This is a genomic window from Ramlibacter sp. GCM10027632, assembly GCF_042675325.1.
GTDB lineage: Bacteria > Pseudomonadota > Gammaproteobacteria > Burkholderiales > Burkholderiaceae_C > Ramlibacter.
Genome location: NZ_JBHTGW010000003.1, coordinates 56936 through 111953, shown reverse-complemented (window position 1 = coordinate 111953; position 55018 = coordinate 56936). Strand labels below are relative to the sequence as shown.

General features: G+C 69.1%; 52 protein-coding genes, 1 tRNA gene and 1 pseudogene (2 of these 54 cut by a window edge). 18 read left to right on the top strand and 36 right to left on the bottom strand.

Going from position 1 to position 55018, the window contains the following annotated elements; genetic code table 11:
• Together ACFQZY_RS06520 and ACFQZY_RS06515 are read left to right on the top strand one after the other, a co-directional pair.
• On the top strand, positions 1–365 hold the 3' portion of the coding sequence (locus ACFQZY_RS06520) for a CesT family type III secretion system chaperone (RefSeq protein ID WP_377414545.1). 178 nt of this gene lie to the left of the window's left edge; the window shows 365 of its 543 coding nt (coding positions 179–543); its start codon lies off the left edge, out of view; its stop codon occupies positions 363–365.
• Between the two features lie 6 nt (positions 366–371).
• Complete coding sequence (locus tag ACFQZY_RS06515) at positions 372–1670, top strand: hypothetical protein (RefSeq protein WP_377414138.1); 1299 nt, start codon at positions 372–374, stop codon at positions 1668–1670.
• A 26-nt stretch (positions 1671–1696) separates the two neighbouring features.
• Here the strand turns inward: ACFQZY_RS06515 and ACFQZY_RS06510 are convergent, their stop codons facing one another.
• Positions 1697–3964, bottom strand: a complete 2268-nt coding sequence (locus ACFQZY_RS06510) for an Orn/Lys/Arg decarboxylase N-terminal domain-containing protein (protein ID WP_377414135.1) — start codon at positions 3962–3964, stop codon at positions 1697–1699.
• 89 nt (positions 3965–4053) lie between these two features.
• Entirely contained in the window at positions 4054–5664 is a 1611-nt protein-coding gene (locus tag ACFQZY_RS06505; RefSeq protein WP_377414132.1) for a hypothetical protein, read from the bottom strand.
• Between the two features lie 368 nt (positions 5665–6032).
• Between ACFQZY_RS06505 and ACFQZY_RS06500 the strand changes: the two genes are divergently transcribed.
• A complete protein-coding gene (locus ACFQZY_RS06500) occupies positions 6033–6221 on the top strand; it encodes a hypothetical protein (RefSeq protein ID WP_377414130.1) in 189 nt (62 codons plus the stop codon).
• 376 nt (positions 6222–6597) lie between these two features.
• On the opposite strand, the pseudogene ACFQZY_RS06495 reads toward ACFQZY_RS06500, so the two are convergent.
• The 4 genes and pseudogenes from ACFQZY_RS06495 to ACFQZY_RS06480 form a co-directional block, all read right to left on the bottom strand.
• A pseudogene (locus ACFQZY_RS06495) lies at positions 6598–7623 on the bottom strand (CaiB/BaiF CoA transferase family protein).
• Between the two features lie 37 nt (positions 7624–7660).
• A complete protein-coding gene (locus tag ACFQZY_RS06490) occupies positions 7661–8461 on the bottom strand; it encodes an SDR family NAD(P)-dependent oxidoreductase (RefSeq protein ID WP_377414128.1) in 801 nt (266 codons plus the stop codon).
• 547 nt (positions 8462–9008) lie between these two features.
• The gene (locus ACFQZY_RS06485) at positions 9009–9266 is read right to left on the bottom strand and encodes a hypothetical protein (protein WP_377414126.1); all 258 of its coding nucleotides are present in this window, start codon (positions 9264–9266) and stop codon (positions 9009–9011) included.
• Positions 9256–9501, bottom strand: a complete 246-nt coding sequence (locus ACFQZY_RS06480) for a hypothetical protein (RefSeq protein ID WP_377414123.1) — start codon at positions 9499–9501, stop codon at positions 9256–9258. Before ACFQZY_RS06480 ends, ACFQZY_RS06485 begins: the two co-directional genes overlap by 11 nt.
• A 311-nt stretch (positions 9502–9812) precedes the next feature.
• Here ACFQZY_RS06480 and ACFQZY_RS06475 point away from each other — a divergent pair, with 311 nt between their 5' ends.
• The 3 genes from ACFQZY_RS06475 (at position 9813) to ACFQZY_RS06465 (ending at position 11833) form a co-directional block, all read left to right on the top strand.
• On the top strand, positions 9813–10160 hold the full coding sequence (locus tag ACFQZY_RS06475; RefSeq protein ID WP_377414121.1) for a hypothetical protein: 348 nt from the start codon (positions 9813–9815) through the stop codon (positions 10158–10160).
• A gap of 1137 nt (positions 10161–11297) precedes the next feature.
• Positions 11298–11462 (top strand): hypothetical protein, encoded by a 165-nt coding sequence (locus ACFQZY_RS06470; RefSeq protein WP_377414119.1) that lies wholly within the window; start codon positions 11298–11300, stop codon positions 11460–11462.
• A 35-nt stretch (positions 11463–11497) separates the two neighbouring features.
• On the top strand, positions 11498–11833 hold the full coding sequence (locus ACFQZY_RS06465) for a hypothetical protein (RefSeq protein ID WP_377414116.1): 336 nt from the start codon (positions 11498–11500) through the stop codon (positions 11831–11833).
• A gap of 11 nt (positions 11834–11844) precedes the next feature.
• Here ACFQZY_RS06465 and ACFQZY_RS06460 read toward each other — a convergent pair whose 3' ends face one another.
• The 12 genes from ACFQZY_RS06460 to ACFQZY_RS06405 form a co-directional block, all read right to left on the bottom strand.
• Positions 11845–12513, bottom strand: coding sequence for a hypothetical protein (locus ACFQZY_RS06460; protein ID WP_377414113.1), 669 nt, complete (start codon positions 12511–12513; stop codon positions 11845–11847).
• Positions 12514–12823: 310 nt separating this feature from the next.
• Positions 12824–14059: a VapE domain-containing protein gene (locus tag ACFQZY_RS06455; RefSeq protein ID WP_377414111.1), complete on the bottom strand. Its 1236-nt coding sequence runs from the start codon at positions 14057–14059 to the stop codon at positions 12824–12826.
• A 200-nt stretch (positions 14060–14259) separates the two neighbouring features.
• A complete protein-coding gene (locus tag ACFQZY_RS06450) occupies positions 14260–15282 on the bottom strand; it encodes a hypothetical protein (RefSeq protein WP_377414110.1) in 1023 nt (340 codons plus the stop codon).
• Between the two features lie 43 nt (positions 15283–15325).
• Positions 15326–15652 (bottom strand): hypothetical protein, encoded by a 327-nt coding sequence (locus ACFQZY_RS06445; protein WP_377414107.1) that lies wholly within the window; start codon positions 15650–15652, stop codon positions 15326–15328.
• A gap of 490 nt (positions 15653–16142) precedes the next feature.
• Entirely contained in the window at positions 16143–17354 is a 1212-nt protein-coding gene (locus ACFQZY_RS06440; RefSeq protein WP_377414105.1) for a tyrosine-type recombinase/integrase, read from the bottom strand.
• 199 nt (positions 17355–17553) lie between these two features.
• A tRNA-Ser gene (locus ACFQZY_RS06435) sits at positions 17554–17644 on the bottom strand.
• 29 nt (positions 17645–17673) lie between these two features.
• Positions 17674–19683 (bottom strand): response regulator, encoded by a 2010-nt coding sequence (locus ACFQZY_RS06430; RefSeq protein WP_377414103.1) that lies wholly within the window; start codon positions 19681–19683, stop codon positions 17674–17676.
• A gap of 8 nt (positions 19684–19691) precedes the next feature.
• The gene (locus tag ACFQZY_RS06425; protein WP_377414101.1) at positions 19692–21617 is read right to left on the bottom strand and encodes a response regulator; all 1926 of its coding nucleotides are present in this window, start codon (positions 21615–21617) and stop codon (positions 19692–19694) included.
• 204 nt (positions 21618–21821) lie between these two features.
• On the bottom strand, positions 21822–22955 hold the full coding sequence (locus tag ACFQZY_RS06420; protein WP_377414099.1) for a branched-chain amino acid ABC transporter substrate-binding protein: 1134 nt from the start codon (positions 22953–22955) through the stop codon (positions 21822–21824).
• A gap of 112 nt (positions 22956–23067) precedes the next feature.
• Positions 23068–23370: a hypothetical protein gene (locus ACFQZY_RS06415; RefSeq protein WP_377414097.1), complete on the bottom strand. Its 303-nt coding sequence runs from the start codon at positions 23368–23370 to the stop codon at positions 23068–23070.
• Positions 23367–23801: a DNA polymerase III subunit chi gene (locus ACFQZY_RS06410; RefSeq protein WP_377414095.1), complete on the bottom strand. Its 435-nt coding sequence runs from the start codon at positions 23799–23801 to the stop codon at positions 23367–23369. Before ACFQZY_RS06410 ends, ACFQZY_RS06415 begins: the two co-directional genes overlap by 4 nt.
• Positions 23801–25339 (bottom strand): leucyl aminopeptidase, encoded by a 1539-nt coding sequence (locus tag ACFQZY_RS06405; RefSeq protein ID WP_377414093.1) that lies wholly within the window; start codon positions 25337–25339, stop codon positions 23801–23803. Before ACFQZY_RS06405 ends, ACFQZY_RS06410 begins: the two co-directional genes overlap by 1 nt.
• Positions 25340–25383: 44 nt before the next feature.
• Here ACFQZY_RS06405 and lptF point away from each other — a divergent pair, with 44 nt between their 5' ends.
• From lptF to ACFQZY_RS06380, 5 genes are all read left to right on the top strand, one after another.
• Entirely contained in the window at positions 25384–26490 is a 1107-nt protein-coding gene (lptF, locus tag ACFQZY_RS06400) for an LPS export ABC transporter permease LptF (protein WP_377414091.1), read from the top strand.
• Complete coding sequence (gene lptG, locus ACFQZY_RS06395) at positions 26487–27587, top strand: LPS export ABC transporter permease LptG (protein ID WP_377414088.1); 1101 nt, start codon at positions 26487–26489, stop codon at positions 27585–27587. Before lptF ends, lptG begins: the two co-directional genes overlap by 4 nt.
• Positions 27566–27952 carry a sirohydrochlorin chelatase gene (locus ACFQZY_RS06390; RefSeq protein ID WP_377414085.1) on the top strand — a complete coding sequence of 129 codons (387 nt, stop codon included), beginning with the start codon at positions 27566–27568 and terminating at the stop codon, positions 27950–27952. Before lptG ends, ACFQZY_RS06390 begins: the two co-directional genes overlap by 22 nt.
• 66 nt (positions 27953–28018) lie before the next feature.
• Positions 28019–28966: a CysB family HTH-type transcriptional regulator gene (locus tag ACFQZY_RS06385; protein WP_377414082.1), complete on the top strand. Its 948-nt coding sequence runs from the start codon at positions 28019–28021 to the stop codon at positions 28964–28966.
• On the top strand, positions 28956–30125 hold the full coding sequence (locus ACFQZY_RS06380; RefSeq protein ID WP_377414079.1) for a pyridoxal phosphate-dependent aminotransferase: 1170 nt from the start codon (positions 28956–28958) through the stop codon (positions 30123–30125). The genes ACFQZY_RS06385 and ACFQZY_RS06380 overlap by 11 nt, the downstream gene beginning before the upstream one ends.
• 503 nt (positions 30126–30628) lie before the next feature.
• On the opposite strand, the gene ACFQZY_RS06375 is transcribed toward ACFQZY_RS06380, so the two are convergent.
• Positions 30629–32758, bottom strand: coding sequence for an AAA family ATPase (locus ACFQZY_RS06375; protein WP_377414076.1), 2130 nt, complete (start codon positions 32756–32758; stop codon positions 30629–30631).
• 261 nt (positions 32759–33019) lie between these two features.
• Here ACFQZY_RS06375 and ACFQZY_RS06370 point away from each other — a divergent pair, with 261 nt between their 5' ends.
• Positions 33020–33613, top strand: coding sequence for a chromate transporter (locus ACFQZY_RS06370; protein ID WP_377414074.1), 594 nt, complete (start codon positions 33020–33022; stop codon positions 33611–33613).
• A complete protein-coding gene (locus tag ACFQZY_RS06365; RefSeq protein ID WP_377414071.1) occupies positions 33610–34182 on the top strand; it encodes a chromate transporter in 573 nt (190 codons plus the stop codon). The genes ACFQZY_RS06370 and ACFQZY_RS06365 overlap by 4 nt, the downstream gene beginning before the upstream one ends.
• A gap of 25 nt (positions 34183–34207) precedes the next feature.
• Here the strand turns inward: ACFQZY_RS06365 and rlmB are convergent, their stop codons facing one another.
• Positions 34208–34951: a 23S rRNA (guanosine(2251)-2'-O)-methyltransferase RlmB gene (rlmB, locus tag ACFQZY_RS06360; RefSeq protein WP_377414068.1), complete on the bottom strand. Its 744-nt coding sequence runs from the start codon at positions 34949–34951 to the stop codon at positions 34208–34210.
• 94 nt (positions 34952–35045) lie between these two features.
• On the opposite strand from rlmB, the gene ACFQZY_RS06355 reads away from it, so the two are divergent.
• Both ACFQZY_RS06355 and ACFQZY_RS06350 read left to right on the top strand, forming a co-directional pair.
• The gene (locus ACFQZY_RS06355; RefSeq protein ID WP_377414065.1) at positions 35046–35930 is read left to right on the top strand and encodes a DUF3365 domain-containing protein; all 885 of its coding nucleotides are present in this window, start codon (positions 35046–35048) and stop codon (positions 35928–35930) included.
• Entirely contained in the window at positions 35927–37741 is a 1815-nt protein-coding gene (locus ACFQZY_RS06350) for a protein kinase (RefSeq protein WP_377414063.1), read from the top strand. The genes ACFQZY_RS06355 and ACFQZY_RS06350 overlap by 4 nt, the downstream gene beginning before the upstream one ends.
• Positions 37742–37817: 76 nt before the next feature.
• Here the strand turns inward: ACFQZY_RS06350 and ACFQZY_RS06345 are convergent, their stop codons facing one another.
• Positions 37818–38495 carry an ABC transporter ATP-binding protein gene (locus tag ACFQZY_RS06345; RefSeq protein ID WP_377414061.1) on the bottom strand — a complete coding sequence of 226 codons (678 nt, stop codon included), beginning with the start codon at positions 38493–38495 and terminating at the stop codon, positions 37818–37820.
• On the opposite strand from ACFQZY_RS06345, the gene ACFQZY_RS06340 reads away from it, so the two are divergent.
• Both ACFQZY_RS06340 and mnmH read left to right on the top strand, forming a co-directional pair.
• The gene (locus ACFQZY_RS06340; protein ID WP_377414059.1) at positions 38494–39138 is read left to right on the top strand and encodes an arylesterase; all 645 of its coding nucleotides are present in this window, start codon (positions 38494–38496) and stop codon (positions 39136–39138) included. The genes ACFQZY_RS06345 and ACFQZY_RS06340 overlap by 2 nt on opposite strands.
• Positions 39135–40193, top strand: coding sequence for a tRNA 2-selenouridine(34) synthase MnmH (mnmH, locus tag ACFQZY_RS06335; RefSeq protein ID WP_377414057.1), 1059 nt, complete (start codon positions 39135–39137; stop codon positions 40191–40193). The genes ACFQZY_RS06340 and mnmH overlap by 4 nt, the downstream gene beginning before the upstream one ends.
• 73 nt (positions 40194–40266) lie before the next feature.
• On the opposite strand, the gene ACFQZY_RS06330 is transcribed toward mnmH, so the two are convergent.
• A complete protein-coding gene (locus ACFQZY_RS06330) occupies positions 40267–40470 on the bottom strand; it encodes a hypothetical protein (protein WP_377414055.1) in 204 nt (67 codons plus the stop codon).
• 104 nt (positions 40471–40574) lie between these two features.
• Positions 40575–41759 (bottom strand): PLP-dependent transferase, encoded by a 1185-nt coding sequence (locus ACFQZY_RS06325; RefSeq protein WP_377414053.1) that lies wholly within the window; start codon positions 41757–41759, stop codon positions 40575–40577.
• Positions 41760–41879: 120 nt separating this feature from the next.
• Between ACFQZY_RS06325 and ACFQZY_RS06320 the strand changes: the two genes are divergently transcribed.
• Positions 41880–42929 (top strand): Gfo/Idh/MocA family protein, encoded by a 1050-nt coding sequence (locus ACFQZY_RS06320; protein WP_377414051.1) that lies wholly within the window; start codon positions 41880–41882, stop codon positions 42927–42929.
• A 19-nt stretch (positions 42930–42948) separates the two neighbouring features.
• On the opposite strand, the gene ACFQZY_RS06315 is transcribed toward ACFQZY_RS06320, so the two are convergent.
• The 13 genes from ACFQZY_RS06315 to ispG all read right to left on the bottom strand — a co-directional run.
• A complete protein-coding gene (locus ACFQZY_RS06315; RefSeq protein WP_377414048.1) occupies positions 42949–43473 on the bottom strand; it encodes a phosphoribosyltransferase in 525 nt (174 codons plus the stop codon).
• A gap of 29 nt (positions 43474–43502) precedes the next feature.
• On the bottom strand, positions 43503–44834 hold the full coding sequence (locus ACFQZY_RS06310) for an adenylosuccinate synthase (RefSeq protein WP_377414046.1): 1332 nt from the start codon (positions 44832–44834) through the stop codon (positions 43503–43505).
• Between the two features lie 29 nt (positions 44835–44863).
• A complete protein-coding gene (locus ACFQZY_RS06305) occupies positions 44864–46012 on the bottom strand; it encodes an ATP phosphoribosyltransferase regulatory subunit (RefSeq protein ID WP_377414043.1) in 1149 nt (382 codons plus the stop codon).
• A 68-nt stretch (positions 46013–46080) separates the two neighbouring features.
• Positions 46081–46272: a DUF2065 domain-containing protein gene (locus ACFQZY_RS06300; protein ID WP_377414040.1), complete on the bottom strand. Its 192-nt coding sequence runs from the start codon at positions 46270–46272 to the stop codon at positions 46081–46083.
• 15 nt (positions 46273–46287) lie between these two features.
• A complete protein-coding gene (hflC, locus tag ACFQZY_RS06295) occupies positions 46288–47208 on the bottom strand; it encodes a protease modulator HflC (protein WP_377414038.1) in 921 nt (306 codons plus the stop codon).
• A gap of 20 nt (positions 47209–47228) precedes the next feature.
• Positions 47229–48557 (bottom strand): FtsH protease activity modulator HflK, encoded by a 1329-nt coding sequence (gene hflK / locus ACFQZY_RS06290; RefSeq protein WP_377414036.1) that lies wholly within the window; start codon positions 48555–48557, stop codon positions 47229–47231.
• A 41-nt stretch (positions 48558–48598) separates the two neighbouring features.
• On the bottom strand, positions 48599–49801 hold the full coding sequence (hflX, locus tag ACFQZY_RS06285) for a GTPase HflX (RefSeq protein ID WP_377414034.1): 1203 nt from the start codon (positions 49799–49801) through the stop codon (positions 48599–48601).
• Between the two features lie 70 nt (positions 49802–49871).
• Positions 49872–50120, bottom strand: a complete 249-nt coding sequence (hfq, locus tag ACFQZY_RS06280; RefSeq protein WP_377414032.1) for an RNA chaperone Hfq — start codon at positions 50118–50120, stop codon at positions 49872–49874.
• An 83-nt stretch (positions 50121–50203) separates the two neighbouring features.
• Positions 50204–51541: a ribosome biogenesis GTPase Der gene (der, locus tag ACFQZY_RS06275; protein WP_377414029.1), complete on the bottom strand. Its 1338-nt coding sequence runs from the start codon at positions 51539–51541 to the stop codon at positions 50204–50206.
• A complete protein-coding gene (gene bamB / locus ACFQZY_RS06270; protein ID WP_377414027.1) occupies positions 51542–52702 on the bottom strand; it encodes an outer membrane protein assembly factor BamB in 1161 nt (386 codons plus the stop codon).
• Positions 52699–53373: a YfgM family protein gene (locus ACFQZY_RS06265; RefSeq protein ID WP_377414025.1), complete on the bottom strand. Its 675-nt coding sequence runs from the start codon at positions 53371–53373 to the stop codon at positions 52699–52701. The genes bamB and ACFQZY_RS06265 overlap by 4 nt, the downstream gene beginning before the upstream one ends.
• Before the next feature lie 45 nt (positions 53374–53418).
• Positions 53419–54729, bottom strand: coding sequence for a histidine--tRNA ligase (gene hisS / locus ACFQZY_RS06260; RefSeq protein WP_377414023.1), 1311 nt, complete (start codon positions 54727–54729; stop codon positions 53419–53421).
• A 10-nt stretch (positions 54730–54739) separates the two neighbouring features.
• Positions 54740–55018 carry the end of a flavodoxin-dependent (E)-4-hydroxy-3-methylbut-2-enyl-diphosphate synthase gene (gene ispG / locus ACFQZY_RS06255; RefSeq protein ID WP_377414021.1) on the bottom strand. 990 nt of this gene lie beyond the right edge of the window, so the window shows 279 of its 1269 coding nt (coding positions 991–1269); its start codon lies beyond the right edge, outside the window — the gene reads right to left on this strand; it ends in the stop codon at positions 54740–54742.

The following is a 55018-nucleotide window of genomic DNA, read 5'->3' as shown; positions in this document are numbered from 1 at the left end:
TCCTGGAGGGCCCCCGGGACGTGGTGCGAATGGTGACGGCCCTTGCCTTCAACCTGCACCAGCAAGAGACCCACGGCGGTGCGATCGGCCTGGATCTGGGCACGCGCACCCTCGTCTATTCCTGGCGCCGCCCGATCGAGGGGTGCAGTGACGAATTGGCCCTGCGGGCCGTGGCTGGCTTCTGCGATGCCGCGAGTTCACTCGCGGCCCGGCTGGCCGAGTGCGTGGCGGAGTTCGACGGCGACGAGCTCGACGAGCTGGAACGTCGGCTGGCGGCTCATGACCGCTGGTTCGCGGGGGGCGCGGAACTGGCGGCCCGCGAGGAACACCCAGGCAGCGCCCCGTCCCCCTGGCTTGGCCCTTGACTCCCCATGGCCGACACCATCGACCACTCCCTCGCCTCGAACTGGTTCACCGCGCTGGCGCCACGCCCCGACCTCGCGATCGGGCACGGCCTCAAGTACTTCACGCAGCAACTGGGAGCCTCGATCGCGGATATCGGGGCCGCCCTTTCCCGCCTTCGCGGCGGCACTGCCCCGGCGGTACCCCTGACACCGCCCGGTGACGTCCGCCCGCATGATGCGCCTGCCTCCGAACGACATCCCCCGACGTCCCTGGCGAAGTTGCGCTGCGCGGAGACCGGCCGATTGCATCCCGAACTTCCACCGGGGCGGTGCCAGGAGATGATCGCCGTCATGCGCCTCGCAGAACACGTCTACCGACCGCAGGCCTTTCCCGTGCGACCCCGGCCGTCGACGCCCGAGGAGGTCGCGGCCAGCGCCGATGCCTTCCTGCACCGGGTGCCGATGCCAGGCCTGGGTGTCCGCGAGAGTCCCGCCCTCCTGCCCCCGGCCCTGATGAATTCCTCTCTGTTGAACGCCGGGCTGGGTCCGCTGGTCGCCGCCAGCGAACGGGCCACGGCGGCCCTGGGCCGCGAGCCCTTGCCGGTGCCTGGACAGGTCCAGCATCACTTCCCGAACACCCTCCACGATCCCAAGACCGGCTTCACTGCCCTGGTGACGGTCAACCCGCAGCGGGAAGTGACGGTCACGTTCGGGGGTGCGGGCAACCAGCGCAATCGGGTCGGCTCAGGCGTGCGGGCCGTCCTGAACGTCCTCGGGCTGACGCCCCCCAAGAGCTTCGATCAGGCGGCCCTGATGACCCGCTTGCTGAAGCAGCACCTCGAATCGGTGAACCGGCAGCTGGCGAGCGCGCAACCTGCTCAGCCCGCGTACACCCTGAAGCTGGCGGGCCACTGCATGGGCGGTGCGATGGCGACTTATGCCGCCCTGCGCAACGACGTCGATGCGACGGTGATCGCGCCGCTGCGCCTGGGCCTGCTGGCTCGGGCCCGAGTCGGCCGCGAAGGCATGGCCCGCGCCGAGGCGCGCGTGACCGAGGTGGTCGTACAGACGGACTGGGTCGCGGACAACCGCGCGGCCCGGGCCTATGTCCTCCTCAATGTCCTGAGCCGGCTGTTCACCGGGCAGCGGGCGAACTGCGCGGGCGCCATCGGCAAGCGCTTTCTGGTGCCGTGCCCGACACCCGCCAACATCGAGGCCGACCTGCTGCGCAGGACGAATATCCGCATGGAACGCATTCCGGGCCTCGTGCGCGGCTTCGATCCCCACAACGAGATCGAAACCTGCCTGCGCATTCACGAGATCTGAGGCCCGCCAGGTCCGGGCGCGAAGGTTCAGTCGGCCTTCACGCAGTCCGCGAAGTACGCCGGCTTGCCGTCCTCCCCCACCTCCTCCACCAGTCCGTGGATGTCGGTCTCGAAGCCCGGGCACTGGGCGTTGAACTCGCGCGAGAACTTGAGGTAGTCGACGATCTTCTTGTTGAACACCTCGCCCGGAATCAGCAGCGGGATGCCGGGCGGGTACGGGGTGATCAGCGAGGTGGTGATGCGGCCCTCCAGGTCGTCGATCGCCACCCGCTCGGTCTTGCGGTGGGCGATGTAGGCGAAGGCATCGCTGGGCTTCATCGCCGGGGTCAGCGGCGAGGTGTAGATCTCGGTCGTCAGGCGCGCCACGTCGTACTTGGCGTACATCTCGTGCACGTGCTGGCACAGGTCGGCCAGGCCCATGCGCTCGTAGCGCGGGTGCTGCTGGCAGAACTCCGGCATGATCCGCCACATCGGCTGGTTGCGCGCGTAGTCGTCCTTGAACTGCTGCAGCGCCGTGAGCATCGTGTTCCAGCGGCCCTTGGTGATGCCGATGGTGAACATGATGAAGAAGCTGTAGAGGCCGGTCTTCTCCACGATGATGCCGTGCTCCGCGAGGAAGCGGGTCACGATGGATGCCGGGATGCCGGTCTTGGCGAACTTGCCGTTCAGGTCGAGGCCGGGCGTGACGATGGTGGACTTGATCGGGTCCAGCATGTTGAAGCCGTCGGCCAGGCTGCCGAAGCCGTGCCATTTGGCGTCGCGTTCCTCGCCCTGGATGATCCAGTCGTCCGCGCGGCCGATACCGTCCTCGGCCAGGTGGTCCGGCCCCCAGACCTTGAACCACCAGTCGTCGCCGTATTCCTCGTCGACCTTGCGCATGGCGCGGCGGAAGTCCAGCGCCTCCAGGATGCTCTCCTCCACCAGCGCGGTGCCGCCGGGCGGCTCCATCATGGCCGCGGCCACGTCGCAGCTGGCGATGATGGCGTACTGCGGGCTGGTCGAGGTGTGCATCAGGTACGCCTCGTTGAACAGGTGCCGGTCCAGTTTGCGGTTCTGCGAGTCCTGCACCAGCACGTGGCTGGCCTGCGAGATGCCCGCCAGCAGCTTGTGGGTGGACTGGGTGGCGAAGGTCAGCGACTCGCGCGGGCGCGCCCGCTTCTTGCCCATGGCGTGGTACGGGCCGTAGAAGGGGTGGAAGGCGGCGTGCGGCAGCCAGGCCTCGTCGAAGTGCAGCGTGTCCACGTAGCCATCGAGCATGCCCTTGATGGTCTCGGTGTTGTAAAGCACGCCGTCGTAGGTGGACTGGGTCAGCGTCATCACGCGCGGCTTGACCGACTCGGGGTCCACCCCCTGCAGCAGCGGGTTGGCGGCGATCTTGGCCTTGATGGCGGCCGGCTCGAACTCGCTTTGCGGGATCGGGCCGATGATGCCGAAGTGGTTGCGCGTGGGGCGCATGAACACGGGGATGGCCCCGGTCATGATGATCGAGTGCAGGATCGACTTGTGGCAGTTGCGGTCCACCACCACCACGTCGCCCGGGGCCACCGTGTGGTGCCACACCATCTTGTTCGAGGTGGAGGTGCCGTTGGTGACGAAGAAGCAGTGGTCGGCGTTGAAGATGCGCGCGGCATTGCGCTCGCTGGCCGCCACGGGGCCGGTGTGGTCCAGCAGCTGGCCCAGTTCGTCCACCGCGTTGCACACGTCGGCGCGCAGCATGTTCTCGCCGAAGAACTGGTGGAACATCTGGCCGATCGGGCTCTTGAGGAAGGCCACGCCGCCGGAGTGGCCGGGGCAGTGCCAGGAGTAGGAGCCGTCCTCGGCGTAATCGAGCAGCGCCTTGAAGAACGGCGGCTGCACGCTCTCCAGGTAGCTCTTGGCCTCGCGGATGATGTGCTTGGCCACGAACTCCGGCGTGTCCTCGAACATGTGGATGAAGCCGTGAAGCTCCCGCAGGATGTCGTTGGGCAGGTGCCGGCTGGTCTTGGTCTCGCCGTAGATGTAGATCGGCACGTCGCTGTTCTTGCGGCGCACTTCCTCGATGAAGCTGCGCAGGTTCAGCACCGCAGGGTCGAGGTCGGGGCCGGGCGTGAACTCCTCGTCGTCGATCGACAGGATGAACGCGCTGGCGCGGCTTTGCTGCTGCGCGAACTGGGCCAGGTCACCGTAGCTGGTGACGCCTAGCACCTCGAAGCCCTCGGCCTCGATGGCCTGCGCCAAGGCGCGGATGCCCAGGCCCGAGGTGTTCTCGGAGCGGTAGTCTTCGTCGATGATGACGATGGGAAAGCGGAATTTCATGGGCGGGCCTTCGGGCGCTGGCGCAGCGAAAAAGTCGGGACGAAACGCGAAGTGTATGCAAATCGCGTGACGGTCCCGCGACGGAAGCGTCAGCGCCGTGCCGCGGCACCCGAAAGCGCGTCCGCGAGCCTGGCGGCCACCGCGTCGGCCAGGAGTGCCGCCTTGCGCAGCGCCACCGAGTTGCCGGACCAGGCCAGCGCGGAGAACTCCCGCAGGGCGCGCTCGCGCCCCTCGACGAAACTGCGCTGCTCCTGCGAGGGCTTGCGGCCCGGGATGGCCAGCCAGGCCCCCTCCTGGAAGCCGGCGAGGAAGCCGACGACCTCGGCCACCGCCCTCTCCTCGGCCTGGGCCTCCTGCTGCCTGCGCCAGGCCCCCACCCGGGCCGTCGAACGCTCCAGGGCCGCCTTCACGGCGGGGTCGGCCGCCGCGCCCCCCTTGGTCTCGACTTCCACACTCGACGCCCAGGCCGCCCGCAGGCCGCGATCCTCCTGCTCCAGGCGCTCGTCCGCCTCCTCGGCGATGCGCTCGACCTGGTCGGCCCAGAGGGGGGCGGCCTGCGTGAGGGTCATCCGCAGAAGGGTGTCCTGCGTGTCCCGCTTCAGGTGGGCCGCCGACCAGACGCCCACCCCCGCCGACTCACGCCCCTGCCGCAGCAGCACCAGGAACCCGAGCCACTCGGCATCCTGCGGTCCTTCACGGGCGAGGCGGGCATAAGGCGCCTGCAGGCGGGCCGGGTTGTCTGCGGCCATGAGGCGCAGGGCGCTGGCCGCGAGCGAGAGCTTCCGAAGGCTGCCCATGCCCTCGACCTGCAGCAGCTGGACGGGATCGCGCGCGAGCAGCCGCCCCAGGGTGTCGGGCCCGGAGGCCAGCACCCGGCGGGTATGCGGGCCGCCCGCCGCTGCCCGCCCGGGCACCGGCGCATCGGGCGCCGGGCCGCCGAGTTCCAGCGCGCACACGAGCATGGCGTGCAGTTCCTCGCCCTGGTCGCGGCGGGCGCCGTCGACCCAGGCCCGCAGCGGGTCCTTCAGCCGCAGCAGCGCGGGGCCGGGGCCGGCGTCCCGGCGCCGCTGCGGCGGGTCGGCCCGCCGCAGGCCGAGGGCCAGGGCGGCCGCGTCGAGGGCATCACCCCGCTGGGCGACGGGGGCCAGCAGGTCCTGCACCAGCGCCTGCATCGCGGCGTCGCGGGGCACGCCGGCCGCGGCCAGGGCGCCGGCCAGCACCTCGCCCAGGGCGGCGAGGACCGGCGCAGGAAGCCGGCCGGAGCGCACGACGAGCCCGTCGGCCAGGGCCTTCAGCGCCGGGGCCGGCGGCAGCGCCCGGTACGCATCGAGTGCGTTGGCGACGACGACAGCGAAGGTGCGGGGTTCGATCACGCCGCCGACGCCCAGGTCCAGGACGCCGTCGGCCAGCTTCGGGGGCAAGGCCGCGGCGGGCCCGGCGCCGTCTTCCTGAGGGAACAGGACGCGCCGGTGACGCTGCGGCAGCGGTGCGCCAGTCTCGGGCGGCGGGTCGACCGCGGCCCGCGCGGGTGACTTCAGCTCCGCGGCTTGCAAGGCGTTGCCCACGAGGCGGCCGTGCAGGCGGGCCGACGAGGCGCCGACCCGGCTGGACCGGATCTCCTGGCGCTGATGCGCGGCGCCCGGGGGCGTGACCGGGAGTGCCCCGGGCTTGGAATGGGAAGGGGGCGAGGATCGATCCATCGTGCGGGCACCCGCTGACGCAAAGCGGCCAGTGTCAGCAGCGGCGTCGCGTCGGTCGCCAGCCAAGGGACCGGCGGCGTCCCAGCAGGAACGAAGCGGCCGCGTGGGCAGGCGGCCCGTGTGGAAGCGGCAGTGCCTCGGCGCACGCCAGCCACGGGCGAGGCAGCGAGCAGGCAAAGGGCGGCCCCCCGCTGGGCGCCGCCGGGCATCCTGGCGAACGAGGCAGGGATCCCGGAAACCTGATGGGGCGCGGCGCTCCCCCGGTACTGCGGTGCGGCGTGCCTTCCGGCGCCTGTGGCGCCCAGGAAGCCACGATGCCGATAGGGTGTCTTCCTGGACCCACGAGGAATTGTCCTGGAGCCTACGCAATGACAACGAACTGCGACTGCAATGAGGCCGTCAACGCCCTGAGGGAAGTCCAGAAGCTGCTGGAGTCGTTACTCGCGCAAGCCGACGAGGTCACCGCCGAGGTGGGCGTCGAACCGACCGCGCAGGAGGCCCTGACCTGGGCCCTCGCCGAAGTCGAGACGATGGTTGCGCGCCGTTCCAGCCACTAGCCTCGAGCGGTTCCCCTTTCTCGCCAATTGCCCCATGGAGCAGGACTGATGAACAGCAGTCGAATGATGAAGGCTGCAAGGCGCGTGCCCCGGAGGCCATCCCACGCTGCGGCGCCTATGCCCGCTCCACGGGGCAGCCCTGCCAGAAGCCAGGAACAGGCGCTGGCGGGCGCTGCCGCCATCACGGCGGCGCCAGCACCGGCCGCCCACCAACGACGAGGCGACACACGAAACAAGGCCGTGATGCCGCTGATTGGTGTCGGCTACTGGTCGGCGTCATACGTGAGCTTCACGGTCGACCTGATGACGCCGCATGCTGGTTTCGGCCTGGCAGGCTCACGGCGCAGCGCGTCGAAGAACTGCTCGCGATCTACAGTCAACCGGCCGGACAACAAAGGAAGCGGGGCGGCGGTAACCATGAACTTCTCATGGAGGAGCGAACGACATCCAGCCAGTGCTGCGTGTCCTGCTTCGCCAAGACTTCCTCGACCTCGGCGTACAGCTCGTCAATGTGGGTCAGCCGCGTGGAGACGTCACGCAAGCGCGGGTCTTCAAAGAAATCTTTTTCCCGCCCCATGATCTGGAAAAAGCCCTGCCACTGACGGTCACTGTAGACCAGGGCGCTGATGTACCCATCCCGCGTGCGGTAGGGCCTGCGAAACGCTGACAATTGACGGGCGTGCCCGCCCCGGTCCAGCAGCGGCTCAAAGGTCAGCCCGCCCATGTGGTCGGCGAGGACAAAGGACACCAGGGTCTCGAACATGGGGATGTCGATGCGCTGGCCCAAGCCGCTGCTCTGGCGTTCGATCACCGCGGCCAGCATCACGCCCACGGCGCTCAAACCCGTGACACGGTCCGCGATCGCGTTGGGCACATAGCGCGGCGCCTCACCCGTGCTGCGGTGGAAAAGCGCCGCCAGGCCACTGACGCCCTGAATCAGGTCATCGTAGGCCGGCAGGGCCGCATACGCACCATCCTGGCCGCAACCGAAGACACCCGCATAGATCAACCGGGGATTGACCGCATGCACGGCCTCCCAGCCCAGGCCCAGCCGGATCATGGCTTGAGGACGGATGTGTTAGACCAGGATGTCCGCACCTTCAGCCAGGCGGAGCAATGCCTGGCGTCCGCGCTCCTTCTTCAGGTCCAGGGCGATGCTTCGCTTGCTTCGATTGCTGTTGAGAAACAGGGCCCCCATTCCCGGATGCCGCGACGGCCCCGCGCTGCGCAGCGTGTCGCCCTAGGGAGATTCGACCTTGATCACATTGGCCCCCATGTCACCCAGGGCCTGCATGCAAGATGGGCCCATGACGATGGAGGTCATGTCTAGGACAGTCAATCCATGCAAGGAGCCTGAGGTGCGGCCAGGCTTGTGGCGAGGTTCATTCGTATCGTCAGGCATGACTCGTTCCATGGGCGCTTGCGACTGCGGGTGACCCTCAGCGCGCAGTAACGCCACCGTCAACAACCAGTTCGCTGCCCGTCACAAAGGAGGAGGCCTCACTGGCGAGGTAGAGCACCGCAGATGCAACGTCTTCAGGCTGGCCCACCCGACCCAGGGGATAGGCCTGCCTGGCTATCCGGTGCCCTTCTACGATGTTGCCTCCGCCGCGAAGGCGGATGGCGGCCTGCCCCATGTCGGTCTCGACAATGCCAGGATGAACCGAATTGACGCGGATGCGCTGGGGCGCCAATTCCAGGGCGCAGGCTTTGCTGAACAGGTGTACCGCACCTTTGGACAAGCAATAGACCGATGCCCCCGCCGCGCCACGCAAACCCGCCACGGAAGACATGTTGATGATGGATGCGGTGCTGCGACTGCGCCGGACAGGATCGGCCAGCAGGGGCAAGGCCGCGCGCGTCCCAAGAAACACGCCCTCGATGTTCGGTCCGTTGACCCGACGCAAATCTTCCAGGGAGGTTTCCGCCAAAGGCTTGACCATGAACACGCCCGCGTTGTTGACCAGCACATCGAGGCCGCCCCATTGCGCACGGGCCAGGTCGATCACGCGCTGCCAGTCGTCCTCACGGGTGACATCCAGGGCGGCGCAATGCGCCATGAACCCCTCATCGCCAAGTGTCTCAGCGATACGCTGAGCACTCTTCGGGTTGAGATCGGTCACCAGCACCGCGGCCCCGGCACGCGCCAAAGATTGGCATATCTCCGCGCCGATGCCTTGGCCGCCACCTGTCACAAGGCAGGCGCGCCCCCTCAGGTCAAAACCGCGCGGGTATTGCATTGAAGCATCCCTATTCATAGCTGGGTCCTCGTGAAGCTCGCTGGAGACGTTGAGGGCATCAACGCATGCGAGTGTGATTCGGACCGCCTGGAAGGTCTGTTACTTGCGCGACTGGGCCAGAGAAAAAAGCGCGTCCGGATGGACGGTTAAAGGGCGCCCCGACCTGCTTGAATGGAGCTGCCGAGTGATTGCTGGGAAGCGACTTTACGGGCTCCTCTCAGGGCTGATGTCAGAACTCGGTCCGACACAGGCTCTGATCATTGCCAAACGACGGCATGCTGCTGGCAATCTGGAATTTTTGGGGTGCCAGAGACCCCTCAATCAGCCCAGTGGAACGACGCACCAACCAGATGAAGGTTGATGGGTACGATGAGGGGTGACTAATGAAAAACGCCCCGGAAGGGGCGTCTTTGCTTGTGACCTGGCGGGAGGGCGTCATTCCCATCATGCCTTGAAACCCGCATGAATGCTCGATCTCGCCCATACATGCACACCGCGTTACCCGCACTGTTACCCACAGGCCCTCGTCGCTTGGCACTCTCGATTGTCACGCCAGCCCCTTGGGGGGCCGCTTCATCCGGCGCAGCATCAGGTTGTCGCTCCTGACCCGATACACGGCCAGCGCCATCCCCGCGTGGCGCAACACCACGTAGCCCAGTCCCTTGAACGTGACGTAGCCGCTGGTGTCGTCCGGGTGCCCGGCGTCCGCCTCGCTGGCGAACCATGCCACCTTGGCCCGCCGCGTTAGATCGGCGCATACCTCCTCCGCTGGAGGCTTGAACACGTGAGTTTGTTCACGCGGCATGGCGCAACGCCTCCAGCTCGTCAAAAGCATCCTGAAGCTGGGGCACGTGCAGTCGCTGTATGGCGATCAGAGCCGCGTGCGCGGCGTCATCCAGGGCATGGCCGCAGCGGGCCAGTACGCCTTCAATCAGGGCGTCCACGGTTTGCGCCGTGTTGCCCTGGCTCTCCGTCGCCAACTCGCAAAGGTCGTCGTTGCTGATGTCGCGTATCAGGCTTGCCGTGTTGATGTGGCTCATTGGTTTTGGCTCACAGTTGATTGTGATTTAAATGTAGTTCATCAATCATAGTTTGTCAATGAAAATATTGGCTTTAAGATGGCCTGAATGTGCTTTTTCGTTCGCCGCGCTGTTCACCTCGGGCGCGATGTCCGCAAGGTGTGGACCCGATGCGACGTGCCCTATGTGTTTGGCACTGCGCGTGCCTTGCGACCCCGGGGGGTGGGGACCACGACCGAGACCCTCCCCCGTACCTTCACGACCGGCTCTTTGCGCGGAACCAAAGTTGGGGGCTTGCGTCGATCGGCCAGTCAAGTACGATACATGTCAAATTGAATGGCATCGTGAACTCAAACCCCAAAAAAGGTACCGTTGCTATTGCAAATTGCGAGTTGGTATTCGAGTGCCCCAGAGACTGGCACAAGCTGACGCTAACAGCCACTCAGGACGTGAGGTATTGCGAGGCATGCGCAAAAAACGTGACGCTGTGCAAAACCGATCAGCAACTCCAACAACTTGCGGGCGCTGGCGCGTGTGTGGCCATAGAGCAGCCCCCTGTTAAGACTTTCCAAAATCAGCGGATCAGGATGGGGCTGCCACCGATGAGCGCAAAGGCAAAAGCATTCATCGAGGGTCTCGGCGATCTTAATTTTCCGCCGGACAAGAAGGATCTGCACTGAGTCGGAGCACGCGGAGCAGCGATGAATCGCTTTAGAGACACGAGCGAATCAAGTGGCCGACTGAGTTTCGAAGCTTGACCCTCTAAATGTTAAGGTTAGCATGCATATGAGGATTTTTAGTTCATTGTCAATTATTGGCGTCGCTGCGAGCCTGATGGGCAGTGCAAACTTGGCGAATGCGCAGTCTTCGGGATCGGTCAATCTAGTCTGTCGCGGCGCTCTTCCCTCGAAATTCGACGGCAGGGAGAAAGAGACAACCAACATTGAGGGAAGCAGCTTGAAGCTTGATTTGCAAGACCGTAAGGTGCGAATGCAGGGCTATCTTGGTGCGTGCATGAGTGATGAGGCCGCGCTAATCTCGGTCTCGGACGACTCGGTTTACTGGCAATGTCGGGGCGACAGTGAGTTGATCAGTTGGATGTCTAGTTTTACTCTAAATCGCCTTACTGGCGTCCTGCAAACGCGAGGCGTCTTGTCAACCAAGAACCCCGATCAAGCGGGATGGAGACACTCATACACCAGCGGTGAGATCCGATGTGAAATCGCGAGTCGACTGTTTTGATTGGCCGCTGGATGACTTTAGAGCTTTTATGATTAGCGGGACCTGACTGAGGATTTCCTGTTCCGTGGAGCGACACGAATAGGCACTGGAGGCATCAGACGTGGGGCCGGATAGGCGGTGTAAACCTTCTGGGCCGAGGCGATCTGCAGGGTGCTGCATATCGCCCCTTCGTCCTGCTCCTGTTTGGGTTGACCCAGCCAAATTTAATCGTCAAACTGACAAGCGACAGTCAATTGGGACTGTCTAACTCAAACATCGTCCTCGCGTCCTCGAAAGGGTTCAAGATGAAGAAGCTTGTTATTGCCTGCGTTCTGATCGTCTCCTCCATTTCCGCTGCTCTGGCTGCTTGCCCGCCCGGGACGCGCTACCAGTGCTGGCCGACACCTAGCGGCAAGCAGCAATGCGGCTGTTTCTAAACTGCTGAAGCGGATTTACCATCAGAGCCGGCGTATATGCCGGCTCGTTTTCAGAGCTTGCAGACTACTGAAGCCTCAGGGCGAAGTCTTCTGTGCGCGAGCAGCCTAGGCGGGTAATAGACCGTCGAATCAATGTGATTACATTTTTAAAGTAATCCTATGCAGCAGACCAAGCAGGATCGGCTCAAAGAGAAGTTTCGCAAGCGGATCGAGGCGCGAATCCAGGCGCTGGCGGCCAAGGGCCCGTCCAAGGCCAAACCTCGGGTGTGGGCGGACAAAAAGGAGGATCTGGTTCCGTTCGTCCTATCGAAGCCCGCGCAGTAGAGGCACCGATCCGGCCGTTTGAAGCGAACACATCCATGAATAACCCGCCAACCATCGGCGCAGCCACGGTCACGAACTGCAAGTTCGAGTACGAGTGCCCAAAGGACTGGTTCAAGCTGATGCCCACCGATCCGATCCCCTGCGACCGGCGGCATTCACGAAAGACGCAGATGACACCCAAGCAGCAAAGCGAGCAGCGCAAGCGGGTAATGGAGCAGCGAAGCAAGGCGGCCGAGGCGCATCGGGCTCAACTGCTGCCGGGGGCCAAGGTCAAAGTTTGGGCGGATCGCGCAGAGGACTTGATTCCTTTCACGCTATCGCAAGACGCGGCCAATCCGACTTCCCCCGAGGATCGGAAAGAACCAGACTAGCCGCGCGAGGCTCAGAATTGCCAGCGCTTCTTACGCGGCTTCCGGCGCGTGTCGTACTGGATCGGCACGTCGCGCAAATACGCCGCCGCCTGTTGTAGGTCTCGTTCGAACTCCAGCACCACGCTGGGCCAATTCGTCAACGTGATCCAGTTGCACAGCTCTCCCATGTGGTCAACAAACAACGTCAGCACTTCGCCGGCTACGGCCGGGGCTTGGCCCCGGCCATTGACAAGGTAGGCCGCTTCGAGCCGCGGCCGGAAATCCGCTTCGAACTCGTTGCAGTGCTGACGGATGCGGTTTCGTTCTGCCGCCGAGACTCCGGCCTCTACGAGGCCGTCATACAGCGCCTGTAATCCACGGCAGTACCGCCAGCCGAAGGTTTTCGCCACGTGCCGCAGTGCAGTGCGAGGGCGCTCGCGGGTCGCGTAGCCGGGCTCCCTGCCACATAGGCACCATGCGGCGGAACTTAGCGCGCGACCGACGTCGTTGAAGTGGTACATCGCGTCGGACCCGGCGGGCTCCATGCCGGTCTCCGTGTATCGCTCGCGGCGCCAGTCGCGGTACAGGTCGATTCTGCGCAGGGGGTCGTCGGGGACTTCTCGCAGGTGGGCGGCATATTCGTCGTCTGTGCGTTTGGCGCGGGCGCTCTTGTCGTACTCGGCGGGGATGGGGTGGATCATGGCTGGGTGCCTGTCAGGTGAGGTTGGAAAAGCGGGGTTGTGGTTGTCCGCGCGCCGTCGCGCTATGCGGCAACTGGGCGGCGGCATCGCGTGGGTGTTAGGCACCTAACAGTGCCGCAGTGCCACCAGTGCCGTGTTTTCCTAACCTTTCCTATTTTTATTTTTCCCATGTTTTTGATAGTTGATAACTACGTGACCCTGCAACCGGCATATTTCGCTCCAATCCCCTCTGAAAATCATGATTCGGGGCACAGTGCCACCCCACTCAGAAGGTGGCCCTGGCGCGGCACTGAAGGTGCCCCTTTGCCAATCAGTAAGCCATCTTTTTGGGGACTGCCAGCAGCCGCAGACCGTTAGCGCGACGGTCCAGCAGTGCCACCTCGCCCGGATTTCGCAGAAGGTGACCCTGTGCCGCCCACTGACTTTTGACGATATGCGCGGTCCTTGTCGCTTCCGATTTCTTCGGGTTCGGAATGCCGACTGCCTCACAGATTCGGGTCGCCGTCATCCACAGTAGCCCCGGGTGGCTCGTGCGGTTCTCCGAGGTGAGTGTTGATAGGTCAACCGATTCCCAGTTGAATTTCGCCGCGATGCGCTCAGTCAATGGGTCCACGGTTTCATGCTGGCGGTTGGCCGCGTTGATTGCGGTCAACAGGTCCGGCTCCAAGTTCCACCGCTCCCCGCGCTGATACAGGTGGAGGTACTGCGCCCAGACCTGTTGCATAACCTCCGGGGCCAGGGTGAGACAGCGGACCACCGCGATGACCCAGAATCGACGGTTGCCCGTTTCATCGACCAGGAAGCCCGATCCGTTCACCGTGCCCACGAAGACCGTGCGCCGCTTGAAGAAGGACGCGCGCCGCGCATACGGCAGTCTCACCTCGTCGATGTTATTGGTCAGGAAGCCCTTGAACTGGGCGATGTCGGCCTTGCGCATGGTCCCATCAAGCTCTCCCACCTCGGTGACGAATGCACCCGTGGCGCGGAGGATGGAATCCTTGTCCGATGGGTCGATGGTCACGCCCTCCGCCACAGCCCCCGGCAACGGCACGAGGTGTCGCACCCACCAAGTCTTCCCCACGTGTTGCGTACCCGCGATGACCAGCATCCCCGCCGCCGTGACGCCCTCCGGCTCCATCAGCGCGCCGACTCCTTGAAGCATCCATTTATGCAGAAGGCGGTGCGCCAGCGTTGCGGTTTCCGGGTCTTCCAGTTCTAGCGTGGCGGCGAACAGCGCCCGGCGGTCAACTCCGTCCCACGGCACTGCCGTGATCCAGTCCCGGACGGGGTGATACGGAGCCTGCCTTGCCAGAGCATCGACCAGTTCGGGCACGTTCTCGCGGTTCAATCCGTTTCGAACCGCCGCGTCACCAAGCAGGGTTAGCGCGGTGTTGGGGTCGTCATCTCGGGGCGAAATCAGACCGTTCTTGAACAACTCGGTGCGATGCGGCATCTCGTTGTAGGTCGCTCTCCAGCCTTCTAGGGCCATCAGCGCCGCGAGGTTGGGCGAGGTTGTCAGCGGCTTGATCTTCTGGCCGTCTCGCATTTGCCAATCCGGCAGGTGCGCTTCAAGAACCGCACGGGCAATTGGAGCAACCCGGCCACCCGGAGCAGGGATCACCCGCAAGGGATTGAGTACGACCTCCGAGGGTTGCTCGGCCGGTGGAGGTGCGGCCCCTGGTGCAGTCCCCGATGCGACCGCGCCAAGCATGTGTGGGGCCTTTCTGTAATTGAAGGGGCTGACACTCATCGTGCAATCCCCCCGTACAGACAGTCGGGGCAAGGAGATCGCTCACCCCAGGCACGGTGCCATGCCTCGCAACTCGGCGGCCCACCCGTGAAGCTGTCCATCTTGCGGTCTACCTCGCCCTGGTCGTAGTCGGGGTGCCCTTGGCTAATGGCGTGGCCCAACCCTTCACCTTCAACGGACAGGCGAGCCATTTGCAACGCCAGCAACCACGGTTGATAGGGGGTATCGGCTCCGCGATTTGCAATTGCCACGCGTAAAGCGGCGCAGTGCTTGATGACCTCCAGCATCGAGTAAGCCCTATGCCGGGGCGGCTCTGCGGCGCGGGCAACTCGACTGCGGGTGCCACTGCCCGGCGTGCTCTTGCCCGGCTCGTAGCCAAGTAAGCCGTCCAGCTCCTCCAGCGGGTAGATCGGGCCCGTGCGGTAAGCCTTGACCGTCTCGCCGGTTTTCTGGTGGATGGAGCCCGGCATTCGCATGATGCGCGCGGCGTCGGTTGTGATCGGCGCGTCGATATTCAGGGCGTTGCGCTCTGCGGTCCAAACAAAGGCGTCCGCGCGCCCCTGCCAGCTTTGGCGGTCCAGGTCCCGATCAAAGACGTGATACGCATGCGCCCCGCCTGAGCCTGTGAGCAGCACTATCGTGGGGATCAGGCCAGTGGACTTGGCGAACGCCCCCAGTGCCGCCTTGGTGTGATCCTCGCTGGCATGCCCATTCGCTTTGTTGGGGCCTTCAAGATCAGCCCATATGCAACGCAGGGAGTGAACCAACCCGCGCAGTCGCTGGCGTTTGCCGTTCGGGTGCGGGTGGAATGTGGCGGGGGTGAAGTAGCCCCCGTGCTGGCCCTGCGTGACCCGTTGAATGAGCGGGTTTGTTGCCTCCCCATCTTCCGGCCAGAAGTGGCGGGTAAGTTGGCCATCAGGGCCCGGCTGCACGGCGCAGCCCTTTAGATCGCCGGAGTCTTCGCCCCGGACAATGTGCAGGAATTCGATCCCCGGCACTTCGTCAGTAAAATCCAGCATGTAACGTCCTTTGCCCCGCCCCTGTTGGCGGGGCTTTTTGTTTTCAGGGAGCCTTGAGGGCTGTACTAGGGGTAATGAGGGCCGCAAGCCGTTTCGCGCTTGGCGATGACTCGTAGGCGATGCGCCGCTTCTCGCTCGCGATGCGTCGTTCAAGGTCCGCCACCTCGTTGCTCAGGATGGCGTGCACCTGTCTCAGCGCCTCCGCGCCCTTCACAGCTTCGGTGATGCTCAGGCGCACCCCGTGTTCATTTGTGGCCTCTCCGTTCGCCGCGGCCACAATCAAATCCGTGAGGGCGTTGATCGCCGCGTCGGACTTTTCTAGCGCGATGCGCTTTTCAGCGAGACGTGCCTGGAGTGCATCGAGATTCATGCCTCGATTCCGGCAGTGGTGGGGGTGTTCGCCTCTATCCAGCCTTGAGGGTCTCGGACCCACGCCTGAACGTCCGAGAGTCGCCAGCGCGTAAAGCGAGCCGAGCGGATTACTGGTGCTGGCAGTTGCCCGCGACTTTGGAGGTCGTAGAAGTAGCTACGCCCCATGCCGCACATCCTGGCGGCGACGTTTGCGTCAATGAGGGCGTCTGACTGAATGCCTTGGTCGATCTTGAGCATTGGAGGAACCCAAAGAGGCCGCTCACAGACTGTGCGCGGCTGTTGGCTTCGCTACCGTTCGTCAAGTGCCAGTGGCTTGTCTTGGGAAGGCTCCCCTCCTGGGGTGGCTAGGGCTTATCCGTGTGACGGAGTTCCTAGTTGGCGGTCGCAGTTTCCTGCGAACTGGTGTGGATATTAGCGCACCACTCCATCTAGCGTTTGAAGTTCCCTGTTGAGGTCCGCATGGCGGCCCCTGAACTTGTCCACTCCACTCACGCCGCAAGCCTCCGCAGCGGCAGCACATTCCCGCGGGCGACAGACTCCAAGTAATTGCCCCACCACGCCATCATCTCGGCCCGCTGCGGCAGGTACAGGGCGTGGTTGTAGGCCGCACTCACGGCGTTGCGCTCGCTGTGGGCCAGTTGCAGCTCGATGTGAGCGTGATCGAACTCATGTTCATGCAGGATCGTGGACGCGAGCCCCCGGAAGCCATGGCCGGTCATCTGCCCCTTGTAGCCCATGCGCTCCAGCGCTGCGAGGATCGTGTTGTTGCTCATGGGCTTGCCGTGGTCTCGCTCCCCCGGGAACAGCAACTCTCGGCCTCCTGTCACGGTCTGGAGGGTTCGCAACACGTCGATAGCCTGCGGCGACAACGGCACGATGTGCGGGGTCCGCATCTTCATGCGCTCAGCCGGCACATCCCAGCGTCCGGCCTCAAGGTCGAACTCTGCCCAGCGCGCCCCGATCAGCTCGCCCGTGCGAACGAACGTCAGCGCCATCAGCTTGATTGCCAGCCGGGTAACCGTGTGCCCCTGGTAGGCGTCGATCTTGCGCAGGAGCATCGGCAGTTCGCGGGCATCAACTCGCGCGTAGTTCTGCTTCGCCCTGGCCGGGAGGATGTCAGACGGCCTGATGTCCGTCGCTGGATTGCGGTTTGCCTTGCCGTGTGCGATGGCGTACCGGAACACCTGATTGCACATCTGGAGGCACCGCTTTGCGATGTCTAGCGCGCCCCGGGCCTCGACGGCTTTCGCCATGGCGACAAGTTCAGGCGCTTCGACTTGGGCAACAGGCCGCGCCCCGATCGCTGGGAAGACGTTCTGTTCCAGGCGCCGGATCACGTATTGGACGTGGCTGTCACTGCGAGAGGACTTCCACACGCCCCACCACTCACGGGCGACTGCTTCAAAGGTGTTGATTGTCTCGGCCTGCCTGATGGCTCGCGCCGTGTGCTTGGCTTGCACTGGATCGACGCCTGTTGCTAGGGTTCGGCGGGCATCGTCGCGCCTGACGCGCGCTTCCTTGAGGCTCACATCGGGGTACTGGCCCAACGAGGCTGTCCGCTCTTTGCCCTCGTGCCTGTATCGCAACTGCCATAGCTTGGAACCGTTGGGCCGCACCAGCAGATGCAGCCCTCGTTCGTCCGCCAGCCGGTACTTTTTTTCAGCGGGCTCGGCCTTCCGCACCTTGGTATCACTCAGCATCGTTTTCCCCTCAAATGTGGGTAACGGCGCGGGCTGCTGCGGGTAACCCGCTTATTACCCACACGGTTACCCGCAGGATACACAGGCTTCAACAGGGTACATGCGGACCCATGGAGACGCCAAGACTCCAAGCTACAGAGGGAAACCGGGGAAAAATGCCAGTGCTGCGGTGCTATGCAGTCCGTTGCGGACTGAAAACTGGCGGAGAGGGCGGGATTCGAACCCGCGGTGGGCTATTAACCCACACACGCTTTCCAGGCGTGCGACTTAAACCGCTCATCCACCTCTCCGGGAAGACCGTGATTGTAGCAGGGTTCCGTCACGCTTCCGCGCCTCGCGAACATAAACGCGGATCGGACAGCATCGCAAGCAGTTCATCGACATCCGCGGGCTTGACCAGGTGCCGGTCGAAGCCGGCCTGGGCCGAGCGCGTGCGGCTCTCCGCCTCGCCGTAGCCGGTGAGGGCGACCAGCACCGCGTCGCGCGTGGCCTCCTGGGCGCGCAGGTGCCCCGCCACCTCGAACCCGTTCATGCCGGGCAGGCCGATGTCCAGCAGCACCACGTCGGGCCTGAACTCGCATGCGAGCGCCAGCGCCGCCGGACCCTCGTGGGCCACGCGCACCTCGAAGCCCTCCATCTCCAGCAGCAGCGTCAGCGTCTCGGCCGATGCGGGCAGGTCGTCGACCACGAGGACGCGCCGGCCCCGCGCGCGGCCGCCGTCGCGCCGCACCGGCGGGCGCCCTGCCCCGCCGGCCGCACCGAGGTCTTCGCCTGCCCGCGCGGGCAGCCGCACGACGAACTCCGCCCCCCGGCCCGGCCCCTCGCTGCAGGCCTCGACCCGCCCGCCATGCAGTTCGACGAGGTGCCGCACCAGCGTGAGCCCGATCCCGAGGCCGCCCTGCGAGCGGTCCAGCGACGGGTCCCCCTGCACGAACAGCTCGAAGACATGGGGCAGGAAGGCAGGCTCGATGCCGCAGCCCTGGTCCCGCACGCGCAGCACCAGGCCGTCGGCCTCCATCGCGGCGCACAGGTCGATCACCGACCCGGGCGGCGAGAACTTGCTGGCGTTGGTCACGAGGTTGGACAGCACCTGCGCGAGCCGCACCATGTCCCCTTCCACCACCACCGGCGCCGGCGGCAGGGCCAGGCGCAGCGATTGCCCGCGCGCGGCGAGCCGCGGCGCCGTCGCCTCGACCGCGCGCTCGACGACCGCCGCCAGGGCCAGCGACTCGGGCTTGACGACCACCTTGCCCTGCACGATCCGCGAGACATCGAGCAGGTCGTCGATCAGCCGCGCCATGTGCTCGGCCTGGCGGCTGATCACGTCGCGCGCCCAGGCCAGGGTGGGCGGTGCGACGTCGGCGCCCTGCAGGATGTGGACGGCGTTGCGGATCGGGGCCAGCGGGTTGCGCAGCTCGTGCGCCAGCATGGCGAGGAACTCGTTCTTGCGCCGGTCCGCGGTGCGCACTTCGGCGTACAGGCGCGCGTTCTCCATGGCCATGCCGGCGCGGCTGGCCAGTTCGCGCGCCAGCGCCAGGCGGGCCGCGTCGAAGCAGCCAGCCGGCCCGTGCACCAGCAGGGCCCCGGCCGACGGTTCCCCCGGCCGCAGCGGGATGACGGCGCAGGCTTGCCCCTCTTCCTCATGGGCCAGGGCCTCGCCCGAGGCGAGCGCGCGCCCCGCCAGCGCGCAAAGGGGGCCGCCCAGGCGCGAGGCGGCATCGGACTCGATCAACTGGGCACGCTCGCCCAGCCGCGGCACCGCCAGCCGTAGCAGCGCGTCGCGCGTCTGCGCCAGGTCGAGCGAGCGGGCCAGGACCTCGCTGGCCTGGGCCAGGTAGTCGGCGCGGTCCACCGCCGCCTCGGCCGCGGCGCGCGCGGCCTCGGCCCGGGCCAGGGCCTCTCGCTCCTCGGCCCGTAGCTGGAGCTGCCGGTTCAGCCGGAACAGGTCCACGAAGACCCGGACCTTGGAACGCAGCACCTCGGGTACGACCGGCGAGGAGATACAGTCGACCGCGCCCAGCGCGTAGCCGCGCCGCGCCTGCAGGTCGTCGACATAGGCGGAAATGAAGACGATCGGCGTCTGCGCCGAGCGCCGGTGGCCGCGGATCAGGCGCGCGGTCTCGAGGCCGTCGATGTCGGGCATGTTGACGTCCAGCAGGATCACGGCGAACTCGTCGTCCAGCACCCGCGCCAACGCCTCGCAGCCCGAGCGTGCGGAGACGATGCGCTCGCCCAGGTCGGCGAGGATGCTGCGCAGGACGAGGTGCTTGTCCGGCTGGTCGTCCACGATGAGGATGCTCACGGGTTGCGGCGCTGTCGCGGGTTGCATGGCAAGCCTCAGGCGGGTGGCAGCCAGGCGCGCAGGACGGCCAGGAGCGCCTGCGTGTCGACCGGCTTGGACAGGTAATCCCAGGCGCCGGCGGCGATGCATTTTTCGCGGTCGCCCTTCATGGCCTTGGCGGTGACCGCCACCACCGGCAGCTCGCGGCCTTGCGGCAGGCGCCGGATCTCGCGCAGCGTGGCCAGGCCGTCGAGGGCCGGCATCATCACGTCCAGCAGGGCGACGTCGAGGCGGAGACCGGTGGCGACGCGCTGGATCGCGTCCCGGCCGTTGTCCGCCCAGACGATCTCCATGCCGTGCTCCTCGAGCACGGTGGCCAGCGCGAAGATGTTGCGCATGTCGTCGTCGACGACCAGGGCCCTCAGGCCGCGCAGCGAGGCCGCGGCCGCCGGCGGGCGCGGCGGCCCGAGGCGGCCGGCCAGCGCGCGCAGCGCGCCCTCGAGACGCGCCGGCTGCCACTGGGCCGGCGGCAGCACGCAGGCCGGCAGGTCGGCGAAGGCCGGGTCCAGCCGCAGGCGGCGCAGCAGGCGGGCGCCCGGCATGTCCGACAGGGCCGGCCCCAGCACCACCGCGGACGGCCGGGCATCGGCCGCCAGGCCCAGCGCCTCCGCGCCACCGCGGGCCGCCAGCAAGGTCCAGCCGGCGCGCCGCGCCGCCTCGAGGGCATCGGCCAACCGGTCCGCATCCGCATCCGCGGCCAGCAGCAACGGCCGGCCGCTGCGCCGTCGCGCGGCCGGCGGCGTCCCGAGGGCTGTGGCCGGATCACGCACCGGCCGCGGCCCCGCAGGCGCGGCGGAGCGCTTGCGCCGCGCCGCGGCCACGCGCGCTTCGGGCGGGGGCGGGCCGGCCCGCCGGCCGCTCCGCCGGCCCGGGGCATCCAGCGGCAGGAACAGCGTGAAGGTGCTGCCCCGACCGACCGCGCTGTCCAGCCGGATCTCGCCCCCGAGCAGCCGCGACAGCTCGCGGCTGATCGCCAGGCCCAGGCCCGTGCCGCCGTAGGTGCGGCTGGTGGAGCCGTCGGCCTGCTGGAAGGCCTCGAAGATGATCTGCTGCTTGTCGGCGCCGATGCCGATGCCGGTGTCCGAGACCGAGAACGCCACCACCCGCCGCGCCTGGCGCAGGCCGGGATGCTCCGCGCTCCAGCCGCCGCGCGCGTGGACGATGGACAGCCGCACCCGCCCCTGGTGCGTGAACTTGAACGCGTTGGACAGCAGGTTCTTCAGGATCTGCTGCAGGCGCTTGGCATCGGTGCGCATCGTCGCCGACGGGCGCAGGCTGCTGTCGACGGTGAACTCCAGCTGCCGGGCCTCGGCGACGTGGCGGAACGTGCGCTCGACAAAGCGCTCCAGGTCCGCCAGCCGCAGCGGCCCGATGTCGACCGCGACGGTGCCCGACTCGATCTTGGACAGGTCCAGGATGTCGTTGATCAGCATCAGCAGGTCCTGCCCCGAGGCGTGGATGGTGCGGGCGAACTCCACCTGCCGCAGGTTCAGGTTGCCCTCGGGGTTCTTCGACAGCTGGTCGGACAGGATCAGCAGCGAGTTCAGCGGCGTGCGCAGTTCGTGCGACATGTTGGCCAGGAACTCGCTCTTGTACTTGGAGGCCAGGGCGAGCTGCTGGGCCTTGTCCTCGAGCGACTGGCGCGCCAGTTCGACCTCGCGGTTCTTGCGCTCGACCTCCTCATTGCGGTGCGCCAGCAGGCGGGCCTTGTTCTGCAGCGCGGCGTGGGCCGGCTGCGGCCGTGCGCGCAGCGCGGCGACTGCGTTGAAGGCCGCGGCCAGCTCGCCCATCAGGCCCGGCCCCTCGGCGGGCAGCCGCACCGCGGTGTCGCCTTCGGCCAACCGCTGCAGCGCGGCGAGCAGGCGGTGCAGCGCGGCGTCGCTCGGGCGCGGGGGGGCATGGGGGCGGGCCAGGAGTTCCATGACGCGACGCAGCGTAGCGGCCTGCCCGTCGAGCCACAAACGCCCCGGTTACCCGGATGGGCCGCAAACCGAGTCCCCGTGCGGGCTGTAGGCAGGTGCCTACGCCATCACGCAAGCCCGCCCGACATGCGGTGCGTCGGGTAACAGACTCAGCAGAAAAGAAAAAGCCGCCAGGCGGCGGCTTTCTCGCGCGGGAGGACGCGCTCAGTTCAGCGGGGTCTTCTTGCCATCGCGGTACACGTAGAGCGTCATGGCGGGGTTCTTCAGTTCGCCATTGGGCTCGAACGCGATGTTGGCGGTCACGCCCTTGTAGTTGGTCTCGAGCAGCTTGGCGGTGTAGACCTTGGGGTCGACCGAGTTGGCGCGCTTCATGGCGTCGACCAGGACGAAGGTCGCGTCGTAGGTGTACGGGCTGTAGACCTGGAACTGGTTGGGGTACTTGGCGTCGTAGCGCTTCTTCCAGGCCTCGCCCCCGGGCATCTTCACCAGCGAGGCGCCGCCCTCGGCGCAGACCACGTTGCCCAGGGTCCTGGCGCCGCCGGAGAGCTTGGCGATCTCGGACGTGCAGATGCCGTCGCCGCCGAAGTACTTGACGTTGCCCATGCCCAGCTGCTCCATCTGGCGCAGCATGGGGCCGGCCTGCGGGTCCATGCCGCCGTAGAAGATGGCGTCGGGGTTGGTGGCCTTGATAGCGGTCAGGATGGCCATGAAGTCGGTGGCCTTGTCGGTGGTGAACTGCTCGCTCACGACCTGCATGCCCTTGGACTGCGCGGTGCGCTTGAACACGTCGGCCACGCCCTGGCCATAGGCCGTGCGGTCATCGACGATGGCCACCCGCTTGAGCTTGAGCGCGTCGGCGGCGTAGAAGGCCAGGCCGGCGCCCAGGGCGTTGTCGTTGGCGATGATGCGGTAGGTGGTCTTGTAGCCGGGGCGGGTCAGGTTGGGATTGGTGGCCGCGCCGGTGACGTGCGGGATGCCGCAGTCGTTGTAGACCTTGGATGCGGGGATGGTGGTGCCGGAGTTCAGGTGGCCGACCACGCCAGCGACCTTGGCGTCGCACAGTTTCTGTGCGGCGGCCGTGCCCTGCTTCGGGTCGGCGGCGTCGTCCTCGGCCTGAATCTCGAAGCGCACGCGCTTGCCGCCGATGACGGGGTTGGTGGCGTTGATGTCCTCGAGGGCCATGCGCACGCCGTTCTCGTTGTCCTTGCCGTAGTGCGCCTGGGCGCCGGAGATGGGAGCGACGTGGCCGATCTTCACCACCTGCACGTCCTGTGCGCCGGCCAGGCCCGCGGCAGCCGCCAGGGCGGCAGCCACGCCGAGCTTCAGTTCGAATTTCATGGGACTAAACCTCCGAAGTTGGGATTGGGTTGGGGGGGCTGCCCCGCAACCCGGCAACGGTATCGCAAATTTCACACCCGGCGGCCTAGAAGAACCACGGGGTGGCGAAATATCAACGCCCCCGCTCCTGCGCGAGCGCCTCCGCCACCAAAGACCGCACCACCGACTCAACCTCCGCCGCCACCAGCGGCGCGATGCCCCGGGTCTGCTCCAGGACCACCTGGGCCACCGCCTCGCGCAGGCGCTGCTCCAGGCCCTCGCTCACGCGCTGCATGATGCGGCGAACGAGCTGCTCCTCGGACGGCCCGGGCTGGCCTGCGGGCGCCTCGCCGGCGTCGTCCGGGTGCGCCTCCACCACCTCCGTGAGGGTGGGCACGAAGCGCGGCGGCGTGCGCGGCGTCGGGGTTTCGTTCATGCGGCGACGTCCTTCTGGTCGAACTTGGTCGGGGTGTGGCCGTGGGCGGCGTAGTGCTTCCAGCGCGTGCGGGCCTCCTGCAGCGCCGCCTCGTCCCGGCCGACCAGCTCGATCAGGCGCTCGAAGCCGTCGAAGCCCTCCGGCACCTGGGTGCCCAGGTTCACCAGCACCTGCCGGTGCGGCGCCGCGTGGGCGTCGGGCGCCAGGACGATCGGGCTGCGCGCCAGCACCGAGGCAGGCGCCGCCCCGGCGACGCAGTGCGGCAGGAAGTCCTGTGGGGAGAAGGTCCACAGGGCCTGGTCGAGCGCGCGCAGGTCCTGGGGTTCGGCCACCACAACGACGCGGGCGCCGCTGGCCGCGGCCTTGCGCAGCAGCCGGCAGGCGTAGGCGACCGGGTCGCCGAGGTTGACGTGGAAGCTGATGTCGGTCATCAGGCCTTGGCAGCCTTGGCCGGCTTCACGGCCTTGGCGGCCTTGGCGGCCTTGCCGGCGCCGCCGGCCCGGGCCGCCTGGCGCGCCCGGGGCGCCGGCGGCTGCACCTGCGACAGCAGGAACTGCACCAGCAGGCCCACCGGCCGGCCGGTGGCGCCCTTGGCGGCGCCGCCCTTCCAGGCGGTGCCGGCGATGTCCAGGTGGGCCCAGGGATAGGCCCCGGCGAACCGCTGCAGGAACTTGGCCGCGGTGACCGCGCCTGCGGGGCGGCCGCCGACGTTGGCCATGTCGGCGAAGTTGGTCTTGAGGCCTTCGCCGTACTCCTCGTCCAGCGGCATGCGCCAGCACGGGTCCAGGGCGATGTCGCCGGCCGCCTGCAGCGCCTGCGCCAGGCCATCGTCGGCGGCGAACAGGCCGCTGCGCACCGAGCCCAGGGCGATCACGCAGGCGCCGGTGAGCGTGGCGATGTCCACCACCGCGCGCGGCTTGAAGCGCTCGGCGTAGGTGAGCGCGTCGCACAGGATCAGGCGGCCCTCGGCGTCGGTGTTGAGGACCTCGATGGTCTGGCCGCTCAGGCTGGTGACCACGTCGCCCGGCTTGAAGGCGTGGCCCGAGGGCATGTTCTCGCAGCTGGGAATGAGGCCGACCACGTTGATCCGGGGCTGGAGTTCGGCCAGGGCGCGGAAGGTGCCCAGCACGCTGGCGGCGCCGCCCATGTCGAACTTCATTTCGTCCATCTCGGGCGCGGGCTTGATCGAGATGCCGCCGCTGTCGAAGGTGATGCCCTTGCCCACCAGCACCACCGGCGCCTCGGAGGCCGGGGCGCCCTGGTACTTGAGGACGATGAAGCGCAGCGGCTCCTGAGAGCCCTGGGCCACCGCCATGAAGGAGCCCATGCCGAGCCTGGCGACCTCCTTGGGACCGAGGACCTGCACCTCGAAGCCGCCGGCCTTCGCGAGCTTGCGGGCCTCCTCGCCCAGGTGGGTGGGGGTGGCGCGGTTGGGAGGCAGGTTGCCCAGCTCGCGGGCCAGCTCGATGCCGTGCGCCGTGCCGCGGGCGGCGAGGAAGTCGCCCCGCACTGCCTCGGCGTCCGGCACGCCGATCACGACCTTGGCCAGCTCGCGCGGCTCGCCCTTGGACTTGGTGGCCACGTACACGTAGCTCGCCTCGCTCGCGCCGGAGACCGCGCCGCGCACCGACGCGGCGCCGCTGCCGGCCGGCAGGCACACCGCCAGGCGCTTGATGCCGGCTCCGCGCAGCGAGGCGACGGCCGCGGCCACGGCGGACTGGATGCGGCGGCCGCTGCCGTCGCCCACGCCGGCCAGCAGCAGGCGCGGCGCGGCCACGCCGGCGGGACGCCAGGACTGCAGCGACTTGCCGGGCTTGGTCTCGAGGCTGCGGGCCTTGAGGGCGTCCGCCGCGATCAGCGAGATCGCGTCCTTGCCGGGCTTGAACCCCTCGGCCAGGAGCACCAGCATCGCATCGCACTTCTCCGCGCAGGCCGCGTCCAGGCCCAGGGTCTTCAGTTCAAAGTCCATAATCCCTTGTTCTCTCTCGAAGCCACTGCCACTACAGCGCGCCGATGTTATTCCATTCCTCCCTACGCAAGGAGCTCGCCCGCAGCTTCGGCGCGACCCTGGTGGTGCTGGTCACGATCGTCATGACGATGACCCTGATCCGCACCCTCAGCCAGGCGAGCAAGGGCAGCGTGAACCCGCAGGAAGTGATGATGGTCATGGGCTACACGGTGCTGGGCTACCTGGCGCCGATCCTGACCCTGTCGCTGTTCATCTCCATCGTCGGCACGCTCTCGCGCATGTACCGGGACAGCGAGATGGTGATCTGGTTCGCCGCCGGCCGCGGCATCGGCGCGCTGCTGCGCCCCCTGCTGCGGTTCTCCTGGCCGGTGGTCGCCGTGGTGGCCATCCTGGCCCTGGTCATGTGGCCCTGGGCCAACCAGCAGACGCGCGAACTCAAGGACCGCTACGGCAGCCGCGGCGACCTCGAGCGCGTCGCCCCCGGGCAGTTCCAGGAGTCGGCGCGCGGCAACCGCGTCTTCTTCCTGGACAAGGACACACCGGACAACAAGTCCGGCAAGAACGTGTTCATCGCCACCAACGAGAACGGGCGCGAGACCGTCACCTCGGCGCGCACCGGCCGCGTGGTCGTCCAGGGAGACAGCCAGTTCCTGCTGCTGTCCAACGGGCAGCGCATCGAGCGCTCCAGCGAGCGCACCGACCTCAAGGTGACCGACTTCGAGGAGCTGGGCAACCGCGTCGGCGAGGGCGGCCTGTCCCCACGCATCGAGCTGCCGGCGAATACCCGCAGCACGCTGACCCTCCTGGCCGAGCCCACCTCCGCCAACCGCGCCGAGCTGGCCTGGCGCCTCGGCCTGGTGATCGCCACCCTCAACTTCGTGGTGATCGCCATCACCGTCTCGAGCGCCAACCCGCGCGCCGCCCGCAGCGGCAACCTGCTGTTCGCGCTGTTCGCCTTCGTCCTGTACTACAACATGCTGAACATCGGCCAGAGCTGGATCTCCAGCGGGCGCGCCGGCTTCGCCACCTTCATGCTGGCGCTGCATGGCGGCGTCCTGGCCGTGGCGCTGCTGTGGCTGGCCAAGCAGCATCACAACTGGCGGGTCTGGCCGCGCCTGCGCCGTGCGCGCGCGCAGGGAGCCGCCACATGATGACCCTGCGCCGCCTCATCTACCGCGAGGTGCTGGCCGCGGTGGGCTTCGTCGCGCTCGGCTTCCTGGCGCTGTTCTTCTTCTTCGACTTCGTCGACGAGCTGCCCGCCGTGGGGCGCAGCGGCTCCGCCTACGGCCTGGCCAACGCCCTGGCCTACGTGCTGCTGCTGGTGCCCAGCCACCTGTACGAGCTGATCCCGATCGCCGTCCTGATCGGCACCATCTTCGTGATGGCGCGGCTGGCGCAGAGCTCCGAGTACACTATCCTGCGCACCTCCGGGCTCGGGCCAGGCCGCGCCCTGCGCACGCTGATGCTGCTCGGGGCGGCCTTCACCCTCGTGACCTTCGCCACCGGGGACTACCTGGCCCCGCTCGCCGACCGCTCGGCGCAGCTGCTCAAGGCCCGCTACCAGGGACGGCTGTCGGTGGGCCAGACCGGCGCCTGGCTCAAGGAGCGCCAGCCCGAGCACACCTACACGGTCAACGTCGCCGCCCTCACCTCCGATGGCAGCCTGCAGGGCGTGCGCATCTTCGAGGCCGACGACCGAGGCTTCCTGGTGACCCTGCTGCAGGCCCGGCGCGCCGAGTTCTCGGCGGCGGGCTGGCGCCTGCACGAGGTCGAGCGCACCGAGTTCCAGCCCGCCGCCTCGGGCAACATGGCGGCCCCGCGCGCCCGCCTGGAGACCCTCGAATGGCCCACCGGCATCACGCAGGAGATGGTCTCGGTAGCCCTGCTCAAGCCCGAGCGCATGCGCACGATCGACCTGTTCCAGTACATCCGCCACCTCGAGGCCAACGGCCAGACCTCGCAGCGCTACGAGATCGAGTTCTGGCGCAAGGTGTTCTACCCCCTCAGCTGCATGGTGATGGTGGTGCTCGCCCTGCCCTTCGCCTACCTGCACTTCCGCTCTGGCGGGATCACCGGCTACGTGTTCGGCGGCGTCCTGATCGGCATCAGCTTCTTCCTGCTGAACAACGTGTTCGGCTACATCGGAAACCTTCGCAACTGGTGGCCCTGGCTCACGGCCGCGGCCCCCGGCCTGATTTACTCATTTCTTTCCCTGGGAGCCTTCGGATGGCTGGTGCTGCGGCGATGAACCACGGCGTGATCCTTTTTGCCCACGGCTCGCGCGACCCGCTGTGGCGCCTGCCGATGGAGTCGGTGGCGGCGCGTGTCGCCGCGCGCTCGCCCGGCACCCCGGTGCGCTGCGCCTACCTCGAGCTGACCACGCCCGACCTGCCCACGGCCGCCGGCGAACTCGCCGGCCTGGGCCTGGCGAGCGTGGCCATCGTGCCGATGTTCCTGGGCGCCGGCCGCCATGTCCGCGAGGACCTGCCGCAGATCGTGGCCGGCCTGCGCGCCGCCCACCCTGCGGTGGACTGGCAGTTGCAGCGCCCCGTGGGCGAGGACGACCGGCTGCTGGACCTGCTCGCCGACCTTGCCTTGCCCGCCGCGCCCTGAGAGGTCCTTGGCGATTTTGTTAGAGGTTTATTGCATAATGAATTTCTCTTTTAGAAGAAATTCAATATGAACCTTCACCAGTTCCGTTTCGTCCAGGAGGCTGCCCGCCGCAACCTGAACCTGACCGAGGCGGCGAAGGCGCTGCACACCTCGCAACCCGGCGTCTCCAAGGCGATCATCGAGCTGGAGGAGGAACTGGGCGTGGAGATCTTCGCCCGCCACGGCAAGCGCCTGAAGCGCATCACCGAGCCGGGCCAGCACGTCCTCAAGAGCATCGAGCTGATCATGCGCGAGGTCGGCAACCTCAAGCGCATCGGCGAGCAGTTCAGCGCGCAGGACAGCGGCACGCTGTCCATCGCCACCACCCACACCCAGGCCCGCTACGTGCTGCCGGTGCCGGTCGCGCGCCTGCGGGAGGCCTACCCCAAGGTGAACGTGAGCCTGCACCAGGGCTCGCCCGACCAGGTGGCGCGCATGGTGCTGGACGAGGTCGCCGAGATCGGCATCGCCACCGAGTCGCTGGCCGACTACCCCGACCTGGTCACCCTGCCCTGTTACGAGTGGCAGCACGTGCTGGTGATGCCCACCAGCCACCCGCTGGCGGCCAAGGAGCGCGTGACGCTGGAAGACCTCGCGGCCGAACCCATCATCACCTACCACCCCTCGTTCACCGGCCGCACCCGGATCGACGCCGCCTTCGCCCATCGCAAGCTGCAGCCGCGCATCGCGCTGGAGGCGATCGACTCCGACGTGATCAAGACCTATGTCCGCCTCGGCCTGGGCGTGGGCATCGTCGCGGAGATGGCGGTGCGCGAGGACGGCGGCGGCAACGCCGACCTGGCGGTGCGCCCGCTGGGCCACCTGTTCGGGCAGAACGTGGCCCGGGTGGCCTTCAAGCGCAGCGCGTACCTGCGCAACTTCGTCTTCAAGTTCGCCGAGCTGCTGTCCGACCGCCTGGACCGCAACCTGATCGCCAAGGCCATGAGCGGCCATGTCAACGACTATGACCTCTGACACCCCGGTGCGCACGCCCGCCCTCGAGACCAAGCTGCCCTCGGTGGGCACGACCATCTTCACCGTGATGTCGGCGCTGGCCACCGAGCACCAGGCCGTCAACCTCGGCCAGGGCTTCCCCGATTTCGGCTGCGACCCGCGCCTGGTGGAGGCCGTGGCCGGCGCGATGGCCGCCGGCCACAACCAGTACCCGCCCATGCCCGGCGTGCCGGCGCTGCGCGAGGCGGTGGCCGCCAAGGTCGAGGCCCTGTACGGCCGCCGGTACGACCCGGCCACCGAAGTCACCATCACCGCCGGCGCGACGCAGGCCATCATCACCGCCATCCTCGCGGTGGTGCGCCCGGGCGACGAGGTCATCGTGCTCGAGCCCTGCTACGACAGCTACGTCCCCAACATCGAGCTGGCCGGCGGCACCGTGGTGCGCGTGCCGCTGGTGCCGGGCAGCTTCCGCCCCGATTTCGACCGCATCGCCGCCGCCCTCACGCCGCGCACCCGCGCGATCCTGGTCAATACGCCGCACAACCCCAGCGGCACGGTCTGGACCCGCGAGGAGATGCTGCGCCTGCAGGAGCTGCTGGCGCCGACCGACGTGCTGGTGATCAGCGACGAGGTCTACGAGCACATGGTCTTCGACGGCGCGGACCACCCCAGCGCCGCGCGCTTCCCGGGCCTGGCCGCACGCAGTTTCATCGTCTCCAGCTTCGGCAAGACCTACCACGTCACCGGCTGGAAGGTCGGCTACGTGGCCGCGCCTGCGCCCCTCACCGCGGAATTCCGCAAGGTCCACCAGTTCAACGTGTTCACCGTGAACACCCCGGTGCAGCACGGCCTCGCCGCCTTCATGGCGGACCCGGCGCCCTACCGCGAGCTGCCGGCCTTCTACCAGCGCAAGCGCGACCTGTTCCGCGAGGGCCTGGCGCGCACCCGGCTGCGGCTGCTGCCCAGCGAGGGCACCTACTTCCAGTGCGTCGACATCTCCCGGGTCAGCGACCTGTCCGAGTCCGACTTCTGCCAGTGGCTGACACGCGAGGTGGGCGTGGCGGCGATCCCGCTGTCCGCCTTCTACGGCGACGGCTTCGACCAGCGCGTGGTGCGCTTCTGCTTCGCCAAGAAGGACGAGACCCTGCGCGCGGCCCTCGAGCGCCTGGCCAGGCTCTGAGCGGCCCGGGCCGGGTTGCAGCGGTGCGACGTCATTGTTGTGGTCGTTGCAAGAGTTGCCGCGAACACAACCCGCGGGTAGACGGACTCCGATCGCCTGGGGGAAACGCCTCGTTCTTGCCCATGCCCATGCCCATCACTCGCCCGTGCCGTCGGAGGACAAGGCCGCCCTCGCCCCGCTCGTGGCGCTGCAGGCCAGGCCGCCGCCGTACCAGTCGGCCACGCCGGTGATCGACCGGCCGTTCGAGTCCCGCCACTGGATGGCCAGCCGCTTCTCCGATGGCCGCTTCGGAGTCCGGCACGGCGCCGACAGCCTCGAGACCCCGGCGCGGCAGACGGCCCATCACGGCTCCACGGGCTGCTGGTCGATGCCGGGTTCGAGCAGGAAACGGTGGTGGCCGAGCGGCGCGCCGACCTCGTGGCCTGCGAGGCCATGCGGCTCGACCTGCGCTGGCCGCACCTGGCTCACGCTCGAACCCGGCGGGGCCTGACGCGCCCGCGACCTCAGCCCGCGGGCAGCTCGATGCCCACGCGCGCGTGGAACCCGAGGCAGGCCGACTCGAACGCCCGGATCTCCGCCAGCGCCGCCTCCAGGCTCATCTCGCCGGCGGCCATGAGCTTGCGCGAGAGGTGCTCCGTCAGCGGCTTGCGTCGCGCCAGCAGGTCGCGGGTCTCGGCGTAGAGGCGCTCGCTCTGCGCCTCCATGATCCCCCGGGTCTCCTCGTCGACCGTGCGCGGCCCGTCCGCCAGCGCGCCGAAGTTCAGGCGCGTCTTGCGGTACATCCCCATCTCGCCCACCGCGTGGTGCAGCAGGCGGGTGACGCGGCTGATGTCGTTGTGCGCGCCGTTGGTGGTGCCCTCCTCCCCGAAGAACAGCTCCTCGTTGGCCATGCCTCCCAGGAGCACGCGCACGTCGTGCTCGATGTCGGCCTTGGTCTTGAGCAGGTTCGCGCCCTGCTTGTGGAACACGAAGCCCAGCGCGTTGTTGCGCGGGTTGGCCTTGAGCGAGATCTTGAGCGTCTTCATCTCGGCCTGGATGCGGCCCCAGTCCCCCTCGCAGCGCCGGCGCTCCTGCTCGAAGTCCACCAGGAAGTGGCCCCACTCGTGCACGGCGACGATGCGCCGGTCCCGCTCGCGGTCCTGGGTGGTGCTGGTGTTGACGTTGCCCACCAGCACGCGCTCGGCGGCCTGTGCCAGCGTCGCCGAGTCGATCAGCCCGCCGGCCTGCACCGCGCAGATGCCGGCCTGGTTGACGATGGTCTCCAGGTCCGCCGGGCTGCAGCCCTCGGTGACCTCGACCAGGTGGCGCAGGTCCATGTCCGGCGCCACCTTGCCGGCGCGCTGCGACAGGTAATGGCCGACGATGGACTCGCGCTCCTCGCGATTGGGCAGGCGGAAGTCCACCTTCATCTGGAAGCGGCGCAGCATGGCCTCGTCCATCTCCATCTGGCCGGCGTTGAAGTTGGAGGCCACGATCCAGATGATCTCGGCGTCGTTGCGGGTGCGCACGCCGTCGAGCACCGCCAGCAGCATGTTCTGCGTGTCGTCGTCGAACTTGCGGTGGCCGCCGCGCTTCATGAACAGGTCCTGCGCCTCGTCCAGGAAGACGATGCAGCGCTGGCGCCGCTTGGCCAGGGAGACGATGCGCGCCAGCGTGTTGGCGCCGCCGCCGACGTAGCCGGTCTCCAGGTTCACCGCCGAGTGGAACAGGATCGGCAGCCCCAGCGCCTTGGCCAGGTAGCTGGCCAGCTTGGTCTTGCCGGTGCCGGCCGGGCCGCTGAACATCACGTTGAACGGCTTGTCGATCCCGTAGGCGGCGTACTCGGCGCGGCGCTGGTACTGGTCCTTGATCTGGGCCACTTCGGACTTGATGTCGTCCATGCCCACCAGGTCGTCCAGGCTGCCCTGGACCTGCTGCGGCTCGATGAACTTCAGCGCCTTGTGCTGCCCGCGCAGCTGCATGAACAGGAACCCGAGCAGGCCCAGCGTCAGCGCGCCCGAGAGCAGGCCGCTGGCGCCGGCCTTCCAGGCGTCCTTCTCGGCCTGCGGGCGGGCGCCGGCGAAGCGCTGGTCCAGGCGTTCGACCATGGCCTGCGCGGCAGGCGACAGCTCCGAGCGCGGCACGAAGGCCAGGCGCGCGCCCCAGGGCGCGGTGACGGCCTGGTCGGAGAAGATCTTGGTCTCCAGGTCGGAGGGGTAGTAGGCATGCAGCCGGCCCTGCGACTGCACGAGGATGATGCGCTCGGACACGTTCCACAGCAGCGCCTGGTACACCACGGTCACCCGCTCCACCGGCTGCTGCGCCAGGAAGCCCAGCACCGAGCCGCCGCCGAAGACCACGGGCAGGCGGTCGTCCAGGCGCCACAGGCCCTCGGCCCCCTCCTGGCCGCCCATGCGGCCGACCTGCTCGGCGACCTGGGCATGCCGGTGCCACAGCGCCAGCGAGTAGGTGCCGCTGGCGGCGATCAGCAGGGCCAGGCCGGCCACCAGGGCCCGGACTGCCGGGCCCTGGACCGCGAACCAGTCGCACAGGCGCGCGACCGCGCGGCGCAGGCTGTGCCAGAGGCCGCCCGCGGGCGCCTCGTCCTCGGTGAATTCGTTGCGTGGGGGGGTGGATGCGGACAGGTCCGTCATGGGCTCGCTTTCTGGAAGATGGCCGACAGGCAGATCGGAGCGATCCTACGAACGCGGGCCGACGCCTGGGGGCCTGGCGCCGGCTCGAGCCCAACGAGGCCGCGATTCCGTGACCTTTTGCCGGCACGCGGATCGCGGGAACCGCGCAGGGCCTGCCGCTGTCCAACCGGTGCCGGGTTTTCTTTCAAGTTTCTTCCCCCGGCCTCTTCCCTCGGTGCTCACCGGCCCCGGGGGATTTTTTTGCGCGTCGATAATGCCGCGGTGAACGAACACGACAACGACGACAACCACGCGCCCCGCGCCCGGCCCCGCTCCCTGGCGGACCTGTTCATCTCCTTCACCTTCCTGGCCCTGCAGGGGTTCGGCGGCGTGCTTGCCGTGGTGCAGCGCGAGCTCGTCGAGCGCAAGCGCTGGATGACCCGCGAGGAGTTCGTGGAGGAATGGGCGGTGGCCCAGATCATGCCGGGGCCGAACGTGATCAACCTGTCCATCATGATCGGCACGCGCTACTTCGGCCTGCCGGGCGCGTGCGCGGCCGTCGCCGGCATGCTGGTGGCGCCACTGTGCGTGGTGCTGGCGCTGGCGCTCTTGTACAGCCAGTTCGCGGATTCGCCGCAGGTGGCCGGCGCGCTGCGCGGCATGGCTGCGGTGGCGGCCGGCCTGATCGGCGCCACCGGCCTGAAGCTGCTGCCGACCCTGCGCAAGCACCCCCTGGGCATCCCGGTGAGCATGGCCCTGGCGGTGGCCACCTTCGTGGCGATCGGGCTGCTGCGGCTGCCGCTGGCGCTGGTGCTGCTGGGCCTGGGCGCGATCGGCTGCGTGCTGACCTGGCGCAAGCTGGGAGGCGGCCAATGACGCTCGCCTTCTCCGCGGCCGACTGGCTGAACCTGCTGTCCCACTTCGCCTCGCTGTCGCTGCTCGCAGTGGGAGGCGCCATCACCACCGCCCCCGACATGCACCGCTGGCTGGTCGATCAGCAGGGCTGGCTCGGCGAGGAGCAGTTCTCCACCTCCATCGCCATCGCCCAGGCGGCGCCGGGGCCCAACATCCTCTTCGTCGCCCTGCTCGGGTGGAACGTCGGCCAGAACGCCGCCGGCCTGCCCGGCGCGGCGCTGGGCCTGCTGCTGGCGATGACCGGGATCATGGTGCCCAGCTCAGTGCTGACCTACGTGGCCGCCCAGTGGGGCCACCGCAACCGCGACCGGCTTGGGGTGCGGGCCTTCAAGCTGGGCATGACGCCGATCGTGGTGGCCCTGCTGGTCGCCACCGGCTGGATCCTCGCCACCGGCGGGCGCTACGACCTCTCGGGCTGGCCGCTGTGGGCGGTGAGCATCGTCACCGCCCTCGTGGTCTGGCGCACCCGCATCCACCTGCTGTGGCTGCTGGGCGCGGGCGCCCTGGTCGGGGCGCTGGGCTGGGTCTGAGCGCGGGCGCGGGCCCGGCAGCGCCTCAGAGGCGCTGGCGGCGCGCCTCGTAGAGGCACACGCCGCTGGCGACCGAGACGTTCAGGCTCTCGACCGCGCCGCACATGGGGATGGAGACCAGCTCGTCGCAGGTCTTGCGCGTGAGCTGGCGCATGCCCGGCCCCTCGGCGCCGAGCACCAGGGCCACCGGGCCCTTCAGGTCCACCTGGTAGAGGGTCTTGTCGGCGTCGCCGCTGGTGCCGATGACCCAGATGTTGCGCTCCTTCAGCTCGCCCAGGGTGCGGGCCAGGTTGGTCACCATGAAGTAGGGCACGGTCTCGGCGGCGCCGCTGGCCACCTTGGCCACCGTGGCATTGACGCCCACCGCGTGGTCCTTGGGCGCGATCACCGCGTGCGCGCCAGCGCCGTCGGCCACCCGCAGGCAGGCGCCGAGGTTGTGCGGGTCGGTCACGCCATCGAGCACCAGCAGCAGCGGCGCCTCGCCGCGGGCCTCGAGGGCATCGAGCAGGTCGTCGAGCGAGCGGGCGTTCTCGACCGCGTTCACCCGCGCGGCCACGCCCTGGTGGCCATGGCTGCCGGCGAGCTTGGCGATGCGCAGCGCGTCGGCCTCGATCAGGCGCACGCCGGCCTCGCGGGCCCGGTCCAGGAACTGGCGCATGCGGGCATCGCGGCGGGTGTTGTCGTAGTAGACCTCGATGATCGAGGCGGGCGAGGTTTTCAGGCGCACGCCGACGGCGTGGAACCCGAACAGGACTTTCGGTGCGGACATTGCCGCGATTATCCCGGGCCGGGCGGGGCAGGTTTTACAAGAGCGCGACCGTGGTGCGTGGCTAGAATCGCCGCCACCTTCAGGGAGTAGCACTATGGCATTAAGGTCGAAGTTCAACCTGGTGTTGACGACCGTCTTCCTCGCGGGCTTCGTCGCGGCCGGCCTCGTCTCCCGCCAACTGCTCCAGGACAACGCGCGCCACGAGGTGGTACGCGAGGCGCGCCTGATGCTCGAGGCCGCCTCCTCGGTGCGGACCTACACCGTGGACCACATCCGCCCGCACCTGGTGGGGCAGATGGCCGAGGTCTTCCTGCCGCAGTCGGTGCCGGCCTTCGCCGCCACCGAGGCGATCAACACCCTGCGCAAGACCTACGGCGAGTACAGCTACAAGGAGGCCACCCTCAACCCCACCAACCCGCGCAACCGCCCGGCCGACTGGGAGGCCGACGTGGTACAGCGGTTTCGCCAGTACCCGGACCTCGACGAGCTGATCGCCGAGCGCCAGTCGGCCAACGGCCGCAGCCTGTTCATCGCCAAGCCGATCCAGATCAACAACCCGGCCTGCCTCCAATGCCACAGCACGCCGGCCGCCGCGCCCCCCAGCATGCTGCGCGTCTACGGCTCGTCGAACGGCTTCGGCTGGAAGCAGGGCGAGGTGGTGGGCGCGCAGATCGTCACCGTCCCCATGGCCGTGCCCCTGGCGCATGCCGACCGGGCCTTCACCACCTTCATGGGGTCGCTGGCGGCGGTGTTCGCCGTGGTCTTCGTGGTGCTGAACCTGATGCTGACCTGGCTGATCCTGCAGCCGGTGCGGCGCCTCTCGCAGGCCGCCGACCGCATGTCCACCGGCGACTTCACCGAGCCCGAGTTCAGCGAGCGCGGCGACGACGAGGTGGTGCGCCTGGGCGCCTCCTTCAACCGCATGCGCCGCAGCCTGGAGAAGGCGATCCAGATGATCCGCCTCGAGTCGCGCGCATGACCCGGGCCCCCGACGCCGCGGACGCCGCCGCCCTGCCCGCCGGCACCCGGCTGGCGGAGTACGAGATCCGGCGCGTGCTGGGCGGCGGCGGCTTCGGCATCACCTACCTCGCGCACGACACCCACCTGGACCTGCCGGTGGCGATCAAGGAGTACTTCCCGGGGGAACTGCTCGCCCGCGGCGCCCAGGGCCGGGTGGCGCCGCGCACCAGCGGCCAGGCGCCCCGCCAGCGCTTCACCGCCGGCCTGCAGCGCTTCGTCGACGAGGCGCGCGCCCTCGCGGCCTTCCGCCATCCGCACATCGTCCGGGTGCTGCGCTACTTCCGCGCCCTGGGCACGGCCTACATCGTCATGGAGTACGAGACCGGCCAGCCCCTCAAGCACTGGCTGCAGCGGCAGGCGCCGCTGTCGCTGCCCGGCCTGCTCGCCGTCGTGCGCCCCCTGCTCGATGGCCTGGAGGCGGTGCACGCGGCGGGCTTCCTGCACCGGGACATCAAGCCGGACAACATCTACATCCGCAGCGACGGCCGCCCGGTGCTGCTCGATTTCGGCGCTGCCCGCCGCGTGCTGGCCGACGGCGAGATGACCAACATCGTCACGCCCGGCTTCGCGCCCTTCGAGCAGTACCACTCCCAGGGCGCGCAGGGTCCCTGGACCGACATCTACGCCCTGGGAGCGGTGATGTACTGGATGGTCACCGGCCGCAAGCCGGTGGAGGCCGCCGCCCGCATCCAGGCCGACGCCATGCCGGGCGCGTCCATCCTCGCCGACGCCACGGTCTTCGGGCGGGCGGTGCTGCACGCCATCGACTGGGCACTGCAGCCCGACGAACAGCGCCGCCCGCAGTCGGTGGCGCAGCTGCGCGCGGCGCTGGAGGGCGGCGAGGCTTCGGTGCCCTCGTCCTCGGGGAGCACGCCGGCCTCCCGGCCGGATATCGAGGCCCTGCGCCGGCGCAACCTCCTGTGCACCATCCTGTTCATCGACCTGGTGGGCTATTCGGCGCGCTCGGTCAACGAGCAGGCCGCGGCCAAGCGCCTCCTCAACGACCTCATCGCCCGCGCCCTGGAGCCGGTGCCTTTGCACACCCGCCTGGCCATCGACACCGGTGACGGCGCCGCGCTGTGCTTCCTGGGCGATCCCGAGGAGGCCCTGCACGTGGCCCTGCTGTTGCGGGACCTGCTGCGCCAGCGACCGGCCGCCGCCCTGCCCGCGCGCCTGGGCCTGCACCTGGGGCCGGTGCGGGTGGTGCAGGACATCAACCAGCGCATCAACGTCATCGGCGACGGCATCAACGTCGCCCAGCGCGTGATGGACTTCGCCCGGCCGAACGAGCTGCTGCTCTCGCGTGCCTGCCACGACGTCATCTCCCGCATCGCCGAGGGTGGTCCGGCCCTGTTCCGCCCGGCCGGCACGCGGGCCGACAAGCACGGCCGGCAGCACGAGCTGTTCGCGGTCACCGAGACGGTGCCGCCGCAGCCGGGGGACGGCCTGCCGGCCACCATTCCCCTGGCCAGCACAGGCCCGGGCCTGGCGGCGCGGCTGCTGCGCGAGGCCGGGGGCGGCGCGCCGCGGGCCCGGGCGGCGGAGGATGCGGCGGACTACCCCGCCGCGCCACGCCACGCGGCGCTGCAGGCCGTGGAGCAGGCGCTGTGCCGCGACCTCGGGCCGGTGGCCCGCCTGCTGGTGCGCCAGCAGCTCGAGGCCGGCGCCAGCCCTCAGGAGATGGTCGAGGCCCTGGCCCGGCACATCGACGTGCCGCAGCGGCGCGAGGCCTTCCGCCTGCTCGCCCTGCGGGCGCTGGGTGCGGCCTGAAGCGGCGGCCTGGGGCGGGGCACGATCCGCCCCAGGGCCGGCTGCGAGGCCTGCCGGCCAGGCCCCGTGCCGGGCCTCAGGCCGGCGCCGCCACCCGCCCGGCCTCGATGGTGATGCGGCGCTCGCAGCGCTGCGCGATCGCGCGGTCGTGCGTGACCAGCACCAGGGTCGTGCCGCGCTCGCGGTTCAGGTCGAACATCAGCTGCATCACCGTCTCGCCGGTGGCGAAGTCCAGGCTGCCGGTGGGCTCGTCCGCCAGCAGCACCGCCGGCTCGACCACGAAGGCGCGGGCCAGCGCCACGCGCTGCTGCTCGCCGCCCGACAGCAGCCGGGGGTAATGCCCGAGGCGCTGGCCGAGGCCGACGCGCGCCAGCATGGCCGTGGCCGCGGTGCGGGCGTCGCGGCGACCTGCCAGTTCCAGCGGCAGCATCACGTTCTCCAGGGCGGTGAGGTTCGCCATCAGCTGGAAGCTCTGGAACACGAAACCGATCTTCTGGGCGCGCAGCGCGGCGCGCTGGTCCTCGTCGAGCGCGAACAGGTCCTGGCCGGCCAGGCGCACCGTGCCGCGCGAGGGCGTGTCCAGCCCCGCGATGATCGACAGCAGCGTGCTCTTGCCCGAGCCCGAGGCGCCGACGATGGCCACCGTCTCGCGCGCGGCCAGGGCGAAGTCGATATCACGGAGAATGTCGAGGGTGCCGGTCGAGTCGGTCACGGACTTCCAGACATGCTCGACGGCGATGATGGATTCGGACATGAAATATTCAATGTGGGACCGCAGGCGCTGGGTGCTGGGCGCGCTGGCGGCGGCCGTGGCCGCCCCGGCGCGCGCGGCCGAGCCCGTGGTCCTGGTACTGGGCGATTCGCTGAGCGCCGAGTATGGCCTCAAACGCGGGACGGGCTGGGTGCGCCTGCTGGAAGCCCGGTTGGCGCAGGAGAAGATCGCGGCGCGGGTGGTGAATGCCAGCATCAGCGGCGAGACCACCGCCGGCGGCCGATCGCGCCTGCCCGCCCTGCTCGCCCAGCACCGGCCCACCCACGTGGTCATCGAACTGGGCGGCAATGACGCGCTGCGCGGCCTGCCCCTGTCCATGACCGAGGACAATCTCTCGCAGATGACCCTGGCCGCGCAGCAGGCCGGCGCGCGCGTGCTCCTGGTGGGCATGCAGCTGCCGCCCAACTACGGCCGTGAGTTCGGCGAGCGATTCGCCGCCCTCTACGACCAGGTCGCCCGCCGCCACAAGGCCGCCGCCGTGCCCTTCTTCCTCAAGGGCTTCGCCGAGGGGCCGGACGCCGCCCGCTACTTCCAGCCTGACCGGATCCACCCGACCGAAGAGGCCCAACCCCTGATGCTGGCCAATGTCTGGCCCGCGCTCAAGAAACTGCTTTCCGCCAAGTGACCGTCCAGATCCTCCCGGCCGCCGAGGCCATCGCACGCCTCGGCGAGTTCAGCGCCGTCATCGACGCGCGCAGCGAAAACGAATACGCCGAGGACCACCTGCCCGGCGCCGTCAACTGGCCCACCCTGAACAACGAGGAGCGCCACCTCGTCGGCACCATCTACAAGCAGGTCAACCCGTTCGAGGCGCGCAAGCGCGGCGCGGCGCTGGCCGCCGCCAACATCGCCCGCCATATCGAGCGCGAGCTGCTGCAGGTCCCGAAGGACTGGAAGCCGCTGGTGTACTGCTGGCGCGGCGGCAAGCGCAGCGGCTCGCTCTCCCTGGTGCTGGACCAGATCGGCTTCCGCGTGCACCTGGTCGAGGGCGGCTACAAGGCCTTCCGCACCGCGGTGCTGGAGGACCTGCCCCGCCTCGCGCAGCGCCTGGACTACCGCGTGGTCTGCGGCCCCACCGGCTCCGGCAAGACCCGCCTGCTGCATGCCCTGGCCGCGCAGGGCGCGCAGGTGCTGGACCTGGAGGGCCTGGCCAACCACCGCAGCTCGGTCCTCGGCCTGGTGCCCGGCGAGCGCCAGCCCTCGCAGAAGCACTTCGACACCCGGGTCTGGCAGGCCCTGCGCGGCTTCGACCCGGCGCGGCCGGTGTACGTGGAAAGCGAGAGCAAGAAGGTGGGCAACGTCTCGGTGCCCGAGGCCCTGATCCTGGCCATGCGCGCCAGCCGCTGTATCGACCTGCGCCTGTCCGACGACGAGCGCGTGGCCCTGCTGATGGAGGACTACGACTGGTTCGTCAAGGACCCGGAGTTCTTCTGCGACCGGCTGTCCACCCTCGTCGAGCTGCGCGGTCATGCGGTCGTGACGGGCTGGCAGGAGCGGGTGCGCGCCGGCCGCACCGAGGAGGTGGTGCGCGAGCTGCTGGTGCAGCACTACGACCCCATGTACGCCGCCTCGATCCGCCGCAACTTCACCCAGTACGCGCAGGCCCTGGCCCAGGGGGTGGACGACCGCTCGCCGGCCAGCATGGCGCGCGCCGCGGCGGAACTCCTGGCGCAAGCCTGAGCAGGCCCCGCGCGAAGGACACGCCGGCCTCCGGGGGCGCGCGCGACGCCCTGGGCTCTAGGGGGACTGAGGCTCAGCTGGAGGCGGAAGCCGCCTGGCCGGGCTGCATCGGCGCCGACGGCTCGCGGTCGCCGGCCTGGGCCAGGTGCTCGTCGTCCGACAGGCCCGCGGCCTCGGACGCCTTGCGATCGGCCTTGGCGCGCAGCTTCTCTTCTTTTTTCTGCTTCTTGGCCAGTTCACGCTGGCGCTTCTCGTAACCGTAATTCGGGGTGGCCAAGGCGCATCCTTTCGTGCAGGGCAAGGCGCCCAATGTAAGCGATTCGGCGGATCGGGGACAGCGCGCGTTTCCAGACGCAAGCGCCGCGTGCCGGGGCCGCGCCCTCAGCCCAGTGCCGCCAGCGCCTGGCCGAGGTCGGCGCGCAGGTCCGCCGCCGCCTCCAGGCCGGCGGAGAAGCGTACCAGCGTGCCCTTGCCTTGCCAGGTGCCCAGTGATGCGCTGCGCATCGAGGTGACGTCGTAGGGCACGGCGAGGCTGACCGGCCCGCCCCACGAATACCCCAGCTTGAACAGGCGCAGTGCATCGCAGAAGGCATCGACGCGGGCCCGGTCGTAGCGGGCGTCGAGCACCACCGAAAACAGGCCCGCCGCCAGGCCCTGCGGCCCGCACAGCGCCTGCCAGTTCGCATGCCCGGGCGAGCCGGGCAGCGCCGGGTGCAGCACCTGCGCGATCTCCGGGCGGCCCTGCAGCCAGGTGGCCAGCTCGCGGGCGGCCGCGTCGTGGGCGCGGTAACGCAGCTGGATGCTCGGCAGGGAGCGCAGCACCGCCTCGACATCGTTCGCGCCGACGCCCAGGCCCAGGCGCATGTGCGTGAGCTTGAGCCGCTGGTGCAGCGCCTCGTCGCGCGTGGTGATGCTTCCCATGAGGACGTCGCCGCCACCGCTGGGGTACTTGGTGAGGGCCTGCACCACGATGTCGGCGCCACCCTGGGCGAAGCCGTCGAAGGCCAAGCCGGCGCCCCAGGTGTTGTCCAGTGCGCTGGTGATGCCGCGCTCGCGGCACAGGGCGGACAGCTGCGGCAGCGGCGGGAACTCCATCGTGACCGAGCCGGGCGCCTCCAGCCACACCAGCTTGGTGCGGGCGGACAGGCGCCGCGCGAGGTCCTGCGGGTCCATCGGGTCGTAGCGCTGGTGCGTGATGCCCCACTGCGCCAGCTCGCCCTCGCACAGGGCCTTCGAGGGCCCGTAGACGTTGTCGGGGATCAGCACCTCGTCGCCGGCGCGCAGCAGCGCGAAGTCGACGTTGGCGATGGCGGCCAGCCCGCTGGGCGCGAGCAGGCACTGCGTGCCCCCTTCCAGGCTGGCGATGCGCTCCTCCAGGGTGAAGGTGGTCGGCGTGCCATGCAGGCCGTAGGTGTAGCCGGCCTTGTGCTTCCAGTCCCGCGCGCGCAGGGCGGCGACGTTCGGGAAGATGACCGTGGAGGCCTTGAAGACGCCGGCCTGCGGCGCGGCGAAGCCCGCGGGCGGCTGGTAGGGATGGTGGATCAGGTCGGTGACGCGGTCGCTCATGGGCCGATGGTAGCCGCCGCTGCCGTGCCCGCGGCGCCAGGGGCGGCTACAGTGGCGCCTCTGGCGCATCGTCCCGCCGTGCTGTCCCGACCTGCTTCCACCCACTCCGACCCCGCATCCATGACCCGCACCCGCATCGCCGTGGCCGGCGCCGGCCTCATCGGCCAGGCCCATATCGCCGTCCTGCAAGCCGAGCCCAGCGCCACGCTGTCGGCCATCGTCGACCCCTCCCCCGCCGCCGCCGCCATCGCCGAGCGCGCCGGCGTCCCGCTGTACCCCTCGCTCGAGGCCCTGCTGGCCGCCGACCGGCCCGACGGCGTGGTGCTGGCCACGCCCAACGCCCTGCACTTCCCGCAGGCCATGGCCTGCCTGGAGGCCGGCCTGCCGACGCTGCTGGAAAAGCCGCTCACGCCCACCGTGGCCGAAGGCCGGCGGCTGGTCGACGCCGTCGCCGCTCGCGGCGGCCGCCTGCTGGTGGGGCACCACCGCGCGCACAGCCCGATCATGGCCAAGGCCCGCGAAGTGGTGCGATCGGGACGCCTGGGGCGGCTGGTGGCCGTCCAGGGCAGTGCGATGTTCTTCAAGCCGGACCACTACTTCGACGACGGCCCGTGGCGCCGCGAGCCGGGCGGCGGGCCGATCCTGATCAACATGATCCACGAGATCCACAACCTGCGGATGCTGTGCGGCGAGATCGTCGCGGTGCAGGCCATGGCCTCGAACGCGGTGCGCGGCTTCGCGGTGGAGGACACCGTGGCCCTGAGCCTGCGCTTCGACAGCGGCGTGCTGGGCACCTTCATCCTCTCGGACACCGCGGCCAGCCCGCGCAGCTGGGAGCAGACCAGCCAGGAAAACAAGGCCTACACCACCTATGGCGACGAGGACTGCTACGTGCTGGCCGGCACCCAGGGCAGCCTGTCGGTGCCGACCATGCGCCTCAAGGCCTACCCCGACGCCGGCGCGAGCCGCTCGTGGTGGAAGCCGTTCGAGGCCAGCGTGGTGGAGATGGTGCGCGAGGACCCGCTGGTGCGCCAGATGGCGCATTTCGCGGCGGTGGTGCGCGGGGAGTGCGAGCCGCTGGTGACGGCGGCGGACGGCCTGGCCAACCTGGTGGTGGTGGAGGCCATCACCGAGGCGGCGCGCACGGGCCGCCTGGTGACCCTGGGCTAGGCGCCCAGGGCGTGGAAGCTCAGAGCTTCCACTTCTCCAGCAGCTTTTCGGGTCCCAGGCTGTCGTAGGACTCGAAGGGCTGGTGGATCCAGGGGTTGGTCGGCAGGAATTCGACCTGGTAGTCCGGCTCGAAGGTCGACACGCCCTTGGTCCAGATCACCGCGCTGCGCAGCTCGGTGATGGGCTTGTAGTTGTTCTTCAACTGGTCCACCACCTTGCGCAGGGTCACGCCGGAGTCGGCCAGGTCGTCGACCAGCAGCACGCGGCCGGCGATCTCGCCCTTGGGCGTGGTGATGTAGCGGGCGATGTCCAGCTGGCCCTGCACCGTGCCGGCCTCGGCGCGGTAGGAGCTGGTGGACATGATCGCCAGCGGCTTGTCGAAGATGCGCGAGAGGATGTCGCCGGGGCGCATGCCGCCGCGGGCCAGGCACAGGATGGTGTCGAACTCCCAGCCCGACTGGTACACCTTGAGCGCCAGCTTCTCGATCAGGTTGTGGTACTCGTCGTAGCTGACGTACAGGTGCTTGCCGTCTTCGGTCAACATGCGTGGTTTCCTCTTTCTGCAGTCAGGGTTCAGGCCGCCAGGTAGGGGTGGCGCATCATGATCGTGTGGTCACGGTCCGGGCTGGTCGAGATGATGTCGACCGGCACGCCGGTCACATGCTCGATGCGCTGCAGGTACAGGCGCGCGTTGACCGGCAGCTTGTCGTACTCGGTCACGCCCACGGTGCTGTCGGTCCAGCCTTCCATGGTCTCGTAGATCGGCTTGCAGCGGGCGATCTCGTCGGCGCCCAGGGGCAGGATGTCGATCTGCTCGCCATCGAGCTCGTAGCCCACGCACAGCTGCAGCTCCTTGATGCCGTCGAGCACGTCGAGCTTGGTGATGCACAGGCCGGTCAGGCCGTTGACCTGGGCCGAGCGCTTGAGGAGCGCGGCATCGAACCAGCCGCAGCGGCGCGAGCGGCCGGTGGTCACGCCCTTCTCGGCGCCCACGGTGGACAGGTGCCAGCCCACGGTGCCCTCGGTCTGCCAATCGAGTTCGGTGGGGAACGGGCCGCCGCCCACGCGGGTGCAGTAGGCCTTGGTGATGCCCAGGATGTAGTGCAGCATGCCCGGGCCCACGCCCGAGCCGGCGGCGGCGTTGCCGGCCACGCAGTTGCTCGAGGTGACGTAAGGGTAGGTGCCGTGATCCACGTCCAGCAGCGTGCCCTGGGCGCCTTCGAACAGCAGGTTGGCGCCGTCGCGGTGGGCCTCGTTCAGCTCGCGCGAGACGTCGGCGATCATGGGCTTGAGCATCTCGCCCAGGCGCAGGGCCTCGTCCAGGGTGGACTGGTAGTCCACGGCCGGCGCGTTCAGGTAGGTGGTGAGCACGTGGTTGTGCAGATCCAGCAGGTCCTTCAGCTTGGCGGCGAAGCGCTCGGGATGCTTGAGGTCCTGCACGCGCAGGGCGCGGCGGGCGATCTTGTCCTCGTAGGCCGGGCCGATGCCGCGGCCGGTGGTGCCGATCTTCTCGGTGCCGCCCTGCTCGCGCTTGGCTTCACGGGCGATGTCCAGCGCCGCGTGGAACGGCAGGATCAGCGGGCAGGCCTCGGAGATGCGCAGGCGCGAGCGCACCTCGACACCGGCCTTCTCCAGGCCGGCGATCTCCTCGAACAGCTTGGCCACCGACAGCACCACGCCGTTGCCGATGTAGCACTTCACGCCGGGGCGCATGATGCCGGAGGGGATCAGGTGCAGGGCGGTCTTGACCCCGTTGATCACCAGCGTGTGGCCGGCGTTGTGGCCGCCCTGGAAGCGCACCACGCCCTGGGCGCTCTCGGTGAGCCAGTCCACGAGCTTGCCCTTGCCTTCGTCGCCCCACTGGGTGCCGACCACGACCACGTTGCGACCAGTTGTCTTTGTCATCGAAAAACTCTCAGGAAAATTCAGTGTGTTCAGAGGGCCGACACGACCCAGGCGCCGGCCTGGCAGGTCAGCTCGCGGTCGCAGTGGAACTCGTCCACCCCGCTTTCGTGGCCCGGCAGGACGCAGACCACGGTCTCGCCGTCACGGCGCAGGCGCGCGATGGCCTCGCGCAGGCCGGCATCCTCGCCCCAGGGCGCGCGGATCGCGGCCTTGAGCGGGCGGCTGGCGGCCACGCCGACCAGTTCCTTCATGTCCAGGCTGAAGCCGGCGGCGGGCCGGTTGCGGCCGAAGACGGCGCCGACCTCGTCGTAGCGGCCGCCGCGCACCAGGGCGTCGCTGGCGCCGGGCACGTAGATGGCGAAACGCGCGCCGGTGTAGTAGCTGTAGCCGCGGACATCGCCCAGGTCGAAGCTCACGCGGGCACCCTCGACATGGCCGGCCAGCCAGCGCAGGTTGTCCAGCGCCTGGCGGATCTCGGGCAGCGGGGGCAGCGCCTTCACGGCCTCGCCGAGCACCGCGGCGTCGCCATACAGCGAGACCAGCGCGCGCAGGCCCTCGCGCGAGGCCTCGGGGAAGGCGCGGGTCAGCGCGGCGAGCTCGCTCGAATCCTTGGCGGCCAGTGCGGCATGCACGCGCACCAGGGTGGCGGCATCGGCGTTCACGCCGGCCAGCAGGGCGCGCACGATGCGGGCGTCGGCCAGGTCCACCGAGGGGCCCACCACCTGGGTGGCGCGCAGGCAGTCGAGGGCCAGCGCCAGGGCCTCGAGGTCGGCCTCCAGGCCGGCATGGCCGTAGATCTCGGCGCCGAACTGCAGCGGCTCGCGGGTGGCGTGCGGGCGGTCGGGGCGGGTGTGCAGCACCGGGCCGCAGTAGCACAGGCGGGTGACGCCGGGGCGATTGAGCAGGTGGGCGTCGATGCGGGCGACCTGCGGCGTGGTGTCGGCCCGCAGGCCCATCATGCGGCCCGAGAGCTGGTCGACCAGCTTGAATGTCTGCAGGTCCAGCGCCTCGCCGGTGCCCGTGAGCAGGGACTCCAGGTGCTCCAGCAGCGGCGGCATCACCAGCTCGTAGCCATAGCTGCGGGCGGTGTCGAGCAGTTCGCGGCGAAGCTCTTCGATGTGCCGGGCCTCGGAGGGCAAGACATCGGCGATGTGATCCGGCAGGACCCAGGCGGACATGGAAAGGGGGACGCTGTTAAAACCGGTATTTTACCGGCCAGGGATGGGGTCGCCCGCGGCGACCGTGATCAGGAGGTGACCCAGGCCAGGAGCAGCAGCCCCAGGACCACGCAGACCAGCCCGAAGAACCGCAGCTGGCCGTCGGCCAGCTGCGTGAGCTGGGTGATCGTGCGGCGCCAGCGGGCCGGGGCCACGAGGGGCACCAGCCCCTCGAAGACCAGCACCAGGGCGATGGCCGCCCAGAGCAGATCCCGGTCCACGCGCGCGCCCCGGGCTTACTTGCGCGGCGCGGCGGAGGCTGCGGGGGCGGCCGGCGCGTTGCCGGGGCCGCGGAAGGCCCGGAAGAAGTCGCTGCCCGAGGGGTCGAGGACCATCACGTCGCCCTTCTTGGTGAAGCTGGACTTGTAGGCCTCGAGGCTGCGGTAGAACTGGGCGAACTGCGGGTCGCGGCCGAAGGCGTCGTTGTAGACGCGCGCGGCCTCGGCGTCGCCCTCGCCCTTAATCTTCTGGGCGTCACGGTAGGCGTTGGCCACGGTGATCTCGCGCTGGCGCTCGGCATCGGCGCGGATCTTCTCGCCCTCGGCGGTGCCGGTGGAGCGAAGCTCGTTGGCCACGCGCTTGCGCTCGGACTCCATGCGGCGGTAGACCGACTCGGTGATGGCCTCGACATAGTCGGCCCGCGTGATGCGCACGTCGACCACTTCCACGCCCCAGGGCTTGGCGCCCTTGACCACGTCCTGCACCTCGCGCTTGACGTCGGCCATCAGCTGTTCGCGGGCGGTGGAGAGCAGCTCGCGCACCGTGCGCTTGTTGATCTCCTCCTGGAAGGCGTTGCGCACCACGCGATTGAGCTGGTTGGCGCCGGCCTGCTCGTCCAGGCCGACGTTGCGGATGTACTGCGAGGGGTCGGAGATGCGCCAGCGCACGAACCAGTCGATGACCACGCGCTGCTTCTCGGCGGTGAGCATGGGCTCGGTGTCGGCGCTGTCCAGCGTGAGCAGGCGCTTGTCGATGTAGCTCACGTTCTGGAACGGCGGCGGCAGCTTCCAGTGCAGGCCGGGCTCGGTGATGACGGCCTTGATCTGGCCCAGGGCATAGACCACGCCGAACTGGCGCTGGTCGACCACGAAGACGGTGGAACTGATGATGGCCAGGGCCACCAGCACGGAGGAGATGAGGAAACCGATCCTGTTCATGTTCTTGTGCTCCCTGCGGGTCAGCGCGTCTCGCGCTCGCGGCCACGGGTGGTGTTCTCACGCGAGCGCGAGTCGCCCGCGGCGGGCGCCGGCGCGGAGGGGCCGGCGGGCGCCGCCGGGGCGGCCGCGGCGGGCGCGCCTTCCTGCGCCACCTGCTGCATGATCTTGTCGAGCGGCAGGTACAGCAGGTTCGAGCCCTGTCGCGAGTCGACGAGCACCTTGGTCACGTTCTGGTAGATCTGCTGCATGGTCTCCAGGTACAGCCGGTCGCGCGTGACCTGGGGCGCGCGCTGGTATTCGGCCAGCACGGAGCGGAAACGCTGCGAGTCGCCCTGGGCCTGGGCGACGATGCGGCCCTTGTAGGCCTCGGCCTCCTCCTTCAGCCGCGAGGCCGTGCCGACCGCGCGCGGGATCACGTCGTTGGCATAGGCCTGGGCCTCGTTCTTGGCGCGCTCGCGCTCCTGGCCGGCCTTGAGCACGTCGTCGAAGGCCGCCTGCACCTGCTCGGGCGGGCGCACGCCGCCTTGCTGCAGGTTGATGCCCACGACCTCGACGCCGAGGTTGTAGCGGTCCAGGATGGTCTGCATCAGGGTGCGCACGCGCGGGGCGATCTGGTCGCGCTCGTCAGCCAGGGCCGAGTCCATGCGCATCTTGCCGACCACCTCGCGCACCGCAGTCTCGGCGGCGTGGACCACCGCTTCCTGCGGGTTCTTGCTCTCGAACAGCCAGGCGCGGGCGTCCTTCAGGCGGTACTGCACCGCGAACTTGATCTCGACGATGTTCTCGTCCTGCGTGAGCATGGCCGACTCGCGCAGGCCGGTGGCGCGGATCACGCTGTCGCGGCCGATGTCGACCGAGCGGATCTGCGTGACGGTGACCACCTCGTGGCGCTGGATCGGGTACGGCAGGCGCCAGTTGAAGCCGGCGCCGACGGTCGACTGGTAGCGGCCGAACTGGGTGATGACGGCCTGCTGGCCTTCCTGCACGATGAAGAAGCCGGTACCCAGCCAGATCAGGACGACCACCGCGGCCACCAGGCCGGCGCCGATGCCGGCGCTCTTCATGTCGGGCGGCTGCGCGCCGGCGCTGCCGCCATTGCCGCCATTGCCGCCGCGGCCGCCGAACAGGCCGCCGAGCTTGCGGTTGAAGTCGTGCCACAGCTCGTCGAGGTCCGGCGGGCCCTGGTTGGGGCCGCGGGAGCCGCCGCCGTTGGGGCGCTCACCCTCGGGGCGCGGGTTCTCGCTGCGCGGCTCGTCGCCGCCTCGCCCCCACCGCGGGTCGTTCAGGTTGAACATGCCCCGCAGGCGTTGCAGCGCCTGCGCGAGGAAGCCGGGAAAAGGGAGGTTCATGCGATGGCTTGTTTGACTTGTACTGGTGGCATTGTGCCGAATCAGGCATCCGCCTCTTGCATTTGAGGCTTTCTGTCATCGCCCTCGGCCCCGCCGCGGGCGCGGGCCGCCGCCGCGGCGTGCGCCGCCAGGACCTCACGCAGGGCCGGCAGGCCGGCGCCGGTGCGCGCACTGACGAACAGGCGCGGCACCGGCCGCCCTTCGAGCTCGTAGGTGTCCTGGGCCTGCCGCGGCTGCTGGCTCTCGGGCAGCGCGTCGACCTTGTTGAACACCAGGACCTGCGGCACGTCGGCCGCGCCGATCTCGTGGAGCACGCGCTGGACCTGGTCGATCTGCTCGGGAAAGCCGGGGTTGGCGGCGTCGACCACGTGCAGCAGCAGGTCGGCATCGGCCGCCTCCTGCAGCGTGGCCTGGAAGGCGTCGATCAGGCCGTGCGGCAGGTCGCGGATGAAGCCCACCGTGTCGGACAGCGAGACCGAGCGGCCGACGCCCTGCCCCTCCTCGCCGGTGGGTGCGAGGTACAGCTGGCGGGTGGTCGTGTCGAGCGTGGCGAACAGCTGGTCGGCCGCGTAGGCGCGGGCCTTGACCAGGGCGTTGAACAGCGTGGACTTGCCGGCGTTGGTGTAGCCCACCAGGGAGATCGTGTAGGCGCCCTGCCGCTCGCGCTGGCGGCGCTGGGTGCCGCGCTGACGCTTGACCTTCTCCAGGCGCTCGCGGGTCCGCTTGATGGCGTCGGAGATCATCCGGCGGTCGAGTTCGATCTGCTTCTCGCCGGGGCCGCCGCGCACGCCGGCGCCGCCGGTCTGCCGCTCCAGGTGCGACCAGCGCCGCACCAGGCGGGTGCTGATGTATTGCAGCCGGGCGAGCTCGACCTGGAGCTTGCCCTCATGGCTGCGGGCGCGCTGGGCGAAGATCTCCAGAATGAGCAGGGTCCGGTCGTTGACCGGCAGCCCCAGGTGCCGCTCGAGGTTGCGCTGCTGCGCGGGGCTGAGCGACTGGTCGAACAGCACCTCGGTGGCGCCGCTCTGTTCGGCCATGAACTTGATCTCGTCGGCCTTGCCGCTGCCGATGAACAGCGCGGCATCGGGCGCGCGGCGCTTGCAGGTGACGCGAGCGACGGGCTGCAGGCCCGCGGTCTGGGCCAGCAGGCCCAGCTCCTCGAGGCCGGCATCGAAATGGGGATCGCCAAAGTCCACCCCCACCAGGATGGCGAGGGCGGCTGGGCGTTGGGAAGCTTCTTGCAAGTGAGGGGCCCGGGCTGGGGTGGGGGCGGGTCGCCCGGGCTGTGGTGCAGGCCAGGCCCGCGGCGCGCCGTCAGGCGGCGGGGGTCTCCTGGCTCTCCGCCGCGTTGAAATTCACGGCGCGCCCGGGGACGATGGTGGAAATCGCGTGCTTGTAGACCATCTGCGTCACGGTGTTTCGCAGGAGGACCACATACTGGTCGAAGGACTCGATCTGACCCTGCAGCTTGATGCCGTTGACCAGGTAGATCGACACGGGCACATGCTCCCGGCGCAGGGTGTTCAGGAAGGGGTCTTGGAGGAGTTGCCCTTTATTGCTCACGATATTCTCCGTGTTAAGTGATTGTGTTCGGGAAGCCCCACCTTACCACAGCAAAGCTGCCGCGCAAGTAATCGTTGCGCGGCTCACTCCTTGTCCGCGTAGGGGTTCTTGGAGGTCTTCATCTCGATGCGCAGGGGCGTGCCGATCAGGTTGAACTCCTTGCGGAAGCGGCCCTCGAGGAAACGCTTGTAGGCGTCGGTCACGTGCTCCAGCGAGTTGCCGTGGACCACGATCACCGGCGGGTTCATGCCGCCCTGGTGCGCGTAGCGCAGCTTGGGGCGGAACATGCCGGCGCGCTTGGGCGACTGGAACTGCACCGCCTCCAGCAGCAGGCGGGTGAGCACGGGCGTGGGCATCTTGACCATGGCCGACTTGTGGGCGGCGCTGATGGACTGCCACACCGGGCCCAGGCCCTGGCGCTTCTTGGCCGAGATGAAGTGCAGCGCGGCGAACTTCAGGAAGGCCAGGCGCTGCTCGATCTGGCGCTGCAGCTGTTCGCGCTGGTAGTCGTCCACCGCGTCCCATTTGTTGACGGCGATGACCACCGAGCGGCCCGACTCGAGGATGTAGCCCGCGATGTGGGCGTCCTGGTCGGTCACGCCCTGGGTGGCGTCGAGCAGCAGCAGGACTACGTTGGCCGATTCGATGGCCTGCAGCGTCTTGACCACCGAGAACTTCTCGATCGCCTCGAAGACCTTGCCCTTGCGGCGCAGGCCGGCGGTGTCGATCAGCTCGTACTTCTGGCCGGCGCGCTCGAAGGGCACCGAGATCGCGTCGCGGGTGGTGCCCGGCATGTCGAAGGCGACCAGGCGCTCCTCCCCGAGCCAGGTGTTGATCAGGGTGGACTTGCCGACGTTGGGCCGGCCGGCGACGGCCAGCTTGATGAGGCTTTCGTCGACTTCGCCCTCCTCGTCGTCGGGCTCGGGCAGGCCCAGCTGGTCCAGCGCGATCTCGACCATGCCGCGGATGCCCTGGCCGTGGGCCGCCGAGACGGCCAGCACCTCACCCAGGCCCAGCTCGTAGAACTCGGCGAGCTGGTGGCCCTCCTTCATGCCCTCGGCCTTGTTGGCCACGAGGACGGTGGGCTTGCCCAGCTTGCGCAGGTAGTTGCCGATGTCGTGGTCCTGCGCGGACAGGCCGGCGCGGGCGTCGACGACGAAGATCACGACGTCGGCCTCGGCCACGGCCTGGCGGGTCTGCCGGGCCATCTCGACATAGATGCCGCTCTCGGCGGTGGGTTCGAAGCCGCCGGTGTCGATGACGATGAACTCGCGCTTGCCCAGGCGCGCGTTGCCGTAGTGGCGGTCGCGCGTGAGGCCGGCGAAGTCGGCCACGATGGCGTCGCGCGACTTGGTCAGGCGGTTGAAGAGGGTCGATTTGCCGACATTGGGGCGGCCGACCAGGGCGACGACGGGTTTCATTTACTCGGGGATGAAGCCGTGGACACCGCCATTGCGGGTGACCACGACCAGGGTGTTGCCGGCGAGCACCGGGGCGGCCGCGATGGCCGAGCCGTCGGTGGACAGGCGCTGGCGCAGGCTGCCGTCCTCGCGGGACAGCAGGTGCACGTAGCCGAAGGCATCGCCGATGGCCACGGTGCGACCGAGCATCAGCGGGGTGGAGAGGCCGCGCTGCAGCAGGGCCTCGTGGGTCCAGGCGCGCTCGCCGCTGTCGCGGCGCCAGGCGATGACCTTGCCGTCCCACTCGGTGCCGACGACCAGGCGGTCGTCGCCGGTGAGGCCCTCGGCGCCGTTGGCGCTGCGGGTCCAGGCCAGCTGGCCGCGGCGGGTGTCGACGCAGCCGACGGCCGACTGGAAGGCGCGGGCGCAGACACTGTCGCCCACGCGGCTGGTGCGGCCGACGAGGTCGACCAGGCGCTCGACGTCGTTGGTGCCGCGCGAGGTGGCGATGCCGGACTCCCAGCGGATCGCACCGGTCAGCGGGTTGAGGCCGGCGAGGCGGCCGCCCTGCCCCGCCACCAGCGTGTCGCCCACGGCCAGGAGCACGCCAGCCTGGCGCAGCACCAGCGCCTCGCCCGGGCGCTGCTGCGTCCAGAGCTTGCGGCCGTTGGCGGCGTCGAAGGCATGGATCGAGCGGTCGGCCGCGAGCACGAACACGCGCCCGCCGGCCACCAGGGGCGCGGTGAAGGACTGCACGCCCAGCGGCTGGCGCCAGGCAGGCTGGCCGGCGGACAGGACCACCAGTTCGTTGCCGCGGGTGACGACCGCAGCGAGCGGGCCGTCGCTGCCGACGCCGGCCGACAGCGCGCCACCGGCGGAACCGCGCCAGCGCTCGGCACCGGTGGCGGCGTCGAAGGCGGCGACGGTGCCGTCACCGGCAGCGGCCACAACCAGGCCGGCCGCGGGCTGCAGCGTCAGCGGGAAATCGACGCGGCCGATGCGGGCCGTCCAGGCCTGGCGCACCGGCTGCAGGTTCGGGTTGGGCTGGAGCTCGGCGGGCTTGAGCGCACCGCCGGAGCCGCCCAGGAAGCTGGGCATCCACGCACAGCCCGCCAATGCGGCGGCCGCGGCGGCCACGGCCAGGCCGCGGGCGATGCGCGCGCGCGTCGGGCGGGCGGTCATTTCGCGGGCGCGGCGGGCGCCGCGGCGGTGACGGCCTCGCCGCCCAGGGCGGTGAGCTTGACTTCCACCAGGCGGCGGTAGTCGTTGCGCGCATCCAGGCCGGCCAGCGCCTTCTTGTATTCGGCCTTGGCCGCATCCTTCTTGCCTTGCAGCTGGAGGATGTCGCCGCGACGGTCGGCGGCCAGCGCGGCGAACGCGGCCGGCAGGCCGGCGTCGAGCTGGCGCAGGGCGTCGTCATAGGCCTTCGCATCGGCCAGCAGGCCGGCCAGGCGCAGGCGGGCGACGGCCTTCAGGCCGTCGTCCGACGACTTCTCGGCCACCCAGCCCAGGGCGGCCTTGGCCGCATCGCCCTTGCCGCCCTCGGCCAGCGCGCGGCCGGCCAGCAGGCCAGCCTGCGCGGCGTACGTGGTGCCGCCGAACTTGTCCTTGATGTCAGCGAAGGCACGCTCGACCCGGGCCATCTCGCCGGACTGGGCGGCGCGGTCGACCTCGGCGAACAGCGCCGAGGCCTGGGCGGCCTGGCGGTTCTGCCACCAGTGCCAGCCGTTCCAGGCCGCGACGGCGCCGAAGGCGACGATCAGCACCCAGGTGATCAGGTTGCCGTACTTGTTCCAGAAGTGCTTGATCTCGGCAAGCTGCTCCTGTTCTTCGAGGTCGAGGTGAGAGGCCATGGGGTATCGGAAGTGTGCGCGCGATTGTAGTGACGGGCCCGGGCCTCAGGCCTTGAGGCTGGCGGCCCAGGCCGCCGGGCTGGCGAGCGGCTGGCGCGACTGGGCGCCGGCGCCGTCCCGCAGCGACTTGACGGTGACCTCGCCGGCGGCGAGCTCGTCGCCGCCGAAGATCAGGCCATAGCGCGCACCGCTGGCGTCGGCCTTCTTGAACTGGGACTTCATGCTGCCCATGCCCTCGGCGCCGGCGGCGTGCATCTGCACGCTCACGCCGGCGGCGCGCAGCGCCTGCAGCAGCCTGAGGACCTGCGGCATGGCCGCGGCGTCGGGGACGATGGCATAGGCGTCGGGCGCGTGGGCCGGCGCCTGCGCGCCCTGCTCCTTCAGCAGCTCCAGCACCCGTTCCACGCCCAGCGCCCAGCCCACGGCCGGCGCAGGCTTGCCGCCGATCTGGCCGATCAGGTAGTCGTAGCGGCCCCCGGCGCAGATGGTGCCCTGGGAGCCCAGGCGGTCGGTCACGAACTCGAACACCGTGAGGTTGTAGTAGTCCATGCCGCGCACCAGGCGCGGGTTTACCGTGTAGGGGATGCCGTTGGCTTCGAGGATGGCCTTGACGCCATGGAAGTGCGCCAGGGACTGCTCGCCAAGGAAGTCGATCAGGCGCGGCGCGCCCTCGACCATCGCCTGCATCGCCGGGTTCTTGGTGTCCAGGATGCGCAGCGGGTTGGAATGCAGGCGGCGCTTCGCGTCGTCGTCGAGCAGGTCGGCGTGGCGCTCCAGGTAGGCGATCAGCTCGGCGCGGTGCTGGCGGCGCTCCTCGGGCTGGCCCAGGCTGTTCAGCTCCAGCCGCCAGTCGGTCAGGCCCAGCTCGCGCCACAGGGCGCAGGCCAGCAGGATGATCTCGGCGTCGACGTCGGGGCCGGCGAAGCCCAGGGCCTCGGCGCCGATCTGGTGGAACTGGCGGTAGCGGCCCCGCTGCGGGCGCTCGTGGCGGAACATCGGGCCCATGTAGTACAGCCGCTTGCCGCCGTCGTAGAGCATGTTGTGCTCGTTGACCGCGCGCACCACGCCGGCGGTGGCCTCGGGGCGCAGCGTGAGCTGCTCGCCGTTGAGGCGGTCCTCGAAGGAGTACATCTCCTTCTCGACGATGTCGGTCACCTCGCCCAGGCCGCGCACGAACAGTGCGGTCGGCTCGACGATGGGGGTGCGGATGTTGCGGTAGGCGTAGCGCGCCATCAGCGAGCGCACCCGGTCCTCCAGCCACTCCCACTGCGCCGAGACCGGCGGCAGGATGTCGTTCATGCCCTTGACGGCGGCCAGGGGCGTTGCCTTTGCGGCGTTGTTGTTCTTCTCGGTCATGGAAAGGAAATCAGGCCGCCCCGGCGGAGCCGAAGCGCTTCTCGATGTAGTTCTCGACGATCTGCTGGAATTCGGCGGCGATGCCCTCGCCGCGCAGGGTCAGGGCCTTCTGGCCGTCGATGAAGACGGGCGCGGCCGGGGCCTCGCCGGTCCCGGGCAGGCTGATGCCGATGTCGGCATGCTTGCTCTCGCCGGGGCCGTTGACGATGCAGCCCATGACGGCCACCTTGAGCTGCTCGACGCCGGGGTAGCGCTGGCGCCACACCGGCATCTGCAGGCGAAGGAAGTC

What these genes read in the sequence shown, in the direction of transcription:
- ACFQZY_RS06470 (WP_377414119.1), top strand. Translation starts at nt 11,298, where the DNA reads ATGCAGCAGACCAAGCAGGATCGGCTCAAAGAGAAGTTTCGCAAGCGG.
- ACFQZY_RS06415 (WP_377414097.1), bottom strand. Translation starts at nt 23,370, where the DNA reads ATGAACGAAACCCCGACGCCGCGCACGCCGCCGCGCTTCGTGCCCACC.
- ACFQZY_RS06420 (WP_377414099.1), bottom strand. Translation starts at nt 22,955, where the DNA reads ATGAAATTCGAACTGAAGCTCGGCGTGGCTGCCGCCCTGGCGGCTGCC.
- ACFQZY_RS06410 (WP_377414095.1), bottom strand. Translation starts at nt 23,801, where the DNA reads ATGACCGACATCAGCTTCCACGTCAACCTCGGCGACCCGGTCGCCTAC.
- bamB (WP_377414027.1), bottom strand. Translation starts at nt 52,702, where the DNA reads ATGACCGCCCGCCCGACGCGCGCGCGCATCGCCCGCGGCCTGGCCGTG.
- ACFQZY_RS06515 (WP_377414138.1), top strand. Translation starts at nt 372, where the DNA reads ATGGCCGACACCATCGACCACTCCCTCGCCTCGAACTGGTTCACCGCG.
- ACFQZY_RS06355 (WP_377414065.1), top strand. Translation starts at nt 35,046, where the DNA reads ATGGCATTAAGGTCGAAGTTCAACCTGGTGTTGACGACCGTCTTCCTC.
- ACFQZY_RS06425 (WP_377414101.1), bottom strand. Translation starts at nt 21,617, where the DNA reads ATGGAACTCCTGGCCCGCCCCCATGCCCCCCCGCGCCCGAGCGACGCC.
- ACFQZY_RS06310 (WP_377414046.1), bottom strand. Translation starts at nt 44,834, where the DNA reads ATGACAAAGACAACTGGTCGCAACGTGGTCGTGGTCGGCACCCAGTGG.
- ACFQZY_RS06500 (WP_377414130.1), top strand. Translation starts at nt 6,033, where the DNA reads ATGACAACGAACTGCGACTGCAATGAGGCCGTCAACGCCCTGAGGGAA.
- ACFQZY_RS06305 (WP_377414043.1), bottom strand. Translation starts at nt 46,012, where the DNA reads ATGTCCGCCTGGGTCCTGCCGGATCACATCGCCGATGTCTTGCCCTCC.
- ACFQZY_RS06375 (WP_377414076.1), bottom strand. Translation starts at nt 32,758, where the DNA reads ATGACGGACCTGTCCGCATCCACCCCCCCACGCAACGAATTCACCGAG.
- ACFQZY_RS06430 (WP_377414103.1), bottom strand. Translation starts at nt 19,683, where the DNA reads ATGCAACCCGCGACAGCGCCGCAACCCGTGAGCATCCTCATCGTGGAC.
- hflK (WP_377414036.1), bottom strand. Translation starts at nt 48,557, where the DNA reads ATGAACCTCCCTTTTCCCGGCTTCCTCGCGCAGGCGCTGCAACGCCTG.
- ACFQZY_RS06340 (WP_377414059.1), top strand. Translation starts at nt 38,494, where the DNA reads ATGAAATATTCAATGTGGGACCGCAGGCGCTGGGTGCTGGGCGCGCTG.
- ACFQZY_RS06380 (WP_377414079.1), top strand. Translation starts at nt 28,956, where the DNA reads ATGACCTCTGACACCCCGGTGCGCACGCCCGCCCTCGAGACCAAGCTG.
- ACFQZY_RS06480 (WP_377414123.1), bottom strand. Translation starts at nt 9,501, where the DNA reads ATGAGCCACATCAACACGGCAAGCCTGATACGCGACATCAGCAACGAC.
- ACFQZY_RS06465 (WP_377414116.1), top strand. Translation starts at nt 11,498, where the DNA reads ATGAATAACCCGCCAACCATCGGCGCAGCCACGGTCACGAACTGCAAG.
- ACFQZY_RS06390 (WP_377414085.1), top strand. Translation starts at nt 27,566, where the DNA reads ATGGCTGGTGCTGCGGCGATGAACCACGGCGTGATCCTTTTTGCCCAC.
- ACFQZY_RS06460 (WP_377414113.1), bottom strand. Translation starts at nt 12,513, where the DNA reads ATGATCCACCCCATCCCCGCCGAGTACGACAAGAGCGCCCGCGCCAAA.
- ACFQZY_RS06265 (WP_377414025.1), bottom strand. Translation starts at nt 53,373, where the DNA reads ATGGCCTCTCACCTCGACCTCGAAGAACAGGAGCAGCTTGCCGAGATC.
- ACFQZY_RS06485 (WP_377414126.1), bottom strand. Translation starts at nt 9,266, where the DNA reads ATGCCGCGTGAACAAACTCACGTGTTCAAGCCTCCAGCGGAGGAGGTA.
- rlmB (WP_377414068.1), bottom strand. Translation starts at nt 34,951, where the DNA reads ATGTCCGCACCGAAAGTCCTGTTCGGGTTCCACGCCGTCGGCGTGCGC.
- hflC (WP_377414038.1), bottom strand. Translation starts at nt 47,208, where the DNA reads ATGAACAGGATCGGTTTCCTCATCTCCTCCGTGCTGGTGGCCCTGGCC.
- ACFQZY_RS06320 (WP_377414051.1), top strand. Translation starts at nt 41,880, where the DNA reads ATGACCCGCACCCGCATCGCCGTGGCCGGCGCCGGCCTCATCGGCCAG.
- ACFQZY_RS06455 (WP_377414111.1), bottom strand. Translation starts at nt 14,059, where the DNA reads ATGCGAGACGGCCAGAAGATCAAGCCGCTGACAACCTCGCCCAACCTC.
- ACFQZY_RS06385 (WP_377414082.1), top strand. Translation starts at nt 28,019, where the DNA reads ATGAACCTTCACCAGTTCCGTTTCGTCCAGGAGGCTGCCCGCCGCAAC.
- ACFQZY_RS06405 (WP_377414093.1), bottom strand. Translation starts at nt 25,339, where the DNA reads ATGGACTTTGAACTGAAGACCCTGGGCCTGGACGCGGCCTGCGCGGAG.
- ACFQZY_RS06365 (WP_377414071.1), top strand. Translation starts at nt 33,610, where the DNA reads ATGACGCTCGCCTTCTCCGCGGCCGACTGGCTGAACCTGCTGTCCCAC.
- ACFQZY_RS06505 (WP_377414132.1), bottom strand. Translation starts at nt 5,664, where the DNA reads ATGGATCGATCCTCGCCCCCTTCCCATTCCAAGCCCGGGGCACTCCCG.
- ACFQZY_RS06490 (WP_377414128.1), bottom strand. Translation starts at nt 8,461, where the DNA reads ATGCAATACCCGCGCGGTTTTGACCTGAGGGGGCGCGCCTGCCTTGTG.
- ACFQZY_RS06445 (WP_377414107.1), bottom strand. Translation starts at nt 15,652, where the DNA reads ATGAATCTCGATGCACTCCAGGCACGTCTCGCTGAAAAGCGCATCGCG.
- ACFQZY_RS06440 (WP_377414105.1), bottom strand. Translation starts at nt 17,354, where the DNA reads ATGCTGAGTGATACCAAGGTGCGGAAGGCCGAGCCCGCTGAAAAAAAG.
- ACFQZY_RS06345 (WP_377414061.1), bottom strand. Translation starts at nt 38,495, where the DNA reads ATGTCCGAATCCATCATCGCCGTCGAGCATGTCTGGAAGTCCGTGACC.
- ACFQZY_RS06315 (WP_377414048.1), bottom strand. Translation starts at nt 43,473, where the DNA reads ATGTTGACCGAAGACGGCAAGCACCTGTACGTCAGCTACGACGAGTAC.
- der (WP_377414029.1), bottom strand. Translation starts at nt 51,541, where the DNA reads ATGAAACCCGTCGTCGCCCTGGTCGGCCGCCCCAATGTCGGCAAATCG.
- ACFQZY_RS06510 (WP_377414135.1), bottom strand. Translation starts at nt 3,964, where the DNA reads ATGAAATTCCGCTTTCCCATCGTCATCATCGACGAAGACTACCGCTCC.
- ACFQZY_RS06450 (WP_377414110.1), bottom strand. Translation starts at nt 15,282, where the DNA reads ATGCTGGATTTTACTGACGAAGTGCCGGGGATCGAATTCCTGCACATT.
- lptG (WP_377414088.1), top strand. Translation starts at nt 26,487, where the DNA reads ATGATGACCCTGCGCCGCCTCATCTACCGCGAGGTGCTGGCCGCGGTG.
- ACFQZY_RS06325 (WP_377414053.1), bottom strand. Translation starts at nt 41,759, where the DNA reads ATGAGCGACCGCGTCACCGACCTGATCCACCATCCCTACCAGCCGCCC.
- lptF (WP_377414091.1), top strand. Translation starts at nt 25,384, where the DNA reads ATGTTATTCCATTCCTCCCTACGCAAGGAGCTCGCCCGCAGCTTCGGC.
- hisS (WP_377414023.1), bottom strand. Translation starts at nt 54,729, where the DNA reads ATGACCGAGAAGAACAACAACGCCGCAAAGGCAACGCCCCTGGCCGCC.
- ACFQZY_RS06350 (WP_377414063.1), top strand. Translation starts at nt 35,927, where the DNA reads ATGACCCGGGCCCCCGACGCCGCGGACGCCGCCGCCCTGCCCGCCGGC.